At 64.5% G+C, this 49182-nt stretch carries 46 protein-coding genes; 10 read left to right on the top strand and 36 right to left on the bottom strand.

What is annotated here, in order from left to right:
• Positions 1–120: 120 nt before the first annotated feature.
• Entirely contained in the window at positions 121–597 is a 477-nt protein-coding gene (locus B3E94_RS02365; protein WP_236235997.1) for a DUF4399 domain-containing protein, read from the bottom strand.
• Between the two features lie 201 nt (positions 598–798).
• Between B3E94_RS02365 and B3E94_RS02370 the strand changes: the two genes are divergently transcribed.
• The gene (locus B3E94_RS02370) at positions 799–1287 is read left to right on the top strand and encodes a substrate-binding periplasmic protein (RefSeq protein WP_286912184.1); all 489 of its coding nucleotides are present in this window, start codon (positions 799–801) and stop codon (positions 1285–1287) included.
• Positions 1288–1385: 98 nt separating this feature from the next.
• Here B3E94_RS02370 and B3E94_RS02375 read toward each other — a convergent pair whose 3' ends face one another.
• Positions 1386–1883 carry a DUF523 domain-containing protein gene (locus tag B3E94_RS02375; protein ID WP_176517791.1) on the bottom strand — a complete coding sequence of 166 codons (498 nt, stop codon included), beginning with the start codon at positions 1881–1883 and terminating at the stop codon, positions 1386–1388.
• Positions 1870–2502: a 2OG-Fe(II) oxygenase gene (locus B3E94_RS02380; protein WP_176517812.1), complete on the bottom strand. Its 633-nt coding sequence runs from the start codon at positions 2500–2502 to the stop codon at positions 1870–1872. The genes B3E94_RS02375 and B3E94_RS02380 overlap by 14 nt, the downstream gene beginning before the upstream one ends.
• A 113-nt stretch (positions 2503–2615) precedes the next feature.
• On the opposite strand from B3E94_RS02380, the gene B3E94_RS02385 reads away from it, so the two are divergent.
• The gene (locus B3E94_RS02385) at positions 2616–3368 is read left to right on the top strand and encodes a DUF2059 domain-containing protein (protein WP_286912185.1); all 753 of its coding nucleotides are present in this window, start codon (positions 2616–2618) and stop codon (positions 3366–3368) included.
• Here the strand turns inward: B3E94_RS02385 and B3E94_RS02390 are convergent, their stop codons facing one another.
• Complete coding sequence (locus B3E94_RS02390; protein ID WP_286912186.1) at positions 3369–4295, bottom strand: alpha/beta hydrolase; 927 nt, start codon at positions 4293–4295, stop codon at positions 3369–3371.
• Positions 4296–4491: 196 nt separating this feature from the next.
• Between B3E94_RS02390 and B3E94_RS02395 the strand changes: the two genes are divergently transcribed.
• Positions 4492–5061: a DUF6436 domain-containing protein gene (locus B3E94_RS02395; protein WP_286912187.1), complete on the top strand. Its 570-nt coding sequence runs from the start codon at positions 4492–4494 to the stop codon at positions 5059–5061.
• Here the strand turns inward: B3E94_RS02395 and B3E94_RS02400 are convergent.
• Entirely contained in the window at positions 5040–5606 is a 567-nt protein-coding gene (locus B3E94_RS02400; protein WP_176517795.1) for a sugar O-acetyltransferase, read from the bottom strand. The two genes, B3E94_RS02395 and B3E94_RS02400, sit on opposite strands and share 22 nt — an antisense overlap.
• Before the next feature lie 84 nt (positions 5607–5690).
• Here B3E94_RS02400 and B3E94_RS02405 point away from each other — a divergent pair, with 84 nt between their 5' ends.
• Together B3E94_RS02405 and B3E94_RS02410 are read left to right on the top strand one after the other, a co-directional pair.
• On the top strand, positions 5691–8057 hold the full coding sequence (locus tag B3E94_RS02405; protein ID WP_286912188.1) for a penicillin acylase family protein: 2367 nt from the start codon (positions 5691–5693) through the stop codon (positions 8055–8057).
• Between the two features lie 30 nt (positions 8058–8087).
• Positions 8088–8906, top strand: coding sequence for an alpha/beta fold hydrolase (locus tag B3E94_RS02410; RefSeq protein ID WP_236235989.1), 819 nt, complete (start codon positions 8088–8090; stop codon positions 8904–8906).
• A gap of 35 nt (positions 8907–8941) precedes the next feature.
• Here B3E94_RS02410 and B3E94_RS02415 read toward each other — a convergent pair whose 3' ends face one another.
• The 25 genes from B3E94_RS02415 to B3E94_RS02535 all read right to left on the bottom strand — a co-directional run bounded on the left by B3E94_RS02415 (position 8942) and on the right by B3E94_RS02535 (position 35394).
• Positions 8942–9814 (bottom strand): transporter substrate-binding domain-containing protein, encoded by an 873-nt coding sequence (locus B3E94_RS02415; protein WP_286912190.1) that lies wholly within the window; start codon positions 9812–9814, stop codon positions 8942–8944.
• Entirely contained in the window at positions 9811–10584 is a 774-nt protein-coding gene (locus B3E94_RS02420; protein ID WP_286912191.1) for an amino acid ABC transporter ATP-binding protein, read from the bottom strand. Before B3E94_RS02420 ends, B3E94_RS02415 begins: the two co-directional genes overlap by 4 nt.
• Positions 10581–11240 carry an amino acid ABC transporter permease gene (locus tag B3E94_RS02425; protein ID WP_286912193.1) on the bottom strand — a complete coding sequence of 220 codons (660 nt, stop codon included), beginning with the start codon at positions 11238–11240 and terminating at the stop codon, positions 10581–10583. Before B3E94_RS02425 ends, B3E94_RS02420 begins: the two co-directional genes overlap by 4 nt.
• Complete coding sequence (locus tag B3E94_RS02430) at positions 11221–11886, bottom strand: amino acid ABC transporter permease (protein WP_176517800.1); 666 nt, start codon at positions 11884–11886, stop codon at positions 11221–11223. The genes B3E94_RS02425 and B3E94_RS02430 overlap by 20 nt, the downstream gene beginning before the upstream one ends.
• Positions 11887–12385: 499 nt before the next feature.
• Complete coding sequence (locus B3E94_RS02435; protein WP_236235988.1) at positions 12386–13171, bottom strand: MetQ/NlpA family ABC transporter substrate-binding protein; 786 nt, start codon at positions 13169–13171, stop codon at positions 12386–12388.
• Positions 13172–13347: 176 nt separating this feature from the next.
• Positions 13348–14178 (bottom strand): sigma 54-interacting transcriptional regulator, encoded by an 831-nt coding sequence (locus B3E94_RS02440; RefSeq protein WP_176517802.1) that lies wholly within the window; start codon positions 14176–14178, stop codon positions 13348–13350.
• 64 nt (positions 14179–14242) lie between these two features.
• Positions 14243–14824 carry an alpha/beta hydrolase gene (locus B3E94_RS02445; protein WP_176517803.1) on the bottom strand — a complete coding sequence of 194 codons (582 nt, stop codon included), beginning with the start codon at positions 14822–14824 and terminating at the stop codon, positions 14243–14245.
• A gap of 186 nt (positions 14825–15010) precedes the next feature.
• On the bottom strand, positions 15011–15412 hold the full coding sequence (locus tag B3E94_RS02450) for an ExbD/TolR family protein (RefSeq protein WP_176517804.1): 402 nt from the start codon (positions 15410–15412) through the stop codon (positions 15011–15013).
• 1 nt (position 15413) lies between these two features.
• On the bottom strand, positions 15414–16133 hold the full coding sequence (locus B3E94_RS02455) for a MotA/TolQ/ExbB proton channel family protein (protein ID WP_176517805.1): 720 nt from the start codon (positions 16131–16133) through the stop codon (positions 15414–15416).
• 30 nt (positions 16134–16163) lie between these two features.
• The gene (locus B3E94_RS02460; protein ID WP_176517806.1) at positions 16164–16952 is read right to left on the bottom strand and encodes an energy transducer TonB; all 789 of its coding nucleotides are present in this window, start codon (positions 16950–16952) and stop codon (positions 16164–16166) included.
• A 383-nt stretch (positions 16953–17335) separates the two neighbouring features.
• Complete coding sequence (locus B3E94_RS02465; RefSeq protein ID WP_176517807.1) at positions 17336–18325, bottom strand: sulfate/molybdate ABC transporter ATP-binding protein; 990 nt, start codon at positions 18323–18325, stop codon at positions 17336–17338.
• Positions 18326–18328: 3 nt separating this feature from the next.
• Entirely contained in the window at positions 18329–19201 is an 873-nt protein-coding gene (cysW, locus tag B3E94_RS02470; protein WP_176517808.1) for a sulfate ABC transporter permease subunit CysW, read from the bottom strand.
• Between the two features lie 13 nt (positions 19202–19214).
• A complete protein-coding gene (gene cysT / locus B3E94_RS02475) occupies positions 19215–20033 on the bottom strand; it encodes a sulfate ABC transporter permease subunit CysT (protein ID WP_286912194.1) in 819 nt (272 codons plus the stop codon).
• 185 nt (positions 20034–20218) lie between these two features.
• On the bottom strand, positions 20219–21226 hold the full coding sequence (locus tag B3E94_RS02480; protein ID WP_176517810.1) for a sulfate ABC transporter substrate-binding protein: 1008 nt from the start codon (positions 21224–21226) through the stop codon (positions 20219–20221).
• A 48-nt stretch (positions 21227–21274) separates the two neighbouring features.
• Entirely contained in the window at positions 21275–21457 is a 183-nt protein-coding gene (gene oscA, locus B3E94_RS02485) for a sulfur starvation response protein OscA (RefSeq protein ID WP_003248957.1), read from the bottom strand.
• Positions 21458–21709: 252 nt separating this feature from the next.
• Positions 21710–24763 (bottom strand): efflux RND transporter permease subunit, encoded by a 3054-nt coding sequence (locus B3E94_RS02490; protein WP_286912195.1) that lies wholly within the window; start codon positions 24761–24763, stop codon positions 21710–21712.
• Positions 24760–25827 (bottom strand): efflux RND transporter periplasmic adaptor subunit, encoded by a 1068-nt coding sequence (locus tag B3E94_RS02495; protein WP_176511652.1) that lies wholly within the window; start codon positions 25825–25827, stop codon positions 24760–24762. The genes B3E94_RS02490 and B3E94_RS02495 overlap by 4 nt, the downstream gene beginning before the upstream one ends.
• Positions 25824–26912, bottom strand: a complete 1089-nt coding sequence (locus B3E94_RS02500) for an efflux RND transporter periplasmic adaptor subunit (RefSeq protein ID WP_176511651.1) — start codon at positions 26910–26912, stop codon at positions 25824–25826. The genes B3E94_RS02495 and B3E94_RS02500 overlap by 4 nt, the downstream gene beginning before the upstream one ends.
• Positions 26913–27092: 180 nt before the next feature.
• The gene (locus tag B3E94_RS02505; RefSeq protein WP_176511650.1) at positions 27093–27986 is read right to left on the bottom strand and encodes an ABC transporter permease subunit; all 894 of its coding nucleotides are present in this window, start codon (positions 27984–27986) and stop codon (positions 27093–27095) included.
• Positions 27983–28903 carry an ABC transporter permease subunit gene (locus B3E94_RS02510; RefSeq protein ID WP_176511649.1) on the bottom strand — a complete coding sequence of 307 codons (921 nt, stop codon included), beginning with the start codon at positions 28901–28903 and terminating at the stop codon, positions 27983–27985. Before B3E94_RS02510 ends, B3E94_RS02505 begins: the two co-directional genes overlap by 4 nt.
• A complete protein-coding gene (potA, locus tag B3E94_RS02515) occupies positions 28900–30042 on the bottom strand; it encodes a polyamine ABC transporter ATP-binding protein (RefSeq protein WP_176511648.1) in 1143 nt (380 codons plus the stop codon). The genes B3E94_RS02510 and potA overlap by 4 nt, the downstream gene beginning before the upstream one ends.
• Before the next feature lie 60 nt (positions 30043–30102).
• On the bottom strand, positions 30103–31197 hold the full coding sequence (locus B3E94_RS02520; protein ID WP_176511647.1) for a polyamine ABC transporter substrate-binding protein: 1095 nt from the start codon (positions 31195–31197) through the stop codon (positions 30103–30105).
• A 160-nt stretch (positions 31198–31357) separates the two neighbouring features.
• Positions 31358–32455, bottom strand: a complete 1098-nt coding sequence (locus B3E94_RS02525) for a polyamine ABC transporter substrate-binding protein (protein ID WP_236235983.1) — start codon at positions 32453–32455, stop codon at positions 31358–31360.
• 169 nt (positions 32456–32624) lie between these two features.
• On the bottom strand, positions 32625–33986 hold the full coding sequence (locus tag B3E94_RS02530) for an aspartate aminotransferase family protein (RefSeq protein ID WP_176511645.1): 1362 nt from the start codon (positions 33984–33986) through the stop codon (positions 32625–32627).
• Between the two features lie 49 nt (positions 33987–34035).
• Positions 34036–35394, bottom strand: coding sequence for a glutamine synthetase family protein (locus B3E94_RS02535; protein ID WP_176511644.1), 1359 nt, complete (start codon positions 35392–35394; stop codon positions 34036–34038).
• Positions 35395–35968: 574 nt separating this feature from the next.
• Here B3E94_RS02535 and B3E94_RS02540 point away from each other — a divergent pair.
• A complete protein-coding gene (locus B3E94_RS02540) occupies positions 35969–37345 on the top strand; it encodes a glutamine synthetase family protein (protein ID WP_054894988.1) in 1377 nt (458 codons plus the stop codon).
• 122 nt (positions 37346–37467) lie between these two features.
• On the opposite strand, the gene argA is transcribed toward B3E94_RS02540, so the two are convergent.
• Both argA and argE read right to left on the bottom strand, forming a co-directional pair.
• Positions 37468–38766, bottom strand: coding sequence for an amino-acid N-acetyltransferase (gene argA / locus B3E94_RS02545; protein WP_176511643.1), 1299 nt, complete (start codon positions 38764–38766; stop codon positions 37468–37470).
• 125 nt (positions 38767–38891) lie between these two features.
• The gene (gene argE, locus B3E94_RS02550) at positions 38892–40034 is read right to left on the bottom strand and encodes an acetylornithine deacetylase (RefSeq protein ID WP_286912199.1); all 1143 of its coding nucleotides are present in this window, start codon (positions 40032–40034) and stop codon (positions 38892–38894) included.
• A 115-nt stretch (positions 40035–40149) separates the two neighbouring features.
• On the opposite strand from argE, the gene B3E94_RS02555 reads away from it, so the two are divergent.
• Positions 40150–41526: an inorganic triphosphatase gene (locus tag B3E94_RS02555; RefSeq protein ID WP_286912200.1), complete on the top strand. Its 1377-nt coding sequence runs from the start codon at positions 40150–40152 to the stop codon at positions 41524–41526.
• An 84-nt stretch (positions 41527–41610) separates the two neighbouring features.
• On the opposite strand, the gene B3E94_RS02560 is transcribed toward B3E94_RS02555, so the two are convergent.
• On the bottom strand, positions 41611–42081 hold the full coding sequence (locus B3E94_RS02560; RefSeq protein WP_286912201.1) for an Lrp/AsnC family transcriptional regulator: 471 nt from the start codon (positions 42079–42081) through the stop codon (positions 41611–41613).
• Between the two features lie 126 nt (positions 42082–42207).
• Between B3E94_RS02560 and B3E94_RS02565 the strand changes: the two genes are divergently transcribed.
• From B3E94_RS02565 to B3E94_RS02575, 3 genes are all read left to right on the top strand, one after another.
• Positions 42208–42525 carry a hypothetical protein gene (locus tag B3E94_RS02565; RefSeq protein ID WP_286912203.1) on the top strand — a complete coding sequence of 106 codons (318 nt, stop codon included), beginning with the start codon at positions 42208–42210 and terminating at the stop codon, positions 42523–42525.
• Between the two features lie 97 nt (positions 42526–42622).
• A complete protein-coding gene (locus tag B3E94_RS02570; protein WP_286912204.1) occupies positions 42623–44302 on the top strand; it encodes a GspE/PulE family protein in 1680 nt (559 codons plus the stop codon).
• Positions 44303–44390: 88 nt separating this feature from the next.
• The gene (locus B3E94_RS02575) at positions 44391–44705 is read left to right on the top strand and encodes a DUF2388 domain-containing protein (RefSeq protein ID WP_176511637.1); all 315 of its coding nucleotides are present in this window, start codon (positions 44391–44393) and stop codon (positions 44703–44705) included.
• 6 nt (positions 44706–44711) lie between these two features.
• Here the strand turns inward: B3E94_RS02575 and gcvP are convergent, their stop codons facing one another.
• The 3 genes from gcvP to gcvT form a co-directional block, all read right to left on the bottom strand.
• On the bottom strand, positions 44712–47585 hold the full coding sequence (gene gcvP / locus B3E94_RS02580) for an aminomethyl-transferring glycine dehydrogenase (protein ID WP_286912207.1): 2874 nt from the start codon (positions 47583–47585) through the stop codon (positions 44712–44714).
• Between the two features lie 174 nt (positions 47586–47759).
• Positions 47760–48143 (bottom strand): glycine cleavage system protein GcvH, encoded by a 384-nt coding sequence (gene gcvH / locus B3E94_RS02585; protein ID WP_176511635.1) that lies wholly within the window; start codon positions 48141–48143, stop codon positions 47760–47762.
• A 47-nt stretch (positions 48144–48190) separates the two neighbouring features.
• The coding region (gene gcvT, locus B3E94_RS02590) for a glycine cleavage system aminomethyltransferase GcvT (RefSeq protein ID WP_286912208.1) at positions 48191–49182 on the bottom strand (992 nt) is incomplete at its 5' end.

Below are 49182 nucleotides of genomic sequence, written 5' to 3' on the forward strand. Positions count from 1 at the left end.
ACTCCGACCTGGCGCAAGAGAAACTGCAACAGGTCAAGGGCACCATCCGCTCGCGCGTCCTGTTCTGAGCGTAAGCGCTGGATGAAAAAGGGAGGCCCTGGTGGCCTCCCTTTTTTGTACTTACTTCACCTCGACAGTGATCTTCTTCGACTCGACACTGGGTTTGAACGGCACGTGGTACTGGTCGCCCAGCACCAGTTGCAGCGTGTGCTTGCCTGGGGTCAGGGTGATGGTGGCCTCGGTCTGCGCCTTGCCGAAGTGCAGCACTTGCGGGCCGGCCGGCAGCGCTACGCCGCTCTCGGGCATCAGGCTGGTCGGCAGTGGCTGGTCGGCGACAGGTTCCTTGTCGACGTCTACCAGCAGGTGATGATGGCCCGTGTGCGGCGTCTGGTCGCCTGCAGGCTTGAGGCCCATGCCCTCGATGCCGAACTTGACGGTGAAGGTCTTGTCGACCGTGGCGCCATCGGCGGGGGAAACGATGAAGACCTTGGCATCCTTGGGCGGCTCCTGGCTCTTGAGCGCATCCGCGGCGCTGGCCACCACTGCGGCCCCCATCAGCAGACCGGCAACCGCAGCACGCGAAAATAGGCTGTTCATTCACTTCTCCTGTGATTCACTTAAAGACCGCCGCCACTAAAAACCTGTGGCGGCGGAAGTTCACCATAGCCCACAAAGAGAAATATTTCAGTTAGGGTTAAACCTCGCCAAGGCTTCAAGGTCATAGGCTGCGCTCGACCGCAACGAAGGAACAAAGTTGCGGCGCTCGTTATTTATCTGCCAAAGAAAAAGGGGCACTACATGCGTTCGACCATAGGCGTACTGCTTGCAGTACTGATCACGCCATTGGCTCAAGCCGAGCTGATTGACGACATCGCCGACCGGGGCGAACTGCGCATTGCCGTGCAGGCCAACAATTCACCGTATGCGTTCAAGGAAAACGACCACCTCACCGGTTTCGACATCGAGTTCGGCCAGGAGCTGGCCAAGCAGCTGGACCTGCGCGCCGAGTTCATCGAAACCCCCGCGGCGGAGGTGCTGCCCGGGGTGGAAAGCGGCAAGTACGACGTGGCGCTGACCCCGTCAAGCGAAACGCCCAAGGGTGACGGCCCGCTCGATGTGAGCCTGCCGTTCGGCGAGAAGAAACTGGTGATCCCGTTCCAGAAGGACAACCCGGCCTTCGAGAGCGCCGTGAACAACGCGCTGCAACGGCTCAAGGACAGCGGGCGTACTGCCGAGCTCGAGCAGAAGTGGTTCAAGGGTGTGCAGGAGACGGCTGCCGGGCAGTAGCCACCACTGGCCTCATCGCCGGCAAGCCGGCTCCCACAGGGTTCGAGGTTGCCCATGTGGGAGCCGGCTTGCCGGCGATGGGGCCCGCAGCCTCAACCTCAAACTTCAGCCAACGCCCGCTGCGCCTCGTCCAGCTCCAGCTCGCTGAACACCAGCACCCCTTCACGCCGCAGCAACGCCGTGGTCACCCCCTCTCCCGGCACCTTCACCCCACTGAACGTGCCATCGTAGGTCAACCGGTTACCACAAGACGGGCTGCCCGCCTTGAGCACCGCCACGCGGATGCCATGCCGGCGCACCAGCCGCAGCGCCTGCTGCGCCCCGGCCAGAAAGGCCGCACTGACATCCTCGCCCGCCACCGTCAGTACCTGCGCGCCACCATCGAGCACCGCAGCGCCCTGCCCGCCGGGAATCTCCGCAGGCGGCCGTGGCGTCGGCAGCCCACCGGCCACCTCGGGGCACAACGGCACGACCCGGCCTTCGGCCTGCCAACGCTGCAACAGGCCCGGGTGCCCGCTGGCTCGCCCGTCGTAGCGCACCGGCTGGCCCAGCAGGCAGGCGCTGACCAGCACCTTGGGCAGGTCAGAACAGGTCATTGCCACGGCGCCTGAACCAGCCGGTCAACGACAGCCGATCGCGCAAGGCGGGCAGCACTTCATGGGGCACTTCACCCGACAGAAACACCACCAGGCTGCCGGCCTGGGGCGCCACATCGTGCTCCACGCCGCCCTTCAGGAACATGCGCAACTGCCCGCCATCCTGCGCCTGCCAGTTTTCGTTGAGGTACAGCACCGCCGAAACCATGCGCCGGTCATCGTCGCGAAAGCGGTCCAGGTGCCGGCGATAGAAGGCCCCGGGCGGGTACAGGGCAAAGTGGCACTCGAAGTCTTCAAGGCCGAGGAACAGGCCCTGGTTGATGGCCAGGCGCAACTGGTCCATGGCCGCCAGGTACTGATCGCAGGCGTCGGCCTGGCCGGGGTCGATCCACTGGATCTGATCACCGCGGATGGCCTCACGCACTTCCTGGGCAACACCGCGCCCCACCCCGGCCGGGTTGAGTTCGCCTTCGGCATCGCGGCGCCGGCATTCGGCTGCGAGCGCGCGCACCAGGTCGGCGGGCAGGAACAGTGCCTGCTGGGACCAGCCATGGGTGGCCAGATCGTCGACGACGGCCGCAAGCATCGGGTGTTCAGGGGATATGTGCATGGCGCGCATCATATCCATAAGCCCTGCACTCGCACAGCGCCACTTGGCCGAGAAACACGCGCCTATCTCGACAAACCGGCGTTTTGCCACGGACAATAGCCACCTGCCGACAGGAGTCCTTAATGCACCGTCTGTTTTCCCTGTTCTTGCTGATGATCTGCACCATGCCTGTCTGGGCAGACAGCCTCGATCAGCTGTACAAGGCGGCCGGCTGGCCCGACCAGCGCGCCCACTTCAACGACGCCCTGGGCGCCGCCCAGCAGCGCTATCGCAACAGCCTGCCGCCGGCGGTCTACCAGGCACTGGTCGACAACAGCAACCAACGCTTCCAGGCCCAGGCCATGGACCGGCGGGCCCAGGCGCAGCTGCGCGCGACCCTGCCCGACCCGGCGCCAGCACTGGCGTTCTTCCAGTCGCCGCTGGGGCGCAAGATCGTCGCCGCCGAACTGCTGGCCACGCGCAAGGACCAACTGGCCAAGAACGCCAAGGGCCTGCCGAAGATGCAGGCCAGCGACAACCGGCTCCTCATCATCGGCCACCTGGCCCAGGCGCTGCCTGCCCGCGAAGCGGGTGCCGAGGTCAGCCTGGCGATTGCCGGGGTAGCCGCCGACAGCTTGAGCTCGATGATCCCCGGCCTGTTCGGCGGCGGCCAGGCCCAGGGCCTGCTCGACGGCCAACGCCAGCGACTGATGAACCAGATCGGCGCCGACCTGAACAACACGCTGCTGTACGTCTACCGCGACCTTTCGGACGCCGAACTCGAAGAGTTCGCCACCTTCGCCGAGTCGCCGCAAGGCAAGGCTTACTACCAGGCCGCCATGGCAGCCGTGCGCGCGGGCCTGGCGGTGGGGCAGAACGGCGCAGACCTGAAGTAGTCAGCCCAGGCGCTGGTCGATGAAGTCGAAATAGCGCTGGCGGATGCCCGGCAGCTCGTTGGCCAGGTGGTGGCGGGCCTCGGGCAGCAGCAGAATCTGCGGCTGGTCGAACTTGGCCTTGAGCACCTTGAGGTTGTAGGGCCAGTCCACCGTGCCGTCCGCCTCGCCCTGCACGATCAACGGCCGCCGGCTGCTGGCCGGCGCCGCCTCGATGCGCTTCACCCAGGCCATCAACGCCCCCACCCACGCCGTCGGCAGACGCCGCGGTTGCAGCGGGTCGGCCTCCAGGAACGGCAGGAAGTTCGGGTCGTTGGTGTTTTCGCTGAAGCGCCGCTCGATGCCGTTGACGAAGTGACGCAGCACCCGGTAGCTGAACTTCGACCAGCGCCAGGCACGCGGCCGCACCAGCGGCGCGAGCAGGATCGTCTGCCCATCGATGGGGCTTTGCGCGCCCTTGTGCAGCAGATGGTCGACGGCGATGGCACCGCCCGTGCTCTGCCCGCACAGGTGCCAAGGGCTGGGTAGCTCAAGCTGCCGGGCCTGTTCGAACAAGGCATCGAGCACCTGCTGGTAGATCGCGAAATCGCTGATGCTGGCCCGTTCGCCGCTGGACAGGCCGTGGCCTGGCAGGTCGCAGCTGATGACCGCATAACCCAGCTTCAACGCCCACTCGATCACATGTCGATACAGGCCCATGTGGTCGTAGTAGCCGTGCAGCAGGAACAAGGTCGCAACGGGCTGCTGCGGCACCCACACCTGCCCGACCAGCTCGAAGCCCGCCACCTGGAAGCCCCCCAGCCAGCTTTGCAGCGGCAGGTCCAGGCCATAGAAGCGCTGGTAGTGCTGCGCCTCGGCAGACAACAGCTGACGCGCGCCAAGGGGCGCAAGGCTGGCGCGCAGGCTGTCGGGGTGAAAAGCAGCAGGCATGGGTACATCCACAGCGAAGCGAGTATTGACCTGGGATATTCAGCTCTGGGCTGCATCATGGCAAGCTTGGGAGACCTGCACCGGCCCTGTCGCCGGCAAGCCGGCTGCCACAGGTTGCGCTTCGCCGCGAACATTGTGGGAGCCGGCTTGCCGGCGATAGGGCCAGTGAATCCACCTCAAGGCCCCAGCGCACCCCATGCAGACCCGCCTAGCCAAACCAATCCTCACCGCGCTCGCGTTGCTGCTCGGCGCCGCAATCCTCTGGCAGGCGTACGCCAGCTTCCAGTCCCGCTACCTGCGCCCCTTCGACAACCAGGCCACCCTCTTCGACGGCAGCCAACTGCGCCTGCCCGCCGAGCTCGCCGGCCCCGGCCCGATCCGCGTGGTGCATTTCTGGGACCCGACCTGCCCGTGCAACGTCGGCAACCAGCAGCACCTGGGCGACCTGGTCAGCCAGTTCGCCAGCCAAGGCGTGGCCTTCCACGTCGTGCAGAAGCCGGGCACCCACGGCCAGTTGCCCGCCAACCTCGCCAGCCTCGAGCCCATCGCCCAGCTGCCCGGCAGCGAGCACCTGCCGGCATCCCCCGCCGTGGCCATCTGGGACCGCCAGGGCCACCTCGCCTATTTCGGCCCCTACAGCGAAGGCGCCGTTTGCAACGCCAGCAACAGCTTCATCGAACCGATCCTCAAGGCATTGCTCGACGGCCGCCAGGTCAGCGCGTCCAACACCTTGGCGGTGGGCTGCTATTGCCCCTGGGCCGGCTGACGCACCCGCGCCGGGTTGCCCATCACCACGGCGCCGGCCGGCACATCGCGGGTCACCACGCTGCCGGCGCCCACCACGGCGTTGTCGCCGATGCTTACGCCAGGCAGGATGATCGCCGCGCCACCGATCCACACATTGTTGCCGATGCTCACCGGCCGCCCGCTTTCCAGGCCGGTGCGCCGCACTTCGGGGTCCAGCGGGTGGTCCGCGGTGTAGATCTGCACGGCAGGGCCGATCTGGCAGTCGTCACCGATGTGCACCGGCAGCACGTCGAGGATCACGCAGTTGAAGTTCATGAAGCAGTTGCGCCCCACGCGGATGTTGTAGCCGTAGTCGCAATAGAACGGCGGGCGAATCACCGTGCCTTCGCCGACATGGCCGAAGTGTTCGGCGAGCAGGCCGTTGCGGGCGTCGTTGAGCAGTTCGACGCTGTTGTTGTAACGGTGCATCCAGTGCTTGTTGGCAATCTGCTCGGCTTGCAGCTCGGGGCAGCCGGCGTGGTAGAGCTGGCCGCTGAGCATTTTCTGTTTTTCGCTGAGGGACATGGGATCTCCTGTGGGGGCTATGCTCTGTCCGGAATCCGTCGATGATCGGACCACAGTTTCCGCTCGAATGCACAAGGAGTTTCGATGAAGCGCAGCCTCACCCTGTTGGCCGTGGCGGTGGTGGCAGTGGCCGCCGGCGCCGGTTACTGGTACGTGCAGAGCAAGCTGCCGCAACGCGAGGGCGAGGTGGCGATCAGCGGGTTGCAGGCGCCGGTCACCGTGCGCTACGACGCCCGCGGCGTGCCCCACCTGCAAGCGCAGAACGAGCAGGACCTGTACCGCGCCCTGGGCTACGTGCACGCCCAGGACCGCTTGTTCCAGATGGAAATCATGCGCCGCCTGGCCCGTGGCGAGCTGGCCGAGGTGCTGGGCGACAAGCTGCTGCCTACCGACACGCTGTTTCGCAGCCTGCGCATCCGCGAGCAGGCGGCGCTGATGGTGCAGCGCCAGGACCACCAGTCCCCCGCCTGGCAAGCGCTGCAAGCCTACCTCGATGGCATCAATGCCTGGCAGGCCAGCCACCGCAAGCCGATGGAATTCGACCTGATCGGCATCACGCCGCGGCCGTTCACCGCTGAAGACACCCTGAGCATCGCCGGCTACCTGGCCTACAGCTTCGCCGCCGCATTTCGCACAGAACCTGCGCTGACCTACATCCGCGACCAGCTCGGCCCGCAGTACCTGAAGATCTTCGACCTCGACTGGCAGCCCGACGGCGCACTGGCCACCCCACTGGCGGCAGCCGACTGGCAGAGCCTGGAAGCACTGGCCCGCCTCAGCCACGAGGCCCTCAGCGACGCCGGCATCCCGCAGTTCGAAGGCAGCAACGCCTGGGCCGTTTCCGGCAGCCGCACCCGCAGCGGCAAGCCCTTGCTGGCCGGCGACCCGCACATCAGCTTCGCGGTACCGGCGGTGTGGTACGAGGCCGAGCTGTCGGCGCCGGGCTTCAACCTGTACGGCTACTTCCAGGCGCTCAACCCGTTTGCCCTGCTCGGGCACAACCGCGACTTCGGCTGGAGCCTGACCATGTTCCAGAACGACGACGTCGACCTGATCGCAGAAAAGACCAACCCCGCCAACAGCGAGCAAGTGCTGGTCGATGGCAAGTGGCGCACGCTGGAAAAGACCCAACAGCAGATCGCGGTCAAGGGCGAGCAGCCTGTCACCATCAACCTGCGCCGCTCGCCCCACGGGCCGATCGTCAACGACGTGCTCGGCGCCACGGCCGGCACCACGCCGATTGCCATGTGGTGGGCGTTTCTGGAAACCGAAAACCCGATCCTCGACGGCTTCTACCAGCTCAACCGCGCCGATACCCTGGCCAAGATGCGCGAAGCGGCGGCCAAGGTGCAGGCACCGGGGCTCAACTTCGTCTGGGCCAACGCACGTGGCGATATCGGCTGGTGGGCCGCCGCGCAGCTGCCGATTCGCCCGGACGGGGTCAACCCGGCGTTCATCCTCGATGGCGCCAGCGCCCAGGCCGACAAGCTGGGTTTCTACCCGTTCAGCGTCAACCCGCAACAGGAAAACCCGGCCAGTGGCTACATCGTCTCGGCCAACTTCCAGCCGCCAGCCGTGGTGAGCATTCCGGGTTACTACAACCTGCCGGACCGGGGCCGCCAGCTCGATCGCCACCTGGCCGACCCGCAGGTGAAGTGGGACACCAGCAACAGCCAGGCGCTGCAACTCGATACCGCCAGCGACTACGGCCCGCGCACCTTGGCGCCGCTGCTGGCGACCTTGCGCAAGGTCGCCCAGGGCGACGAGGAAAAGGAGCTGGTCGAGCAACTGGCGGCCTGGCGCGGCGATTACCCGCTGGACTCCACCAGCGCCACGCTGTTCTACCAGTTCCTCTACGACCTGGCATACGCGGCGCTGCATGACGAACTGGGCGACACCTGGTTCCCGGTGCTGATCAGTACCCGCGCCATCGATGCCGCGCTGCCGCGCCTGGCCGCCGACGCCGGGTCGCCGTGGTGGAACACCAAGGGCGCCAACCAGCGCAGCGACCGCACCAGCGTGGTACGCCTGGCCTGGCAGCAAAGCCTCAAGCATTTGCGCGAAACCTTCGGCAACGACCCGGCAAGCTGGCAGTGGGGCAAGGCCCACACCCTGACGCACAACCATCCGCTGGGGGTGAAGAAGCCGCTGAACCTGCTGTTCAACGTCGGGCCGTTTGCCGCGCCGGGCACGCACGAGGTGCCCAACAACCTGTCGGCGAAGCTGGGGCCGGCGCCCTGGCCGGTGAACTACGGGCCTTCGACACGGCGGCTGATCGACTTTGCCGACGCCGGGCAGGCGCTGACCAGCAACCCGGTCGGGCAGAGTGGGGTGCCGTTCGACAAGCATTACGCCGACCAGGCAGAGGCCTACATCAATGGAAGATATTCCAGGGCGCAAATGGGCATTATCCCTGCGCAGAGCACGTTACGCTTGGGCCCGGCACGTTAGCACCTCTCCTTAATTTCTGAAGGTACGCCAATGCAGAAGAACTTCATCGAGATTGACGGCGCGCGCATGAGCTACGTCGATCAGGGCCAAGGCTTCCCCATCCTGCTCGGCCACAGCTACTTGTGGTCGGCCGCCATGTGGCAACCGCAGATCGATGCGCTGTCTCGCCATTTCAGGGTGATCGCCCCGGAACTGTGGGGGCATGGCGACAGCGAAGCGCCACCGGCCACCACCACCGACATGCGCGCCCTTGCCCGCCAGCACCTGGCATTGCTGGATGCCCTGGACATCCCCCAGTGCCACCTGGTCGGCCTGTCGGTCGGCGGCATGTGGGGTGCGGAACTTGCCGCAGACCATCCGGCGCGGGTCGACCGCCTGGTACTGATGGACACTTATCTGGGCGCAGAGCCGCAAGCGACCCGGCTCAAATACTTTGCCCTGCTCGATGCCGCCAGCGCAGCGGGCTGCTTCAGCGACGCCCTGCTCGATATCATCGTGCCGATTTTCTTCCACGCCGGTGGCCAGACGGTGCCCGAGGTTCGCGAGCAATTTCGCGCAGCGCTCAAGGCCAGCAGCGCCGAAACCGTTCGCCAGAGCCTGGCGCCGATGGGCCGGCTGATTTTCAGCAGGCCTGATCTGCTGGCGCGCCTGGCTGAGCTGCCCGCGCAGCGCACCATTGTTCTGTGCGGCGACCAGGACATCCCGCGCCCGCCGGAAGAGTCGCTGGAAATGGCGCAGCTGATTGGCTGCCTGGCAGCGCAGATTCCCCATGCAGGGCATATCTCCAGCCTGGAGAACCCGCAGGTGGTGAGCCAGTTCCTGCTGGATTGGTTGCCGCGCAACGCTTGAGCAGATGGGGGCCGAAACCGGCCCCCATCATCCGATCAACCCTGCCACTTGCCCCCTTCGACGATCACGCTCTCAGGCTTGGTGTCATCGCTCAGTTCCTTGCGCACATACTGGTCATACAGCTTGAGCAGGAACTTCTCCTCGCCCAGCTTGGCCAGCTCGGCATTCACCCAGTCACGCAGCTCGGTGTTGCCCTTCTTCACCGCCGGGGCAATCGGCGCCTCTTCGCCCAGCAGCTGCGGCAGCACGCGGTAACCCGGGTTCTGCTTGGCCCAGCTGAACAGGATCAGGTTGTCCTGGGCGTAGGCGTCGCCACGGCCAGCAGCCAGCGCTTGCAGCGATTCGCTGTTCTTCTCGAACTTCAGCAGCTTCCAGTCCGGGTGGTGCTTGCTCAGCCAGATGTCTGCCGTGGTGCCGGTGGTGACGATGGTGGTCTTGCCGGCCAGGTCATCGAGCTGCTGCACCGCGCTGCCGTCGGCGACGATGGCCTGCACGGCCACGCGCAGGTTGGGGTTGGTGAAGTCCACCGCTTCCTTGCGCTCGGGTGTCACGGTCATGTTGGCGAGGATCAGGTCGACCTTGTCGCTTTGCAGGAACGGGATGCGGCTGGCCGGCTCGACGGCGACGAACTCCACCTTGTTCTCGTCGCCGAGCAGGTCCTTGGCCAGGCGCCGGCCGATGTCGGTGTCAAAACCCACATAGCGGCCGCTTTCATCGACGAAGCCGAACGGCGGCTTGTCGGTGAACACGCCGACGATCAGCTTGTCACGCGCCTTGATGGTTTCCAGGTAGCTGGTCGCAGGCGATGCCGCGGCAGGCTTGGCGGGTTCCTCGGCCTTGTTGCAGCCGGCCAGCAGGGCCAGGCCGAACAGCGGCGCCAGCAGTTTGGTGAGGGGGGCAGTTTTCATGACAGTTCCTTATGCAGTGTCGTGGGCAGGCTTTCGACGAAGGAGAATTTGTCCAGGAACTGCTGCGCTCGTGCGGTCCGCGGCTGGCTGAAGAAGCTCTCGGGGTCGCTCTGTTCAAGGATCCTGCCGGCCTCCATGAACACGATTCGGTCGGCCACCGCGCGGGCGAAGGCCATTTCGTGGGTAACGATAAGCAAGGTCATGCCGTCGCGGGCCAGGCCCTGGATCACCTGCAGCACCTCCTTGACCATCTCCGGGTCGAGGGCAGCGGTCACCTCGTCGAACAGCATCACCTGCGGGTTCATGCACAGCGCGCGGACGATGGCGATGCGCTGCTGCTGGCCGCCGGACAGCTGGCGCGGGTAGGCGTCGCGCTTGTCCAGCAGGCCGACGCGGGCCAGCAGGGCTTCGGCCTGGGCCTGGGCTTCGGCGCGCTCGCGCTTCTGCACCTTGAGCGGGCCCAGCAGCAGGTTGTCGATCACCCGCATGTGGCCGAACAGGTGATAGCTCTGGAACACCATGCCCACCCGCTGGCGCACCTGGCGCCAGTCGGTGTCAGGTGCCAGTAGCGCTTCGCCGGCCAGGCGCAGCTGGCCGCTGTGCGCGTCTTCCAGTCCATTGAGGCAGCGCAGCAAGGTGCTTTTGCCGCAGCCGCTGGGGCCGAGGATCACCACCACTTCGCCGGCCTCTACCTTGAGGTCGACATCCTTGAGCACCTGGTGCTCGCCGAAATACTTGTTGAAACCCTGGAATTCGATCAGTGCGCTCATGAGTGGGCCCAGCGCCGCTCCAGCACGCGCGAGGCGGCGGACAGCGGGTAACAGACGATGAAGAAGAACAGAAACAGCACGCCGTAGATCAGCACCGATTCGTAAGTGCGCTCGATGATCTGCTGGCCCACCTTGATGACATCGACCACACCGATCAGCACCGCCAGCGAGCTGGTCTTGATGATCCGCGTGTAGATGTTGATGGTCGGCGGGGTCATGCGCTTGAGCGCCTGGGGCAGCAGCACATGGCCGTAGAGCTGGGCGCCGGACAGGCCGATCGACAGCCCCGCCTCACGCTGCCCGCGCGGCAGCGATTGCAAGGCGCCGCGCACCACCTCGCCGACCTCGCTGGCGCCCCACAGCCCGAGCACCAGCACCGCGCACCAGAAACTGGGGATGCTCAGGGCGAAGAAGATCGGCAGGCCGAAGAACACCAGGTACAGCCACACCAGTACCGGGATCGCCCGGAACAACTCGAGGTAGACCTGCAGGGCGATGTTCAGCAGGCGGTTGCCGAGGGTTGCCAGCACGCCGTAGAGCACGCCACCGAGGGTCGCTAAGACGATGCCCAGGCCCGAGATGGCCAGGGTTTGCGCCGCGCCACGGCCAAGCTGCGGCAGCGACACCAGCAGCAGGTCAAACGCCGAACTGGCCATGTTGCAGCCTCCTTTCCAGGTAGCGCAGCAGCAGCGACAGGGGCAGGAACAGCAGCACGCAGAGCAGCGTCAGCACGGCGAGCATTTCGTAGGTCTTGTAGTACAGGGCGATGTAGTTCTTGGTGGTGTAGAGAATCTCGGGCACGGCCACGGCCGACACCACCGTGGTTTCCTTGAGCAGGAAGATGAAATTGGCGAACAGCGCCGGCAGGCTCAGAAGGCCCGCCTGGGGCAGGATCACATGGCGCAGCAGCTGGCCTTCGGAAAGGCCGATGGCGCGCCCCGACTCCAGTTGCGCACGCGGCACCGCCTCGACACCGGCGCGCAGCACTTCGGTGAGGTAGGCGCCGCCCATGAAGGTCATGGTGATGATCGCCGCAGCGAAGCCGGAGATGTTCAGGCCCAGGCTGGGCAAGGCGAAGTAGACGAAGAACAGCTGGATCAGCAGCGGCGTGTTGCGCGCCAGCTCCACGTAGCCTTGCACCAGGCGCCACAGGTAGGGCGTGCGCAGGACCAGCAGGGTGGCATTGACCAGAGCGACCAGCAGCGAAGTGGCTATGGCGATCAGGCCGACCTGCAAGGTCACGCCCACGGCCTTGAAGAATGCCGGAAGTGTACTAAGAATGAAGGCGGTGTCGAAGGTCATGGAACGGGCCTCGACAGCGTGTTTGGGAAGTACGGCATGGGCAAGTTCTACCGGGTGCGCAGTGCACGATCAGTAGACTCTAAAGGTATAAAAAACTTTTAATAAATACCTTTATTGCATATTGATATCACTGAAACTTTACTGCCAGGGGTGCCTCAAACAGCTTTAGAACAAGGCTTGCAAGGCCATCAAACCAACAAGGACGATAACGATGAATTGCCCCTGCTCAACCGATCGCAATGAACAGATTCTGTGGCTGATGGCGTTGCGCCGGGCGCTTGGCAGCCCACGCTGAGTGGGGTGCCTGTTCTGGCCCCTTCGCGGGGCAAGCCCGCTCCCACAGGTTCACCACCACCTTCAAAGCTACTAGTGAACCTGTGGGAGCGGGCTTGCCCCGCGAAAGGGCCGGCAATGCCCACCCTTCGATACCGCCAGGCACAAACAAAAACGCCGACGCAAAATGCGCCGGCGTTTTCGATTACAGGGTCAGCCAGGCAAATCAGAACGCCGGCAGCACCGCACCGCTGTACTTCTTGGCGATGAACTCCTTCACTTCAGGGCTGGTCAGGGCCTTGGCCAGCTTCTGGATCGCATCGCTGTCCTTGTTGTCCGGGCGCGCCACCAGGAAGTTCACGTAAGGCGAGTCGCTGCCCTCGATCACCAGCGCATCCTTGGCCGGGTTCAGGCCCGCTTCCAGTGCGTAGTTGGTGTTGATCATGTCCAGGTCGACCTGGTCCAGCACACGCGGCAGCATGGCCGATTCCAGCTCGCGGAACTTCAGCTTCTTCGGGTTCTCGGCGATGTCTTTCGGCGTGGCCAGGGCGTTTTTCGGGTCTTTCAGGGTGATCAGGCCAGCCTTCTGCAGCAGGATCAGCGCGCGGCCGCTGTTGCTGCCTTCGTTAGGAATGGCAACGGTGGCGCCATCCTTGAGCTCGGACAGGCTCTTGATCTTCTTCGAGTAGCCACCAAACGGCTCGACGTGCACGCCTACCACGGTTTCCAGGTGAGTGCCCTTGCCTTCGTTGAAGCTCTTGAGGTACGGCAGGGTCTGGAAGTAGTTGGCGTCCAGGCGCTTCTGGTCGACCTGCACGTTAGGCTGCACGTAGTCGGTGAAGACCTTGATTTCCAGGTCCACGCCTTCCTTGGCCAGGGTTGGCTTGATCAGCTCGAGGATCTCGGCGTGGGGCACCGGGGTGGCGGCAACCACCAGTTTCTCGGCAGCGGCGGCCAGGCCGGAGAACGACAGGGCAGCGGCCAGGGCCGTGGTCAGCAGGGTCTTGTTCATGGTGGTCCTTGTTCTGTTTCTGGCCATCGGCGATGGCAAAAAGTCGGTTGCCCAACCGGTTCACCCGGGAGCGTGAGGCGGACAATACCGAGATTTTTTATTCCGGAACAATATCTTTTAATTCGCTGCTTATTCCGAAAACAAATAGCCATCACGGCATTCGCTTATACCGATGTCTAGCGCGCCAGGTCCGGCAGGTCGAGGTCTTCGGGCTGGATCTCTTCGCTGTCATTGACCAGCAAGGCGAAGTGGATGACGTTCTCCAGTTCGCGGGTGTTGCCCGGCCAGGCATGGGCCTCCAGCAGCTGTTGCGCGGCTTCGCTGATCAGCGGCAGCGAGCGCTGCAGGCGCACGCAGTAGATGCCCACGAAGTACTCGGCCAGCGGCAGGATATCGCCGCGCCGCTCGCGCAGCGGCGGCAACTCCAGGGCGCCTTCGAGCAGGTACTGGTACAAGCGCTCGTTGAAGCGCCCGGCACGCACTACCCGCGCCAGGTCGATGCTGGTGGCGGCCACCAGGCGCACATCCACCGCCTGCGGCTGCTGCGCGCCCACCCGGGTGACTTCGCGGTTTTCCAGCGCTGCCAGCAACTTGCCCTGGATCTCCAGCGGCAGGTCGGCGATTTCATCCAGGTACAAGGTGCCGCCGTTGGCCGAACCGAACCAGCCGGCGCGGCTGCTGGCGGTGCCACCCTGGGCCCCGGCGCTGTAGCCGAACAGCTCGGCATCGGCGTAGGTCGGGCTGATGGCGGCGCAGTTGACCGACACGAACAGCCCTGCCCGGTCGCTGGCGCGGTGGATCTGCCGCGCCAGCAATTCCTTGCCGGTGCCGGTCTCGCCGCGGATCAACACCGGCAATGCTTGCGGCGCCAGCCGCTCCAGCGCCTGGCGCAGTTGCTGCGAGCGGGGGTCGATGAACACCAGGGCCTTGGCGCGGATGCTCAGCGGGCTTTTGTCCAGTTCGGGGAAGGTCAGCAGCGGCTGGCCAAAGGGGTTTTGAAAAGTCATGCGTAACTCCCGCCCCGGGCTGTAGGTGGCCGGGCGTCAGGCAAAGGTGATCGGTAGGGGTGGATCAGGCGCGACGCAGCGCACGCTGTTCGACCCGGCTCTGCAGGCGATACAGGTAGGCGAAGCCCTGCTCCCAGCGCTCATGCCCGGACTTGACGTTGATGTGCCCGGCATTGCTCAGCAGCCCGGCTTCCGCGCCCCAGGCCTGGGCCAGGTACAGCGCGCGCGGCACGCTGACGGCGGGGTCGTTGTCCGAACTGACCACCTGGCTTGGGAACGGCAAGGCCTGCTGCGGGATCGGCGCAAAGTTGCGCAAGGCCGGTGCGCAGGTCGGGCGCTCGACGTCCGCCGGCGCCACCAGCAACGCACCGCGAACGCGGCGCAGCAATGCCGGGCTGGCCTGCGCCGCCCAATGGGCAACGGTGATGCAGCCCAGGCTGTGGGCGATGAGGATCACCGGCGAAGGTTCGGCGGCGATGGCCTGCTCCAGTGCCTGCACCCAGTCGTGGCGCTGCGGGGTCAGCCAGTCGTGCTGCTCGACCCGGGCGCTGTTGGGCAGGCTGCGCTGCCAGTGGCTTTGCCAATGATTGTCTGGCGATCCTTGCCAGCCCGGCACAATCAGGTAACGAATCGACTCATTGCGCATGGGGACGCCTCCAGTAAGTTTGCGTGCTTGCGGTCCAGTATAGGGCGGCAGTTATATCAGTAAAGGAATAAGAAGCTATTTATTAATAACCAAAACATCAAAAGTACTGACCCGCATCAATAAAAAAAGGGCCATCCCCTGCCAAGAGATATGGCCCTAAGCACTTGCCTGAAGAGGGTTGCCCGGTCAGCGCGCGGTGATCACCGCCAGCTTGCTGATGCCGGCACGTTCGATGGCCGCCATGGCGCGCGCCACTTCGCCGTAATTCACGCCGTCGTCGGCCTGGAGCTGCACGCGCACTTGCGCGTCCTTGTCCTTGGCCGCCTTGAGGTTGGCTTCCAGCGACTGGGGCTGGATCTCGTCCTTGTTGATGAACAGCTTGCCGTCGCCGTCGATGCTCACCACCAGCGGGTCCTTCTGCTCCACCGGGGCCACGGCCTCGGTCTTGGGCAGGTTGATGGGGATGGCGTTGGTCAGCAGCGGCGCGGTGACGATGAACACCACCAGCAGCACCAGCATCACGTCGACCAGCGGTGTCACGTTGATCTCACTGAGGACTTCGTCGCTGTCCTGGGTCGAAAAGGCCATGTCAGGACGCCTCCTTCACAGGCTGGGTGAAGCCGGCCTGGGCCTTGTGCACCGCCGGGTGCACCAGCACGCGGAAGGCACTCTTCTGGGCCAGGCTGTAGAAGTCGTGGGCGAAGTCATCGAGGTCGGCGGCGGTCAGCTTGAGGCGGCGCAGGAAGTAGTTGTAGACCAGCACCGCAGGCACCGCGACGGCGATACCGACACCGGTCGCCACCAGCGCCGCGCCGATCGGCCCGGCCACGGTTTCCAGGCTGGCCGAGCCGGCCGCGCTGATGCCCTTGAGCGCCTCCATGATGCCCCACACCGTGCCGAACAGGCCGATGAAGGGCGAGGTGCTGCCGATACTGGCGACCACGGCCAGGCCGGTTTCCAGCGAACGGCGCTCGCGCACGATCTGCTGGCGCAGGGCGCGTTCGAGACGGTCCTGGTGGTTGATGGCCTGGCTCAGGTCGCTGGCCTGGGTATCGCCGACGGCAATTGCGGCATAACCGGACTGCGCCACGCGGGCGGCCGGGCCCGGTGACTCGTGGCTGATTTCGGCAGCCGAGTCCAGGCTCGACGCCGCCCAGAACTGCTGGTGGAAGCGTTTGTCCTGGCGCTTGAGCCGCACGAACTGCACGACCTTGACCAGGGCCAGGCCCCAGGTGACGACGGAAAAACCGACCAGCAGCCAGATGACTGCGCTTTCAACGGATTCGAGGGGGGATGCCAGCAGGCTCATGATGATGTCTTCCTGTGTTCTGCGAAAAAGTTAGCGAAGCTTGAAATCGATCGGCACGCTGACCCAGCCGGCCTGGGCCACGTCGCCCTGCTTGGCGGGCACGAAGCTCCAGCGCTTGACCGCGGCCAGGGCGGCGGCGTCGAGGGCGTCGCGGCCGCTGCTTTTCTGGATCTGGATCTGCCCCGGCTTGCCGCTGGGCAACACCTCCACGCGCAGCAGCACGGTGCCTTCCCAGCCACGGCGCTGGGCCATCTGCGGGTATTCCGGCGCCGGGTTCTTCAGGTAGGCGGCGTTGGCCGAAGCTGGCGTGACCGGCGCAGGCGCCGGTGGCGCGGGCGGTGCCGGGGCCGCGACCGGTGCCGGGGGCGGCGCTTCGACCGGCTTGGGCTGTGGTTTGGGTGGCTGCTTGGCCACAGGCTTGGGCAGCGGTTTTGGCTTGGGTTTGGGCTTGGCGGCCAGCTCGTCGACCACCGGCGGTGGCGGCTCTACCACCGGCGGAGCCGGGGCAGGTGGCGGCGGCTCGACCACCGGCGGCGCTGGGGCGGCGAACTCGATGGTCATCGGTGGAACCTGCGGCGGCACCACCGGCAGCGCGGGCGTCGGCGCCTGGCTGACCCAGTAGGCGGCGGCGCCATGCAGGGCCAGCACCAGCAAGGCCAGCGCCAGCTTGTCGCGGCGCTTGAGGCCACTGACCGGGGTGCGTTGCAGGCGCAGCTGGCCCAATGGCTGGCGTAGCGTCCGTCCGAGCTCGACCAGGTCACCCGGGGCCGGGCGCCATGGCTGGTCGTAGGCCCTCACGGCCGTTTGGACATTACCCATTTGATCAAACTCCTGGGGGTTCTTGATTCAGGTGTGTGGCTGAATCATCGGGGCCAGGGGCTTATCTCTTAAAGTAATGTTTAAAATTAAAGCTAGATCATTTGCGCATATAGAATTTTGCCAGATGTTGCAAAGCCGCGCCGTTCGTGGGGTTGGAGCGAATGGCCAGAACAGCATGCATTCGAGGCATTTGAAATATTCGTGCAAGGCATGGGATTGCTGCGAGGGCTCTGCCCTCGATCGCCGGCAAGCCGGCTCCCACAGGGACCGGCGCTGCAGCTGTGGGAGCCGGCTTGCCGGCGATGGGCTGCAAGGCAGCCCCAACAAACGCCCAGGCAATAAAAAACCCGGGACCATGCCCGGGTTCTTCATTCACAGCTGGCTCAGATATCCGCCACCTTCTGCCACACCTTCGGCCGGAAGAACAGCGTCTCGCCACGCGCCAGCCCGGTCAGGCTGTCGTGGTCCTTGACCACCTCGGCCTCGATCAGCTCGCTCTGCCCTTCCACCTTCAAGGTCACCCGCGTGGTAGCCCCGAGCGGGCGAATATCACGCACCTCGGCAGCATGGTGGCCCTCGGTTTCATGACGCGACAGCGACACCTCGTGCGGGCGGAACAGCACGTGCTGCCCTTCGCTCAACGCCAGGCGGTTGGAGTCGCCGAGGAAGTGGTAGACGAAGTCGTTGGCCGGCTTCTCGTACACCTCGCCGGGCGAGCCGATCTGCTCGATCACGCCCTTGTTCATCACCACGATGCGGTCTGCCACTTCCATGGCCTCTTCCTGGTCGTGGGTAACGAACACCGAGGTCAGGTTGATGTCCTCGTGCAGGCGCGCCAGCCAGCGGCGCAGCTCCTTGCGCACCTTGGCATCGAGGGCGCCGAACGGCTCGTCGAGCAGCAGCACCTTGGGCTCCACCGCCAGGGCGCGGGCCAGGGCGATACGCTGGCGCTGGCCACCGGAAAGCTGCTCGGGGTAGCGGTCGGACAGCCAGTCCAGCTGCACCATGTTCAGCAGCTCATGCACCTTTTCGGCAATCTTGCTCTCGCTCGGGCGCTCGCCCTTGGGCTTCATGCGCAGGCCGAAGGCGACGTTGTCGAACACGCTCATGTGGCGGAACAGCGCGTAGTGCTGGAACACGAAACCGACGTTGCGATCGCGCACGTCATGGCCGGACACGTCCTCGCCATGGAACACGATGCTGCCGTCGTCCGGGGTTTCCAGGCCGGCGATGATGCGCAGCAGCGTGGTCTTGCCGCAGCCGGAGGGGCCGAGCAGGGCCACCAGCTCGCCGCTGTGGATATCCAGGTTGATGTTGTCCAGGGCCTGGAAGCTGTTGAAGCGCTTGCTGACGTTACGAACTTCGATCGACATGAATCATTCCTCCGCGGCGCTATGGCGCAGGCGGTTAATACGGTTCTCGCTCCACTGCTTGAGCAGCAGGATGAAGAGCGCCAGGATCAGCAGCAGGCTGGCCACGCTGAAGGCCGCGACATGGTTGTACTCGTTGTAGAGGATCTCCACGTGCAGCGGCAAGGTGTTGGTCACGCCGCGAATGTGGCCGGACACCACCGACACCGCGCCGAACTCGCCCATGGCCCGCGCGGTGCACAGCACCACGCCGTAGATCAGGCCCCACTTGATGTTGGGCAAGGTCACGTGCCAGAACATCTGCCAGCCGTTGGCGCCCAGCAGGCGCGCGGCCTCCTCCTCTTGCGTGCCTTGCTCCTGCATCAGCGGGATCAGCTCGCGGGCAACGAAGGGCACGGTGACGAAGATGGTCGCCAGCACGATGCCGGGCAAGGCGAACACGATCTGGATGTCATGGTCCTGCAACCAGGGCCCGAACAGGCCCTGGGCGCCGAACATCAGCACATAGACCAGGCCGGCGATCACCGGCGACACCGAGAACGGCAAGTCGATGAGGGTGACCAGCACGCTCTTGCCGCGGAAGGTGTACTTGCTCACGCACCAGGCGGCGCTGACGCCGAACACCAGGTTCAGTGGCACCGAAATCGCCACCGCCAGCAGGGTCAGGCGCAGGGCCGACAAGGCGTCGGGCTCGAAGATCGCCTCGAAGAAGGTGCCGAAGCCGTTCTTCAGCGCCTGCGACACCACGATCACCAGCGGCAGCAGCAAGAACAGCGCGAACACCAGCCAGCCAAGGCCGATCAGGATGCGCCGCGAAGTGGAACTGCCACGCCGCGCGGCATTGGCGGCGGCACTGGCGCTCAGGGATGAACTGGACATAGCCGGGCCTCCTTCAAGGGGTTTCGATGCGGCGCTGCAGCAGGTTGATCAGCAGCAGCAGGATGAAGGAAACCACCAGCATCAGCACGCCGATGGCGGTGGCGCCGGTGTAGTCGTACTGGTCCAGCTTGACCATGATCAGCAGCGGCAGGATCTCGGTCTTCATCGGCATGTTGCCGGCGATGAAGATCACCGAGCCATACTCGCCGACGCCGCGGGCGAAGGCCAGCGCAAAGCCGGTGAGCCAAGCCGGCAGCAGGGCCGGCGCCAGTACGTGGCGGAACACCTGCAGCGGCTTGGCGCCCAGGCAGGCCGCCGCCTCCTCGACTTCACGGGGGATGTCGGCAAGCACCGGCTGCACCGTGCGCACCACGAACGGCAAGGTGACGAAGGTCAGCGCCAGGGTGATGCCCAGCGGTGTGTAGGCAATCTTGAAGCCCAGGTCGGTGGCGAACTGGCCCACCCAGCCTGCCGGTGCGTACAGGGCCGTCAGGGCGATGCCCGCAACCGCCGTGGGCAGGGCGAACGGCAGGTCGATCATGGCGTCGATGACCTTGCGCCCGGGGAAGGTGTAGCGCACCAGCACCCAGGCCATCAGGGTGCCGATCACACCGTTGATGATGGCGGCGAACAGGGCGGTGCCGAAACTCAGCTTGAGCGCGGCGAGTACCCGCGGCGCACTGATGATGTTCCAGAACTGCTCCCAGGTGAGCTGCGAGGCATGAATGAACATGGCCGCCAGCGGTATCAGCACGATCAGGCTGAGGTACACCAAGGTGTAGCCCAGCGTCAGCCCGAAGCCGGGTATGACGGGGGAAATGCGACGTGACATAAATATCCCTGGTTGAACGCACGAAGCCCGGGACGAATCCCGGGCCGGTGCTAGCTACTGAATCCCGGGGCTGCCGTGCAGCCCATCGCCGGCAAGCCGGCTCCCACAGAAGGTCAGCGGTGAACCTTGTGGGAGCCGGCCTGCCGGCGATGGGCCGCCACGCGGCCCCGCTTTTCCATGGCCGGTTACTGTGCCTGATAAATCTGGTCGAACACACCGCCGTCATTGAAGAACTTGGGCTGTGCAGTCTTCCAGCCACCGAAGTCCTTGTCGATGGTGACCAGGTCCAGTTTCGGGAATTGCTTGCCGAATTCGGCAGCGACTTTCTCGTCACGTGGGCGGTAGAAGTTCTCGGCGGCAATCTTCTGGCCGGCCGGGCTGTAAAGGTACTTCAGGTACGCCTCGGCGATCTGCTCGTTGCCCTTTTTCTCGGCGTTCTTGTCGACCACGGCCACCGGCGGCTCGGCGAGGATCGACAGCGAAGGCACGACGATTTCGAACTTGTCGCTGCCGCCGTCTTCCTTCAGCGCCAGGAAGGCTTCGTTTTCCCACGCCAGCAGCACATCGCCCTGGCCGTTGTTGACGAAGGTGATGGTCGAGCCACGGGCGCCGGTGTCCAGCACCGGTACGTGCTTGAACAGCTCCTGCACGTAGGCCTTGGCCTTGTCTTCGCTGCCACCGGCCTTCAGGCCATAGGCCCAGGCGGCGAGGAAGTTCCAGCGGGCGCCGCCGGAGGTTTTCGGGTTGGGGGTGATGACCGAGACGTCTTTCTTGATCAGGTCGCCCCAGTCCTTGATGCCTTTCGGGTTGCCCTTGCGCACCAGGAACACGATGGTCGAGGTGTACGGGGTGCTGGCGTCCGGCAGACGCTTCTGCCAGTCCTCGGGCAGGGTCTTGCCGAGCTTGGCGATTTCGTCGATGTCGCCGGCCAGGGCCAGGGTCACCACGTCGGCGCGCAGGCCGTCGATCACCGCACGGCCCTGCTTGCCCGAGCCACCGTGGGACTGCTGGATCTTCACCTTGTCGTCCGGGTGAGCCTGTTGCCAGTGCTTGATGAATTCAGCGTTGTACTGCTGGTACAGCTCACGGGTCGGGTCGTAGGACACGTTCAGCAGTTCGTAGTCCTTGGCGATTGCGGAACCGGCAAAAACGGCACTGGCCAGGGCGGCGAGCGCATAACGGCGGATGGACATGGTGAAGCTCCCGATTGGCATTTTTCTAGTTGTGAAGGTGGGGCGGTATCAGCCGGGCTTGTTGCCGGGCTGCTGCAGGCGGAACTTCTCCTTGCGCTCGATCTGCACGACCTGGGCGTTGTGCACGGTGATTTCCACCGCACCGAAACGCAGGTCGCGCAGGGCGCTCTGGATTTCACGCAGAATGGTGGCTTCGTCCTGACCGTCGATGCTTCGCAGCGATGCGCTCATGCTCGTTCTCCTGTTGAACAAGGGTGCCGGGCAGAGGTTTGAAGGGGGTTTGCGCCTGGCTTGAGGGCAATAGTAGTGAGGCGCGGATATTCTTAAAAATACTGTTTAAGAATGTTTATATAACTTTTTTTGTTTAGCCGAAAAGGCCCCATCGCCGGCAAGCCGGCTCCCACAGATAGAACACTGATCTTGATGCTTGTGCTGTACCTGCGGGAGCCGGCTTGCCGGCGATGGGGCCCTGTCAGCCACCTGTCAATCGGCCTTGTTCGGCTCGCGAATCTTGTACCAGGCCACATACAGCGCCGGCAGGAACAACAGCGTCAGCAGCGTTGCACTGATGATGCCGCCGATCATGGCGTAGGCCATCGGCCCCCAGAACACCTCGCGGGCAATCGGGATCATGCCCAGGCTCGCCGCCGCCGCCGTCAGCAGGATCGGCCGACGGCGGTGGTTGGTGGCTTCGACCACCGCGTCCCAGGGCGAATAGCCCTGGGCCTCGAACTCGTCGATCTGGGTCACCAGGATCACCGAGTTGCGGATGATGATGCCCGCCAGGGCCAGAATCCCGAGGATCGCCACGAAGCCCATCGGCGTGCCCGTCGGCACCAGCGCCAGCACCACGCCGATCAACCCCAGCGGCGCCACGCTGACCACCAGGAACAGCTTCTGCGTGCTGTGCAGCTGGATCATCAGGAAGGTCGCCATGAGGAACAGCATCAGCGGGATGACCTTGCGGATCGGGCCCTGGGCCTTGGCGCTCTCCTCCACGGTACCGCCGGTCTGCACCTCGTAGCCGACCGGCAGCTTGCTGGCGAAGTCATCGATCTTCGGTTTCAGCAGCGCCACCAGGTCGGTGGGCTGGATGTCGCCATTGACCGACGCCTTGATGGTGATGGTCGGCTTGCGATCGCGGCGCCACACCAATGGCTGCTCGAGCTCGTAGCGCACGGTGGCGAAGGCCAGCAGCGGTATCGAGGTGCCGCTCGGGGTGACGATCTGCAGGTTCTGCAGGGTATCGGGCGAGCCCCGCTCGCTGTCCACGGCCCGGGCGACCACATCGATCAGGTAGATGTTGTCGTTGACCTCGGTCACCGGCGCGCCGCTGACGATGCTGTTCATCACGTTGGCCACGTCCTCGGACGACAGGCCCAGCTGGCGCGCCTTGTCCTGGGCGATCTCGATGCGCAGCACTTTGCCTGGCTCGTTCCAGTCGTAGATCATCTCGCCGATGTGCTCGTCGCTGTTGAGCAGCGTGGCCAGGTCGATGGCGTGCTTGCGCACCTGGTCGATGTCCTTGCCACTGACCCGGTACTGGATCGGCCGCCCTACCGGCGGGCCCATTTCCAGCGACTGGACGTTGGTGCCGATGCCGACGAACTCTTCGTGCAGCAGCTTCTGCAGGCGCGCCATCATGCCCGCGCGTTCCTCGAAGCCCTTGCTGACGATCACCAGCTGGGCGTAGTAGGGGTTCTGCAGCTGCTGGTCCAGGGGCAGGTAGAAGCGGATCGCGCCCTGGCCGATGTAGGTGCTCCAGCGCACCAGGTCCGGGTCGTCCTTGATGCGCGCCTCGAGGCGGTCGACCACCTTGCGCGTTTCCTCGATCGAGGCGTTCTGCGGCAGGTTGAGGTCGACGAGGATTTCCGGGCGGTCCGAAGACGGGAAGAACTGGTTCTGCACGAAGCGCATGCACACCAGCGAGAGCACGAACAGCACGATAGTGCCGATGATGGTCAGCCAGCGGTTGCGCATGCACCACAGCAGCCCGCCCTCGAACGCCCGCCCTACCCGGCCCGGCTCGGCCTCATGGGCCTTGAGCTTGTCGGCCTTGAGGATATGCACGCCCAGCACCGGGGCGAAGAACACCGCAACCACCCACGACACGATCAGCGCCACGGCGATCACCGCGAACAGGGTGTAGGTGTACTCACCGGCCGAGCTGGCGTTGAGGCCGATCGGCACGAAGCCGGCCACCGTCACCAGGGTGCCGGTAAGCATGGGGAAGGCCGTGGAGGTGTAGGCGAAGGTTGCCGCCTGCTCCTTGCTCTCGCCCATTTCCAGGCGTGTGACCATCACCTCCACGGTGATCATCGCATCGTCCACCAACAGGCCCAGGGCGATGATCAGCGCCCCCAGGGAAATCCGCTGCATGGTGATGCCGCTGTACTCCATGAACACGAAGACCATGGCCAGCACCAGCGGGATCGAGCAGGCCACCACCAGCCCGGCGCGCACGCCGAGGCTGACGAAGCTCACCGCCAGCACGATGACCACCGCCTCGAACAGGGCGCTGGTGAAGCCGCCAACCGCCTCCTTGACCACCACCGCCTGGTCAGAGACGGTGTGCACGCCAATGCCCACCGGCAGGTCGTTGACCACGCTGTCCATCTTCTTCTTCAGCGCCGCGCCGAACACCTGGATGTTGCCGCCGGCCTTCATGCCGATGGCCAGGCCAATGGCGGTCTGGCCGTTGTAGCGGAACATCGGCGAAGGCGGGTCGACGTAGCCGCGCTCGATATCGGCGATATCGCTCAAGCGGAAGAAGCGGTCGTTGATGCGCAGGTTGACCGTCTGCAGGTCTTTTTCCGAGGCGAACTGCCCGGTGGTGCGCACCGAGATGCGCTCGGGGCCGGCCTCGATCACCCCGGCCGGGGTCACCGCGTTCTGCTGTTGCAGGGCCTGCATGACCTGGCGCTGGTCGATGCCCAGGGCCGCCAGTTTGCGCGTGGAGAACTTCAGGTAGAGCACTTCGTCCTGGGTGCCGACCAGCTCGATCTTGCCGATGTTGGGCACCTCGCGCACTTCGGCGCGGGCCTGCTCCACGTAGTCGCGCAGTTGCCGCAGGGTCATGCCGTCGGCGGTGAAGGCGTAGATCGAGCCATACACGTCGCCAAACTCGTCGTTGAACGCCGGGCCCTGGATGCCTTGCGGGAACTGGCCGCGGATGTCCTGGATCTTCTTGCGCACCTGGTACCAGATTTCCGGGATGTCGGCGGCCTTGGTGGTGTCGCGCAGGTAGACGTAGACCGTCGATTCGCCGGGGCGGGTGTAGCTCTTGGTGTAGTCGAGCGAATCGAGCTCCTCGAGCTTTTTCTCGATGCGGTCGGTGACCTGGTACAGGGTTTCGTCCTGGGTCGCGCCCGGCCAGCGGGTCTGGATGACCATGGTCTTGATGGTGAACGAGGGGTCTTCCTCGCGCCCCAGGTTGAAGTAGGAAAAAATGCCCATCAGCAGGCCGACGAACATCAGGTACCAGACGAACGACTGATGGCGCAGCGCCCATTCGGAGAGGTTGAAGCTTCCTTTCATTGTGCATCCTCGTCGAATGTGACCTTCTGGCCAGGCTTGAGGCTGTTGACGCCAGCGGTGACCACACGCTCGCCGGGTTGGACGCCGGACGCCAGCACGATGCTGTCGGCCGTGCGCTCGATCAGGGCCACGTCACGGGTGGCGACCGTTTTCTGCTGCGGGTCAATCACCCACACCTGGGTCTTGCCGTCGTGCTCGAGCAGCGCGCTCAGCGGCAGCTCGCTGCGCGGGGAAATCGCCGAGGTCAGGGTGACGCTGATGGCGGTGCCCAGGTGGAAGGCGTCAGGGGTGTTGGCCAGGGTCAGGCGGGCGCGCCGGGTGCGGGTGGCGGCGTCGGCCTGGGGCTCCAGCTCACGCAGGGTGGCGGTGGTGTTGATGCTGCTGTCGAGCTGCGAGGCGACGGTGAAGGTGAGGTTCTTGGTCAAGGCTTCGGCAATGCCGATCGGCAGGTCGATCACCGCTTCCTTGACGTCTGGCCGGGCCAGGGTGACCACCGCCTGGCCGGCCGTGACGGTCTGCCCGGCTTCGGCCTGCCAGGCGGTGATGACTGCCGCATGGTCGCTGCGCAAGGTGCTGTAGTCGAGCTGGTCGCGGGCCTGGCTGACTGCCGAGCGGGCCTGCTCCAGGCTGGCGCCAGTGGTTTTCAGGTCGGTCTGGGCGATGTCCAGCTGGGCCTGGGCGCCGACGCCGCGGTCATACAGCTGCTGTTGCCGGCGGGCATTGGCCTGGGCGTTGATCCACTGCGCCTGGATCTTGGCCAGGTCGCCTTCGGCCGCGCGCAACTGGTTCTGTTGGTCGGTGGGGTCGAGGGTGGCGAGGATGTCGCCGGGCTTGACCGAGGCGCCCACGTCGAGCCAGCGCCGGGCGATGCGCCCCGATACGCGAAAGCCCAGGGTGCTTTCGAAGCGCGCCTGGATGGTCCCGGCGAAGCGCCCCAACTGCGCCTGGGCCTGGGCCTCGACCAGGGTCGAAAGCACCGGCCGCACCGCCTCGGGTGGCGCCTCTTGCTTGCCACAGGCCGTCAGCAGCAAGCCGGTGGCGAGTACACACATCATCCGCTTCATGGTGCAGCCCCCCCGTCCTTGGCATCGACCTTTTCAACTTCCATGCCCGGATGAAGCAGCTGGCCGCCGCTGACCACCACGGTTTCACCACCCTTGATGCCTTGGGCGATGACCACCTTGCCGGTGAGGTAGCGGGTGACCTGGACCTTGCGCAATTCGACCTTGTCGCCCTCGCCCACCACCCACACGGCCGGCTCGTGCACGGCCTTGGTCAGGGCCGCCCAGGGCAGCTCGATGCTCGGCCGCCCCTGGGTATTGGCCGTGGCGGTCACCGGCGAGCCCAGCTGCATGCCCGCTGGCACGTTGCGCAGGCCCACCTTGACCTGCACCGTGCCACTTTGCGCCGAAACCGTCGGGGTGATTTCGCGCACGAACCCCTGGGCCTGGACCTTGGGGTCGTCCAGCAGGCTGACGATGACCCCGGCTTCGCTGGGTGGCGCCACCAGCAGCGACTCGTAGACGTTGAACACCGCATCCCGGTCGCCATCGCGGGCCAGGCTGAAGATCGGCATGGTCGCCTGCACCACCTGGCCGACCTCGGCCTGGCGCTCGGTGATGACGCCATCGGCTTCGGACATCAGGGCGGTGTAGCTCAATTGCTCGTTGGCGTTGGCCAGTTGCGCCTGGGCCGCCTTGAGCGCGCTCTGGTTGCTGCGCAGCGCGGCCTCGGCGGAGTCGTATTCGCTCTGGCTGGTGTAGCCCTTGGGCAGCAGCTTTTGCTGGCGCACGAACGCCGCGCTGGTCTGCGTCACCCGCGCCTGGGCGGCGAACACCTCGGCCTTGGCCGAGTCGACGTTGTTCTGCAGGTCCTTGGGGTCGAGCCGCGCCAGCACCTGGTTGGCCTTGACGTGATCGCCCACATCGACGCTGCGCGAAATGATCTTGCCGCCCACGCGGAAGGAGAGGTCGGTCTGTACCCGCGCCTGGACATCGCCGGTGAGGGTCACCCTGGCTGCAAAATCGGTGGGTTGAACCTGCAGCACCCCGACCCGAGGCTTGGGCTCCGGGGGTTGTTCCTTGCTACAGCCTGTTAGCAGGTACAGCAGGCCCAGGCCTGCCAGTAACAGTGGACGCGTCACCCTCATGCAGGCTCCTAGCTTGCGCACAAATGATTTGTGAGATGCGACTGTCAGCGTAGTTCAGGGTTCGATAAACGGCACTGATGGGGATCAGTTGGGTGTTGGAGGGGATGTGGCGCTCGATTTCACGAACGACCGGAACGCTGCAGATACACAAAGGGCCGCAATGCGGCCCTTTGTGATCGATCAGACCGATGCCGCAGCAGGCATCGGGCGCTTGACCTGCGGCGACGACACGTTGGCCGCAGCGCCTTCCTCAATGGCTTGCTGGATCGCCTTGCGACGACGTTCCTCGGCCCGGCGGCTGAAGTACCAGACGAAGAAGGTCACCAGCGACACCGACAGCAGGATCAGGCTGGCCACCGCGTTGATCTCCGGCTTCACGCCAAGGCGCACCGCAGAGAACACTTCCATCGGCAGGGTGGTCGAACCCGGCCCGGACACGAAGCTGGCCAGAACCAGGTCATCCAGCGACAGGGCGAACGACATCATGCCGCCCGCCGCCAGCGACGGCGCGATCATCGGGATGGTGATCAGGAAGAACACCTTCCACGGCTTGGCACCCAGGTCCATCGCCGCTTCCTCGATCGACAAGTCCAGCTCGCGCAGGCGCGCCGACACCACCACCGCCACATAGGCGGCGCAGAACGTGGTGTGGGCGATCCAGATGGTGACGATGCCACGCTCCTGCGGCCAGCCGATCATCTGCGCCATGGCCACGAACAGCAGCAACAGCGACAGGCCGGTGATCACCTCGGGCATTACCAGCGGCGCGGTGACCAGGCCACCGAACAGCGTGCGGCCCTTGAAGCGGGTGACCCGGGTCAGCACGAAGGCCGCCAGGGTACCCAGCGCCACTGCCGCCACCGCCGTGTAGCAGGCGATTTCCAGCGAGCGCATCACCGAACCCATCAGCTGGGTGTTGTCGAGCAGGCCGACGTACCACTTCACCGACCAGCCGCCCCACACCGTCACCAGCTTCGAGGCGTTGAACGAGTAGATCACCAGGATCAGCATCGGCAGGTAGATGAACAGCAAGCCGAGCACCAGCATCAGCTTGGAGAAACCGAAGCGCTTCATGCTCTGCCCTCCATTTCTTTGGCCTGGCTGCGGTTGAACAGCAGGATCGGCACGATCAGGATCGCCAGCATCACCACTGCCAGGGCGGATGCCACCGGCCAGTCACGGTTGTTGAAGAACTCTTGCCAGAGCACCTTGCCGATCATCAGGGTTTCCGGGCCGCCGAGCAGTTCAGGAATCACGAACTCGCCCACCACCGGGATGAACACCAGCATGCAGCCAGCGATGATGCCGTTCTTCGACAGCGGCACGGTGATCTTCCAGAAGCTGTTGAAGGTGCTCGAACCCAGGTCCGATGCAGCTTCGAGCAGGCTCGGGTCGTGCTTCACCAGGTTGGCGAACAGCGGCAGGATCATGAACGGCAGGTACGAATAGACCACGCCGATGTACACCGCCAGGTTGGTGTTGAGGATCTGCAGCGGCTGGTCGATCAGGCCGATCCACATCAAAAAGGCGTTGAGCAGGCCGTTGTTGCTGAGGATCCCCATCCAGGCGTAGACGCGGATCAGGATCGCGGTCCAGGTCGGCATCATGATCAGCAGCAGCAGGACCGTCTGGGTTTCCTTCTTGGCGTTGGCGATGGCGTAGGCCATCGGGTAGCCGATCAGCAGGCAGAGGATGGTGCTGAAGAACGCCATCTTCAACGAGCCGAGGTAGGCCGAGATGTACAGCTCATCCTCGGTCAGCAGCCCGTAGTTGGCCAGGTTCAGCACCAGCTGGACCTTGCTTTCGACGTAGGTGTAGATCTCGGTGTAAGGCGGGATCGCCACGTCGGCTTCGGCGAAGCTGATCTTCAGGACGATGAAGAACGGCAGCATGAAAAACAGGAACAGCCAGATGAACGGCACGCCGATCACCACATGCCGCCCCTCCGGGGTAAGGCGCTGGAAGGCTCGCTTGAGCTTGCGAAGTTTCATGACCGCAGTACCACGCCGCTGTCGTCTTCCCACCACACGTACACTTCATCGCCCCAGGTCGGCCGGGTGCCCTGGCGCTCGGCGTTGGCGACGAACGACTGCACCACCTTGCCGCTCGGCAGCTCGACGTAGAACACCGAGTGGCCGCCCAGGTAGGCGATGTCGTGGACCTTGCCGCGCGACCAGTTGTGCTCGAAGTCCGGCTGCGTGGTGGTGACCAGCAGCTTTTCCGGGCGCAGGGCGTAGGTGATGTGCTTGTCTTCCACCGAGGTGGTGATGCCGTGGCCGACGTAGATCTTGCGCTCCAGTTCCGGGCTGGCAATGATCGCGTGGCCTTCGGCGTCGTCGACCACTTCACCCTCGAACAGGTTGACGTTGCCGATGAACTCGCACACCAGGCGGCTGGTGGGGGTCTCGTAGATGTCCACTGGCGAGCCGATCTGGGCGATCCAGCCCAGGTGCATGATGGCGATGCGCTGGGCCATGGTCATGGCCTCTTCCTGGTCGTGGGTCACCATCACGCAGGTCACGCCCACGCGCTCGATGATTTCCACCAGTTCCAGCTGCATCTGCGAACGCAGCTTCTTGTCCAGGGCACCCATCGGCTCGTCGAGCAGCAGCAGTTTCGGGCGCTTGGCCAGCGAACGGGCCAGGGCCACACGCTGGCGCTGGCCACCGGAGAGCTGGTGCGGCTTGCGCTTGGCGTACTGGGTCATGTGCACCAGCTTGAGCATCTCGGCCACGCGGGCGTCGATCTCGGACTTGGCCATGCGGTCCTGCTGCAGGCCGAAGGCGATGTTCTGCGCCACGGTCATGTGCGGGAACAGTGCGTAGGACTGGAACATCATGTTGATCGGCCGCTCGTAGGGCGGCATGTCGGTGATGTCGACGCCATCGAGGAAAATCCGCCCTTCAGTCGGGCGCTCGAAGCCAGCGAGCATACGCAGCAAGGTCGATTTGCCAGAACCGGAGCCACCCAGCAGGGCGAAGATCTCGCCTTTGCGGATTTCCAGGGACACATCGTCCACGGCTACCGTTTCGTCGAATTTTTTTGTGACCCGGTCGATCTTGACCAGCACCTGCTTGGGTTGCTGGCCACCCTCGAGGGCTTTCTTATAGGCACCGGAGGCAACTGCCATGAGTGAAACTCCCAACAAGATTTTGTTGCCCGCCGCTGCGTCAGTGGCGGGCCTGGATTGTTACTTGCCCGACTTGACCTTGGTCCAGCTACGGGTCATCAAACGTTGCACCTTGGGTGGCAACTCACTGTTGACGAACATCTTGTCCAGCACTTCCTGCGGTGGGTATACCGCGGCGTCAGTCCTCACGGCCTGGTCCATCAGGTCGCCAGCCTTGGGGTTCGGGTTGGCGTAACCGACGTAATCACTGACCTGGGCGATAACCTCAGGTTTCAGCAAATAGTTGATGAAGGCGTGGGCCTCTTTGACGTTCTTGGCATCCTTGGGGATCGCCAGCACATCGAACCAGAGGTTGCCGCCTTCCTTGGGAATCGCGTAGGCCAGGTTCACACCCTTCTTCGCCTCTTCGGCGCGGGCCTTGGCCTGGAACACATCGCCGGAGAAACCTGCCGCGACGCAGATGTCGCCGTTGGCCAGGTCGGTGATGTACTTGGACGAGTGGAAGTAGGTCACATACGGGCGTACCGCCAGCAGCTTCTTCTCGGCCTTTTCATAGTCCTTGGGGTCGGTGCTGTTGGGGTTCAGGCCCATGTAGTTGAGCACCGCCGGGAGCATTTCGTCAGCCGAGTCGAGGAAGGCCACACCGCACTTGGAGAGCTTCTTCATGTTCTCGGGCTCGAACAGCACGGCCCAGGAGTCGATGGTGTCCACGCCCAGCGCGGCCTTGACCTTGTCGACGTTGTAACCGATGCCGTTGGTGCCCCACAGGTAAGGCACGGCGTACTGGTTGCCGGGGTCGTTCTTTTCCAGGCGCTTCATCAGCGACGGGTCGAGGTTGGAATAATTGGGCAGCAGGTTCTTGTCGAGCTTCTGGAAGGCGCCCGCCTTGATCTGCTTGCCGAGGAAATGGTTGGACGGCACCACCACGTCATAGCCGGTGTTGCCGGCCAGCAGTTTGCCTTCCAGGGTTTCGTTGGAGTCGAAAACGTCTTGCACAGGCTTGATGCCGGTGGCTTTTTCGAAGTCCGCGAGTGTGTTCGGGCCGATGTAGTCCGACCAGTTGTAGAAATGCACCGTAGGCGCCGCTTGGACGCTGCATGCCAGCGTCAGGCCCGCACCGGCCATCAAGGCCTTGCGCAATACAGAAATAGACAAGTGGGTGGTCCTCACAATCAGTGCCTTGGTAACGGCGCAGTGCTGCTGCGCAGGCAAAACCGGCGCGCAACTTACCTTCGCAGCTTCGATGCCGCAATCATCAATTGCCATTCACTGGCTCCAGGCCGGAAAACCCCGGCCTGGAGGTGTTGCATCGGGCTTACTTGCCCGACTTGATCTTGGTCCAGCTGCGGGTGATGGCACGCTGGGCGGCAGCTTCGGGGGCTGCGATCGCGTACAGCTGTTTCTTCACGTCAGCCGGCGGGTAGATGCTCGGGTCGCTGGTGATGGCCTTGTCGACCAACGGGGTAGCGGCCTCGTTGCCGTTCGGGAAGCGCACGGCGTTGGTGATTTCGGCCATGACTTCCGGCTGCATCAGGAAGTCCATGAACTTGTAGGCCGCGTCCTTGTGTTCGGCATCTTTGGGGATGGCGACCATGTCGTAGAAGGTACCGGCGCCTTCTTTCGGAATGATGTAGTCCACCTTGACCTTGTCGCCGGCCTCGTGGGCGCGGGCCTTGGCCTGCTCGACGTCACCCGAGTAACCGACGGCCACGCAGATGTTGCCGTTGGCCAGGTCGCCGATGTACTTGGACGAGTGGAAGTAGGTGATCGAAGGACGGATGCTCAGGAACAGGTCCTCGGCCGCCTTCAGGTCTTCCTTGCTGGTGCTGGTGGTCGGCTTGCCCAGGTAGTGCAGCGCGGCCGGCAGCATTTCGGTCGGTGCATCCAGGAAGCTCACGCCGCAGCTCTTGAGCTTGGCGATGTTCTCAGGCTTGAACACGGCATCCCACGAGTCGATCTTGTCCACGCCCAGCGCGGCCTTGACCTTCTCCGGGTTGTAGCCGATGCCGATCGAGCCCCACATGTACGGGAAGGCGTGCTTGTTGTCCTTGTCGCTGGCATCGCCAACGGCCTTGAGCAGGTCTGGGTCGAGGTTCTTCCAGTTCGGCAGCTTGGAGCGGTCGAGCTCCTCGTACACGCCAGCCTTGATCTGCTTGGCCAGGAAGTTGTTGGACGGCACGACGATGTCATAACCCGACTTGCCCGCCAGCAGCTTGGCTTCCAGGGTTTCATTGCTGTCGAAGACGTCGTACTTGACCTTGATGCCGGTCTGCTTTTCGAACTTGGCGATGGTGTCCGGAGCGATGTAGTCCGACCAGTTGTAGACGTTCAATACCTTGTCTTCAGCCTGAACCGCGGTCGCCATGGCACCCATCAGGGCGGCGGCCAGCAACGTCTTGCCCATTTTATTCATGCGTCATGCTCCAGATTTTTTTGATTAGCCATCCGTTCAGCTGCCAGGTCCCGCAGTACACGCGTTGGGCGACTGAAACAGTCGCTAGTCTGGCAAGTTACAAGGCGCTGTTTCAAGGAAAGCAGCCCCTTGTAACCAACTAATGTCACAACGCTAGCCTAGCAAAGGCTCACTGGATCGCTTCGAGGGTCAAGTCCAGGCACTTGCGCGCCTTTTCCACCAGCTCGTCGACCTCTGCGTGGCTGATTACCAGGGGTGGTGCAATGATCATGGTGTCGCCTACGGCACGCATGATCAGGCCGTTTTCGAAGCAGAAGTTGCGGCACACCATGCCCACGCCTTTGCCTTCGTAGCGGCTGCGGGTGGCCTTGTCCTTGACCAGCTCGATCGCGCCGAGCAGGCCCAGGCCGCGAACCTCGCCCACCAATGGGTGGTCCTGCAGTTCCCGCAGACGTTTTTGCAAGTACGGTGCCACATCCGTGCGCGCCTTCTCGACGATCTTCTCGTCGCGCAGGATGCGCAGGTTTTCCAGGCCCACCGCGGCCGCCACCGGGTGGCCGGAGTAGGTGAAGCCGTGGTTGAAGTCACCGCCTTCGCTGAGCACCTTGGCCACGGTGTCACGCACGATCACACCGCCCATGGGGATGTAACCGGAGGTAAGGCCCTTGGCGATGGTCATCAGGTCGGGCTTGAGGTCGTAGTAGTCGGAGCCGAACCACTCGCCGGTACGGCCGAAACCGCAGATCACTTCGTCGGCGACGAACAGGATGTCGTACTTGGCGAGGATCTCCTTGACCTTCGGCCAGTAGCTGTCCGGCGGGATGATGACCCCGCCGGCGCCCTGGATCGGCTCGGCGATGAAGGCGGCGACGTTGTCCTCGCCGACTTCCAGGATCTTCTTCTCCAGCTGCTCGGCAGCCCATACGCCGAATTCATCCGGGCTCATGTCGCCGCCTTCGCCGAACCAGTACGGCTGCGCGATGTGCACGATGCCCGGAATCGGCAGGCCGCCTTGTTCGTGCATGCCGCTCATGCCGCCCAGGCTCGCGCCGGCCACGGTGGAGCCGTGGTAGCCGTTGATGCGGCCGATGATGGTCTGCTTGTGCGGCTTGCCCTTGAGCGCCCAGTAGTGGCGAACCATGCGCAGCACGGTGTCGTTGCCTTCGGAGCCGGAGCCGGTGAAGAACACGTGGGTCATGCCTTCGGGCGCGACGTCGGTGATTGCCTTGGCCAGCTCCAGCGCCGGCGGGTGGGCGGTCTGGAAGAACAGGTTGTAGTACGGCAGCTCGCGCATCTGCTTCTCGGCAGCCTGCACCAGCTCTTCACGGCCGTAGCCGACCGCCACGCACCACAGGCCGGCCATGCCATCGAGGATCTTGTGCCCTTCGCTGTCCCACAAATGCACGCCTTGCGCCTTGGTGATAATGCGCGGCCCCTTCTCCTTCAGCTGCTTGTAGTCAGAGAAAGGTGCAAGGTGGTGCTCGCCGCTCAGGTTTTGCCATTCACGGGTTTGCGGGTTTTTGACGCTCATGTGCTTCTCCAGGGTCCACAGGCCGCCGGTGGGCGGCCTCAGGGGTTGATCACACAGCAAACAGCAGGAACTCTCGCTCCCAGGAGCTGATGACGCGCTTGAAGTTCTCGTGCTCGGCGCGCTTGGTCGCCACGTAGCCGGTGATGAATTTCTTGCCCAGGTACTGGGTCAGCGCGCGGCTGACTTCCATGCGTTCCAGGGCGTCCTCGATGGTCAGCGGCAGGCGCAGGTTGCGCCGCTCGTAGCCACGGCCTACGACCGGGGCACTGGCCGCGATGCCCTCGACCATGCCGATGTAGCCGCACAGCAGGCTGGCGGCGATGGCCAGGTAAGGGTTGGCGTCGGCGCCCGGCAGGCGGTTCTCGACGCGGCGGTTCTGCGGGCCGGCATCCGGTACGCGCAGGCCGACGGTGCGGTTTTCTTCGCCCCATTCGACGTTCACCGGTGCCGAGGTATCCGGCAGGAAGCGGCGGAACGAGTTGACGTTGGGGGCGAACAGCGGCAGCGCTTCGGGGATGAACTTCTGCAGGCCACCGATGTGGTGCAGGAACAGCTCGCTCATGCTGCCGTCTTCATTGCTGAAGATGTTCTTGCCGGTGGTGGCGTCGACCACGCTCTGGTGCAGGTGCATGGCACTGCCCGGCTCGCCGGTCATCGGCTTGGCCATGAAGGTGGCGGCCACGTTGTGCTTGAGCGCCGCCTCGCGCATGGTGCGCTTGAACACCAGGATCTGGTCGGCCAGGTGCAGGGCGTTGCCGTGACGGAAGTTGATCTCCATCTGCGCCGTGCCGTCTTCGTGGATCAGCGTGTCGAGGTCCAGCTGCTGCAGTTCGCACCAGTCGTAGACGTCCTCGAACAGCGGGTCGAATTCGTTGGCGGCCTCGATCGAGAACGACTGGCGGCCGGTTTCCGGGCGGCCCGAACGGCCAACCGGCGGCTGCAGGGGGAAGTCCGGGTCTTCGCTGCGCTTGGTCAGGTAGAACTCCATCTCCGGCGCGACGATCGGCTGCCAGCCTTTGTCGGCGTAGAGCTTGAGCACTTTCTTGAGGACGTTGCGCGGCGACAGCTCGACCGGGTTGCCCTTCTTGTCGTAGGTGTCGTGGATGACCTGCGCGGTCGGCTCGATGGCCCAGGGCACGAGGAACACGGCATCTTCGTCGGGGCGGCAGATCATGTCGATGTCGGCCGGGTCGAGCAGTTCGTAATAGATATCGTCGTCGACGTAATCGCCGGTCACGGTCTGCAGCAGCACGCTCTCGGGCAGGCGCATGCCTTTTTCGGCGATGAATTTGTTGGTTGGCGAGATCTTGCCGCGAGTAATGCCGGTCAGGTCGCTGATCAGGCATTCGACTTCGGTGATCTTGTGCTCTTTCAACCAATCGGTGAGCTGGTCGAGGTTGTTACTCATAGATACCTCAGGAGGTAATGTGGTCCGCGCGTTGATTCTGGATGGAGTGGATTGCTAAAGCAAAAACACCCACGCAGGAGCACAGTGGATACACTGGAAACCAGCGAGTCCGTAATGAGTTCGAAAGGCAGGAAGACAAGAAGCGCAGCGAAATGACGCTTTGAGGCCAGGTCCGGGCGCGCACAGCGTCAATTATTGCGGCCAGGGCGGCCACAGCGCGATTGATGCTTGCAGGAACGGCAGGTATACCCGAGCGCACTGCACAGGCAGCGCTTTCAGGTCGCGACAAGCGGACCATGTGACCCTCGTATTATTGTGTTCTGGGTTGGACCCGAGCTTAGCCTTGTTCATTTTTTTACACAACACCTCCGTAAAAAATAAAACACGGCACCTCGGAGATAGCCCTGGGCGGCGTAAATAGCGGATAATGGCACGCCCCGATATGCAGCAAATCTGCCGTCGATGTGCCATTTCAGGGCATCATGGGGTTGGCTTGACATCAGTAGGGCTTTTCGATTGACTGGTCCTGCAAGCCCCCCTTGATTGATATTTTTAACAACAAAGGTGTTGCATCATGTCGGTACCCCCGCGTGCCGTTCAGCTTAACGAAGCGAACGCGTTCCTTAAGGAACATCCTGAGGTTCTCTACGTTGACCTTCTGATTGCAGATATGAATGGTGTGGTGCGCGGCAAGCGCATAGAGCGCACCAGCCTCCACAAGGTTTACGAGAAAGGCATCAACCTGCCGGCCTCCCTCTTCGCCCTGGACATCAACGGTTCCACCGTCGAAAGCACCGGGCTCGGCCTGGACATCGGCGATGCCGACCGCATCTGCTACCCGATCCCTGGCACCCTCTCCAACGAACCTTGGCAGAAGCGCCCGACCGCGCAGCTGCTGATGACCATGCACGAAATCGAAGGCGAGCCGTTCTTCGCCGACCCACGCGAAGTGTTGCGCCAGGTGGTGAGCAAGTTCACCGACATGGGCCTGACCATTTGCGCGGCATTCGAGCTGGAGTTCTACCTGATCGACCAGGAGAACGTGAATGGCCGCCCGCAGCCACCACGCTCGCCAATCTCGGGCAAGCGCCCGCAGTCGACCCAGGTCTACCTGATCGACGACCTCGACGAATACGCCGACTGCCTCCAGGACATCCTCGAAGGTGCCAAGGAGCAAGGCATCCCGGCCGACGCCATCGTCAAGGAAAGCGCCCCGGCGCAGTTCGAAGTCAACCTGCACCACGTTCCCGACCCGCTCAAGGCCTGTGACTACGCGGTACTGCTCAAGCGGTTGATCAAGAACATCGCCTACGACCATGAAATGGACACCACCTTCATGGCCAAGCCCTACCCGGGCCAGGCAGGCAACGGCCTGCACGTACACATTTCCGTGCTGGACAAAGATGGCAACAACATCTTCACCAGCGAGGATCCCGAGCAGAACGCCGCGCTACGTCACGCTGTCGGCGGTGTGCTCGAGACCCTGCCCGCGTCCATGGCGTTCCTCTGCCCGAACGTCAACTCGTACCGCCGTTTCGGCGCGCAGTTCTACGTACCGAACGCGCCGAGCTGGGGCCTGGACAACCGCACCGTGGCCCTGCGCGTGCCGACCGGTTCGCCTGATGCCGTGCGCATCGAGCACCGCGTGGCAGGTGCCGACGCCAACCCGTACCTGATGATGGCTGCCGTGCTGGCTGGCGTGCACCATGGCCTGACCAACAAGATCGAGCCGGGCGAGCCGATCGAAGGCAACTCGTACGAGCAGCTCGAGCAGAGCCTGCCGAACAACCTGCGCGATGCCCTGCGCGAGCTGGACGACAGCGAGATCCTCAACAAGTACATCGATCCGAAGTACATCGACATCTTCGTCGCGTGCAAGGAGAGCGAGCTGGAGGAGTTCGAGCATTCGATCTCCGACCTCGAGTACAACTGGTACCTGCACACCGTGTAAACGAAAACGCCGCCCATCAGGGCGGCGTTTTTCATTGGGCTCTGCATCGCCCGCTGCCACAGCTACTGCGGGTACTGTGGGAGCGGGCTTGCCCCGCGAAAGGGCCGGCCCAGGCACTGCGTTTACAACGGCTTCTCGAAGATCTTCGAATTGCGCTGGTAGTTGTAAAGCGAAGCCCGCGCCGCCGGCAGCCGCTCCACGCCACTGGGGGTAAAGCCCCGCTCACGGAACCAGTGCGCGGTGCGCGTGGTAAGCACGAACAAGGTATTCAAGCCCAACGCCCGCGCGCGCTCCTCGATGCGCTCGAGCAGCTCATCGCCACGCCGGCCATGGCGATACTCCGGGCTCACCGCCAGGCACGCCAACTCCCCGGCCTGCGAATCGGCAATCGGGTACAACGCCGCACAGGCGATGATCATCCCTTCGCGCTCGACCACGCTGAACTGCTCGATCTCCCGCTCCAGCACCTCACGCGAGCGGCGCACCAGGATGCCCTGCTCTTCCAGCGGGCTGATCAGCTCCAGCAAGCCACCAACATCCTCGATGGTCGCCTCGCGCACCACTTCGAACTGCTCCTGCGACACCAGCGTACCGCCACCGCCACGGGTGAACAGCTCGGTCAGCAGGGCACCGTCCTCGGCATAACTGACGATATGGCTGCGCGCCACACCGCCCTTGCACGCCTCGGCGGCCGCATCCAGCAGCTCGGCCTGGTAATCGCTGCCCAGGCGCGCCAGGTGCGGCGCGATCTGCTGTGGGCGCAGCTCGCGCACCAGCTTGCCGTGCTCGTCGAGCAGGCCAGGTTCGGCGCCGAACAGCAGCAGCTTGTCGGCACCCAGCTCGATGGCGGCACGGGTGGCCACGTCTTCGCAGGCCAGGTTGAAGATTTCACCGGTGGGCGAGTAGCCCAATGGCGACAGCAGCACGATGGAGCGCTCGTCGAGCAGGCGGCTGATGCCCTTGCGGTCGATGCGGCGCACTTCACCGGTGTGGTGGTAGTCCACCCCTTCGAGCACGCCGATCGGGCGCGCGGTCACCAGGTTGCCGCAGGCCACGCGCAGGCGCGAACCCTGCATCGGCGATGCGGCGATGTCCATCGACAGGCGCGCCTCGATGGCCAGGCGCAGGGCGCCGACCGCATCGATCACGCAGTCCAGGGTGGCCGCATCGGTGATGCGCATGCCGCGGTGGTAATGCGGGGTCAGGCCGCGGGCCGCCAGGCGGCTTTCGATCTGCGGGCGCGAACCGTGCACCAGCACCAGGCGCACGCCCAGGCTGTGCAGCAGCACCAGGTCGTGGACGATGTTGCCGAAATTCGGGTGTTCCACCCCATCGCCGGGGAGCATGACCACGAAGGTGCAGTCGCGATGGGCATTGATGTACGGGGAGGCATGACGCAGCCAGTTGACGTAATCGGGCATGACAGGGCCTGTGGATAAAGTGGACGGAGAACGTTGGATGACACGGCGTTCAGGATCATCGTCGGAACAGGCTTGCGGTCACGCGCGGTCTCCTCTAGGCAAGAACGAATCAGCAGGGTGGACGTTTACTGGAGGCAATAGTGCCGGATCAGGTCACGCAATAGACGCACGGTAGGCTCGATTCGTGACATTTCCAGGTATTCGCCGGGCTGGTGGGCGCAGGCGATGTCGCCAGGGCCGAGCACGATGGTCTGGCAGCCCAGCTGCTGAAGATAAGGCGCCTCGGTGCCGAACGCCACCGCTTCGGCGCGGTGCCCGGTGAGGCGCTCGGCCACCTGCACCAGCTCGGCATCGGCCGCCTGTTCGAACGGCGGCACGGCCGGAAACAGCGGCGCATAGTCGATGCGGACCTCAAAGCGCTCGGCCAGCGGCCGCAGTTTTGCGCCAATGGCCGCGCGCAGCTGCTCCACATCCATGCCAGGCAACGGGCGCAGGTCGAACTCCAGGGCGCATTGGCCACAGATGCGGTTGGGGTTGTCACCGCCATGGATGCAGCCGAAGTTCATGGTCGGCGTGGGCACGCTGAATTGCGGGTTGCGGTAAGTGTCCTGCCATTGCCGGCGCAGGCCCATCAGCTCGCCCATCACCGCATGCATGGCCTCCAGGGCGCTGTGGCCCAGGCTTGGGTCCGACGAATGGCCGCTGCGCCCGAGGATGTCGATGCGCTCCATCAGAATGCCCTTGTGCATGCGGATCGGCTTCAGGCCCGTGGGCTCGCCGATCACCGCGGCCCGGCCGAGCGGCTGCCCGGCCTCGGCCAGGGCGCGGGCGCCGGACATCGAGCTTTCTTCGTCACAGGTGGCGAGGATCAGCAGCGGCTGCTTGAAGTCATGTTCGAGCAAGGGGATCACCGCCTCGATGATCAAGGCGAAGAAGCCCTTCATGTCGCAGCTGCCAAGGCCCACCCAACGGCCGTCGACCTCGCTCAGCTGGAGCGGGTCGCTGGCCCACAGCTGCTCATCGAAGGGCACCGTGTCGCTATGCCCGGCCAGCACCAGGCCGCCTGGGCCGGTGCCGCGGCTGGCCAGCAGGTTGAACTTGCCCGGGCTGACCTGCTGGATATCGCAGCGAAAACCCAGGTCGCCCAGCCAGCCCGCCAGCAGGTCGATGACCTGGCGGTTCGACTGGTCCAGCGCAGGCTGGGTGCAACTGACCGAGGGCGCGGCAATCAGCGCGGCAAACTGGTCTTTGAGCGTGGGCAACGGCATGCGCGTACTCCTCGGAAGCGTTGCCCATCATAGGGCTATCCGCCGTAAGGAATAAACCGTTGCCAGCCCAGTCCTGTAGACTGCACGGCAATCACGCCTTCCCTTCGAGCCTGCGATGCACAAAGAAACCGAACTCAAGCTCCGCGCCAGCCGCGATACCCTCGCCGCCCTGCGCGAGCACCCTCTGCTGAAAAAGCGCAACAAGTCCGGCTGGCAGACCCGCGAACTGCTCAACCAGTACTTCGACACCCCCGAGCGTGACCTTGCCGCCGCCCGTGTCGCCCTGCGCCTGCGCCGTGACGGCGAGGAAGTGATCCAGACCCTGAAGTGCCGTGGCCAGAGCGTGGCCGGCCTGTCCGAGCGCAACGAGTACGAGTGGCACCTGGACAAGGTCAAGCTCGACCTGAAAAAGCTCGACGCCACGTGCTGGCCCGAGCAGCTGGCCGGCTTGGACAAGAAAACCATCAAGCCGCTGTTCACCACCGATTTCACCCGCGAGTTCGCCGAAATCGCCTGGGGCCGTGGCAAGAGCAAGGTGGTGATCGAGGCCGCGCTGGACCAGGGCTTCGTGATCGCCGGCAAGCAAAAGGAAGAGATCTGCGAGCTGGAGCTGGAGCTGCGTGAAGGCGCACCGCAAGCCCTGCTGGAGCTGGCCGCCGAGCTGGCCGCCAGCCTGCCGCTGATGCCGTGCGACATCAGCAAGGCCGAGCGCGGCTACCGCCTGCTGGAGCCGGACAGCTACGAGCTGAGCCTGCCAAGCACCGAGCTGGACGCCGAAATGGCCCTGGACGATGCCTTCACCGCCCTCGCCTGGCAGCTGCTGGGCAGCAGCCAGCGCCTGGCCGAGCAATACCGCCACAATGGCCACTGGCGCCTGCTGCAGGACTGGGTACAGTGCCTGGCCGAACTGCGCGCGCTGGTCAGCAGCCTGGGCCAGGCCGCGCCACGTGCCACCACCCGCGACCTGCGCGCCAGCCTCGACGCGCTGCTGGAAGACTGGCGCCCGCTGGTACAGGCCGGCAACGATGACGAAGACATCCGCCGCGCAGCGCCCGAGCAGTTCGTCGACGAGCTCGAAGACGTGCGCTGGGGCCAGTTCTCCCTGGAAACCTCGCGCTGGCTGCTGGCCCGCACCTGGACCGTGGAGCGCAAGGGCCGTGGCGAGCGCCAGGGCAAGGCGCAACTGGCCAGCTGGCTGGGGCACCTGCTGGGCGAGGAAGGCCGTGCGCTGAAACTGCCGCTGTACACCCAGCGCCCGGAAGACCTGGCCGAACAGCTGCCGCGCATCGAGCAGTTGCTGGCCTGGCTGCACCATGCACGCCAGGTGCTCGAAGCACCGCAGATGGACCGCCTGTATGGCGACCTGAAGAAGCTGCATGAGCTGGCCGAACAGCCACTGGGCGAAGAGCCTGGCGAGCTGCTTGAAGCGCGCATCGAGCAGGCTCGGGCGATCGACCAGAGCCGGGGCTGGAAGCATCTGCTCAAGGCTTGATTGCGCAGCGGCCTCATCGCCGGCAAGCCGGCTCCCACAGGTACACCACTGAACCCTGTGGGAGCCGGCTTGCCGGCGATGGCGTCAACGCATCAGTGGCAGGCTGGTAGTGGACTTGATCTCCGACAGCGCCACGATCGAATTGACCTCCTGAATCCCCGGCACGTTCGACAGCTTTTCGAAGAAGAACCGCTCATATGCCTCGATGTCCGAGGTGACGATGCGCAGCAGAAAATCCACCGACCCCATCAGCACGTAACACTCCAGCACTTCCGGAAAACCGCGAATCGCCTCGGTGAATTCGGTGAAGTTGGAGCGGCCATGGGCGTTGAGCTTCACCTCGGCGAAAATCTGCGTGTTCAGGCCCACCTTCTTGCGATCGAGCAAGGTCACCTGGCCACGAATGATCCCCTCCTCCTTCAGCCGTTGAATACGCCGCCAGCAAGGCGATTGCGACAGCCCCACCCGCTCGGCGATCTGGGCGCTGGACAGCGAGGCGTCCTCCTGCAGCAGCTCGAGAATACGCCGGTCGTAGGTGTCCAATTCGCTCAGCATGATCAATCCTCTAAAACAGCGATTTACGAATGAATCTATTCGTGAACTTGGCAAACTGGTCGAATCATAGCGAAAAAATGCCGAGCACAACCTGCAACAATTTCTCCCACCTCAGCGGAGACCAGCATGAACGCACTCGAACGCCCCCAACCGCGCAGCGATGTCTGGGCCGCGCACGCCAGCCACAGCACCGTGCGCTACTGCTTGCAGGCCGAAGCCGAGCCGGACAGCCTGTGCCGCGTGCTCAACCTGTTCGCCCTGCAGTTCCTGACCCCGCACAACGTGCAGGTCAGCCAGCGGGATGACCTGCTCGACATCGAAATCGGCATCGGCGGGCTGAGCTGGCATCGGGCCGAGGTCATCGCGCAGAAACTGCGCAACCTGGTGTGTGTCGGGGACGTGACCCTGGAGAATCAGGTGCGCATGGAGATGGCGGTGGTCTGAACGGGCCCAGCAAACCTTCGAAACCTATTGCTCGCCCTGCAACCACCCTCCCCGGCTAGCCTTGCCCAGGCACTCATCACCTGGCACGGACGCCACCATGCACACCTGCGACGATCACGCCCTCGACCTGGCACAACTGCTCGAAGCCCTGCAGGCTGACCAGCACTTGGCGGCAAGCGACACCCGCCGGGTACTCGAAGCCGCCGCCAGCCAGCCAGGCCAGCACCCGCTGGAAACCATCGCCGCGCTGCAACTGCGGGACCTGCGCAATCCCGCCCGCTGCCTGCACCTGGACAGCCTGTGCCAATGGCTCGCCGGCAAGGTCGGCCAGCCCTTCCTGAACATCGACCCGCTGCAGCTCGACCTGGCCCAGGCCAACGGCCTGATATCCCCAGCCTTCGCGCGGCGCCATGGCATCTTCATCGTTGCCAGCGACGCCCACAGCATCACCGTGGCCAGCGCGCAGCCCTACCAGAACCACTGGCAGGCCGACCTTGCCCGCAGCCTCGGCAAGCCGATCGTGCGGGTGTTGGCCAGCCCGTTGCAGCTACGCCAGCTGGGTCAGTCGATGTCGCGCCTGGCCCATTCGGTACAAGGGGCGCAGCTGCAGCAGTCGGCCAGCGTCGGCGAGCTGGAACAGTGGCTGGAGGCGGGCAAGCGCCAGGCCGAAACCGGTGCCGACGACGCCCATATCGTGCACATCGTCGACTGGCTGCTGCAGTACGCGATCACCCAGCGCGCCAGCGACATTCACCTCGAACCCCGGCGCGACCAGGGCCACTTGCGCTACCGCATCGATGGCTTGCTGCATACCGTCTACGCATTCCCGGCGAGCGTCACCCTGGCGCTGGTCAGCCGGCTCAAGCACCTTGGGTGCATGGACGTGGCAGAAAAGCGCCGGCCGCAGGATGGCCGGGCCAAGCGCAGCCTGCCCGGCGGGGCCGAGGTGGAAATACGCCTGTCCAGCCTGCCGACCGCGTTCGGCGAAAAACTGGTGTTGCGCCTGTACGACCCGCAACAGGTACAGGAAGACTTCGCCCAACTCGGCCTGGAAGGTGAGCAGCTGGCCCGCTGGCAGGCGCTGTTGCAGCGCCGCCAGGGCATCCTGCTGGTCACCGGCCCCACCGGCTCCGGCAAGACCAGCACGCTGTACGCCAGCCTCAAGCAACTGGCCACGCCCGAGGTCAACCTGTGCACCATCGAAGACCCGATCGAACGCCTCGAGCCCGCCTTCAACCAGCTGCAGGTACAACCGGCCCTGGGCCTTGGCTTTGCCGAGGGTGCGCGGGCGCTGCTGCGCCAGGACCCGGACATCATCATGATCGGCGAAATCCGCGACCGCGATACCGCCCTGGTAGCGGTGCAGGCAGCGCTGACTGGGCACCTGGTGCTGTCGACGCTGCACACCAACGACAGCTGCAGCGCCATTACCCGCCTGCAAGAGCTTGGTGTGGCCGACTACCTGATAAGGGCCACCCTCGCAGGCGTCATGGCCCAGCGCCTGGTGCGGGTGCTGTGTCGCCAATGCCAGGGCGGCGCATCGAGCGGCAACGGCCAGGCGTGCCAGCTGTGCCGAGGCACCGGCTTCCATGGCCGCACGGGGTTGTACGAGTTGCTGGTACCCAGCGACAACCTGCGCGCACGGATAGGCGCCGATCTGCTCAGCCTGCGACAAATAGCGCTGGATGAAGGGTTGCAAGACCTGCAACGCTGCGGGGAGGCGAAAGTGGCCCGTGGGCTGACCCGTTCCGACGAGGTTCTGCGGGTCTGTTCCTGAGCAAAAAACCCTTGTATTCAAGGAACTTGCGCCTGTTTCAAAGGATCAAACCGGCAACTTCTACCCTCACCCTCCGAGGTGTTTCAACATGCGTTTCAAAACCGCCATCGCAGCCGCTGCTCTGCTTTCGTTGCCTGTGAGCAGCGCAATGGCCGATACCTTCTGGCGTAACGTGCTTTCCTCCGGCGCTACCACGGCATCGACCTACCTGACCTCGCGCGATCACAAGCTGGTGCTCGCCGCGCAGGACGATGCAGGCAGCTTCGTCGCCAGTGAAGGTGCGATTCGCGGGCCGTTCCTGGAGTCGGCCATCCGCCAGGTGCGGGCCGAGAACCCCGGCATGCAGGCCTCCGACATGGAACTGGCCAACGCCATCCTGGCCAAGAACGCTGTCGCCGAGTAACCCCGTTCAGCGATAAGCCTCCACCGGCACGCACGCGCAGAACAGGTTCCTGTCGCCATACACGTTATCCACCCGGTTCACCGCCGGCCAGTACTTGTGCTGGCGCACGTGAGCGCTGGGCGCTACCGCCTGCTCCAGGCTGTAGGGCCGGCTCCACGGCGCCAGCACGTCGGCCAGGGTATGCGGGGCGTGCTTGAGCGGGTTGTCCTCTGCCGGCCAGCTGCCGTCCTGCACCTGGTCGATCTCCGCACGGATCGCCAGCATCGCCTCGATGAAGCGATCCAGTTCCGCCTTCGACTCGCTTTCGGTGGGCTCGACCATCAGCGTGCCCGGCACCGGGAACGACATGGTCGGGGCATGGAAGCCGTAGTCCATCAGGCGCTTGGCAACATCCTCCTCGGTGATACCGGTCTGCGCCTTGAGCGGCCGCAAGTCGAGAATGCATTCGTGTGCCACGCGCTGGTTGCGGCCGCGGTACAGCACCGGGAACGCGCCGCCAAGCTGGCTGGCCAGGTAGTTGGCCGAGAGGATCGCCACCTCGCTGGCATCGGCCAGTTGCGGGCCCATCATGGCGATGTACATCCAGCTGATCGGCAAGATGCTCGCGCTCCCCCAGGGCGCGGCACTGACCGCGCTGTTGTTCGGGTCAAGGCCGGGTACCGGCACCACCGGGTGGCTGGCCACGAAGGGTTTCAGGTGGGCACGGATGCCGATCGGGCCCATGCCGGGGCCGCCGCCGCCGTGGGGGATGCAGAAGGTCTTGTGCAGGTTCATGTGGGAAACGTCGGCGCCGATATCGGCTGGCCGCGCCAGCCCGACCTGGGCGTTGAGGTTGGCGCCGTCCATGTACACCTGGCCGCCGTGCTGGTGCACGACCTCGCAGATTTCCCGGATGCCCTCCTCGTACACGCCATGGGTCGAGGGGTAGGTGACCATCAGGCAGGACAACCTGTCCCCCGCGGCCTGCGCCTTGGCCTTGAGGTCGCCGAGGTCGACATTGCCGTCATCGTCGCATTCGACGATCACCACCTCCATGCCAGCCATCTGCGCCGACGCGGGGTTGGTGCCGTGGGCCGATGACGGGATCAGGCACAAGGTGCGCTGGGGCTGGTGGCGGCTGCGGTGATAACGGGTGATCGCCATCAGCCCGGCGTATTCGCCTTGGGCACCGGAATTGGGCTGCATGCAGATGGCATCGAAACCGGTAATGGCGCACAACCAGCTTTCCAGCTCGTCAATCATCGCCTTGTAGCCGGTGGCCTGGGCTGCGGGCGCGAAGGGGTGGAGCTGGGCGAAGGCCGGCCAGGTAATGGGGATCATCTCGCTGCTGGCATTGAGTTTCATGGTGCAGGAGCCCAGCGGGATCATCGACTGGTTCAGCGCCAGGTCCTTGTTCTCCAGCTGCTTGAGGTAGCGCAGCATCTCGGTTTCGCTGTGGTGCAGGTTGAACACCGGGTGCGCCAGGAACGGCGTGCGCCGCACCAGTGCGGCAGGGATGCCCTCGGGCAGTGCCTGCTGGTCGAGCGTGGCGATGTCCAGGCCATGGTCGACGCCCAGGAAGATGTCGAGCAGCTTCAGTACCGTGTGCTCGGTGCAGGTTTCGTCGAGGCTGACGCCCAGGTGGCCGCGGCCCAGGATGCGCAAGTTGATGTGCGCCGCTTGCGCGCTTTCGATGATCGCCGCCTGGGCGCCGCCTACGTTCAGGGTCAGGGTGTCGAAGAAGTGCTGGTTGAGGCGTTTGAGGCCCTTGGCCTCGAGGCCCGCGGCCAGCACGAAGGTCAGCCGGTGCACGCGCTGGGCGATGCGCTGCAGGCCCTCGGGGCCGTGGTACACGGCGTAGAAGCCGGCCATGTTGGCCAGCAGTACCTGGGCGGTGCAGATGTTGGAGTTGGCCTTTTCGCGGCGGATATGCTGCTCGCGGGTCTGCAGCGCCATGCGCAGCGCGGTGTTGCCACGGGCATCGCGCGACACGCCGATGATGCGCCCGGGCATGGCCCGCTTGTAGTCGTCGCGGCAGGCGAAATAGGCCGCATGCGGGCCTCCGTAGCCCATCGGCACGCCAAAGCGCTGGGTCGAGCCCAGCACCACATCGGCGCCGAGCTCCCCGGGGGGCGTCAGCACCACCAGGCTGAGCAGGTCGGCGGCCACGCAGGCTACCGCGTGCTGGCCATGCAGCTGGTCGATCAGCGGCCGCAGGTCGCGCACCTCGCCATGGGTGTCGGGGTATTGCAGCAAGGCGCCGAACACCTGGTGCTGGGCGAGGTTGTCCACAGCATCGACGATCAGCTCGAAGCCGAACCCTTCCGCACGGGTACGCAGCACCGACAGGGTCTGCGGGTGGCAATGTTCATCGGCGAAGAACGCATTGCTCTTGTTGCGTGCCACGCGCTTGGCCAGGGCCATGGCTTCGGCGGCTGCGGTGGCTTCATCGAGCAACGAGGCGTTGGCCAGGGCCAGGCCGGTGAGGTCGATGACCATCTGCTGGAAGTTCAGCAGCGCTTCCAGCCGGCCTTGGGCGATTTCTGGTTGATAGGGCGTGTAGGCGGTGTACCAGCCGGGGTTTTCCAGCACGTTGCGCAAGATGACGGTGGGGGTGACGGTGCCGTGGTAACCCATGCCGATCAGGCTGGTCCAGACCTGGTTCTGCGCGGCGTAGCTGGCGAGCTTGGCCAGCGCGGCCTGTTCGTCCAGGGCGGGCGGCAGGTCGAGGGCGCGGTTGAAGCGGATGCCCGGTGGCACGGTCTGCTCGATCAGCGCGTTGCGGCTGTCGAGGCCGAGCGCCGCAAGCATGGCCTGCTGCTCCGAGGCATCGGGCCCCAGGTGGCGGCGCAGGAAAGGGTTGAGCTCTTGCAGTTGATGCAGGGATGGCGACTGGGACATGACGACGCTCTCTTCCTAGACCAGGTCTCATGGAGACTTATAAGTCTAGGAAGGATTGCCGAGCGTGCGGGAAAACTTGCTTGCCCGTACCGGCCTCTTCGCGGGCAAGCCCGCTCCCACAAGGCCTTTGAGGCTGTGGGAGCGGGCTTGCCCCGCGAAGAGTGCGCCGCGGTCTTACTCGCCGATTGCGGCTTTGTAACCCGCCGCATCCAGCAGCTTGTCCAGCTCGGCCTTGTCGCTCGGCTTGAGCTTGAAGATCCACGCGCCGTAAGGCTCTTCGTTGAGCAGCTCAGGGCTGTCGGCCAGCGCCTCGTTGACCGCGATCACTTCGCCACCGACCGGGGCGTAGATATCGGAAGCCGCCTTCACCGACTCGACCACACCAGCCGCGTCGCCAGCTGCGAACACCTTGCCGACTTCGGCCAGCTCGACGAACACCACGTCACCCAGGGCTTCCTGGGCGTGGTCGCTGATGCCCACGGTGACGCTGCCGTCAGACTCCAGGCGCGCCCACTCGTGGCTTTCGGCAAAACGCAGATCGGCGGGGATATTGCTCATGTCTTGAATTCCTCGTTTGGGTCAGCGGTTCGGCCCGCCGTTAATTGTCAGATCAGAATCTTGCCGTGGCGCACGAAGGTGGGCTTGACCACCCGCACCGGGTACCACTTGCCGCGAATCTCCACCTCGGCACGGTCACCGGTGGCCATGGGCACGCGTGCCAGGGCAATGGACTTGCTCAGCGTAGGAGAGAAACTACCACTGGTGATCTCCCCTTCGCCAATGCCGGCAACGCGAACCACCTGATGGGCACGCAGAACACCGCGCTCTTCCAGCACCAGGCCAACCAGTTTGTCCTGCACGCCACGCTCGATTTCCGCCAGCAACCCGGCACGGCCGATGAAGTCGCGCTCGGCAGGTTCCCAGGCGATGCTCCAGCCCAGGTTGGAGGTGAGCGGGGTGTGGCTTTCGTCGATGTCCTGGCCGTACAGGTTCATGCCGGCCTCCAGGCGCAGCGTGTCGCGGGCGCCGAGGCCGCTGGGGGCGATACCGGCGCCGACCAGGTCGTTGTAGAAGGTGACGGCTTCCTGGCCGGGCAGGATGATTTCCAGGCCGTCTTCGCCGGTATAGCCGGTGCGGGCAATGAACCACTCGCCGTCGGCGATGCCTTCGAACGGGCGCAGCTCACGAATCAGCGCGGCGCGCGAGGCGCTGAGCAAGGCGGCGACCTTCTCACGTGCCTGCGGGCCCTGGATGGCCAGGATGGCCAGGTCCGGGCGCACCTCGAAATCGACCGAGAACCCGCCCTGCTGGGCCTTGAGCCAGGCCAGCACCTTGGCGCGGGTAGCGGCGTTGGTGACCAGGCGATAGCCGGCTTCGGTGCGGTAGGCGATCAGGTCATCGATGACCCCGCCCTCTTCATTGAGCAGCGGGCTGTACAGCGCCTTGCCGACAGCGTCGAGCCGCGCGACATCGTTGGCCAGCAATCGCTGCAGCCAAGCGGTGGCATCAGGGCCACCGACGTCGATCACGGTCATGTGGGAAACATCGAAGATCCCGCAGTCGCTGCGCACCTGATGGTGCTCCTCGACCTGCGAGC

The sequence above is a fragment of the Pseudomonas sp. UBA6315 genome, assembly GCF_002438125.1.
In the GTDB taxonomy this organism is placed as follows: domain Bacteria; phylum Pseudomonadota; class Gammaproteobacteria; order Pseudomonadales; family Pseudomonadaceae; genus Aquipseudomonas; species Aquipseudomonas faucium.

Coding starts and splice junctions, on each gene's coding strand:
- B3E94_RS02365 (WP_236235997.1), bottom strand. CDS start 597: ATGAACAGCCTATTTTCGCGTGCTGCGGTTGCCGGTCTGCTGATGGGG.
- B3E94_RS02370 (WP_286912184.1), top strand. CDS start 799: ATGCGTTCGACCATAGGCGTACTGCTTGCAGTACTGATCACGCCATTG.
- B3E94_RS02375 (WP_176517791.1), bottom strand. CDS start 1,883: ATGACCTGTTCTGACCTGCCCAAGGTGCTGGTCAGCGCCTGCCTGCTG.
- B3E94_RS02380 (WP_176517812.1), bottom strand. CDS start 2,502: ATGCGCGCCATGCACATATCCCCTGAACACCCGATGCTTGCGGCCGTC.
- B3E94_RS02385 (WP_286912185.1), top strand. CDS start 2,616: ATGCACCGTCTGTTTTCCCTGTTCTTGCTGATGATCTGCACCATGCCT.
- B3E94_RS02390 (WP_286912186.1), bottom strand. CDS start 4,295: ATGCCTGCTGCTTTTCACCCCGACAGCCTGCGCGCCAGCCTTGCGCCC.
- B3E94_RS02395 (WP_286912187.1), top strand. CDS start 4,492: ATGCAGACCCGCCTAGCCAAACCAATCCTCACCGCGCTCGCGTTGCTG.
- B3E94_RS02400 (WP_176517795.1), bottom strand. CDS start 5,606: ATGTCCCTCAGCGAAAAACAGAAAATGCTCAGCGGCCAGCTCTACCAC.
- B3E94_RS02405 (WP_286912188.1), top strand. CDS start 5,691: ATGAAGCGCAGCCTCACCCTGTTGGCCGTGGCGGTGGTGGCAGTGGCC.
- B3E94_RS02410 (WP_236235989.1), top strand. CDS start 8,088: ATGCAGAAGAACTTCATCGAGATTGACGGCGCGCGCATGAGCTACGTC.
- B3E94_RS02415 (WP_286912190.1), bottom strand. CDS start 9,814: ATGAAAACTGCCCCCCTCACCAAACTGCTGGCGCCGCTGTTCGGCCTG.
- B3E94_RS02420 (WP_286912191.1), bottom strand. CDS start 10,584: ATGAGCGCACTGATCGAATTCCAGGGTTTCAACAAGTATTTCGGCGAG.
- B3E94_RS02425 (WP_286912193.1), bottom strand. CDS start 11,240: ATGGCCAGTTCGGCGTTTGACCTGCTGCTGGTGTCGCTGCCGCAGCTT.
- B3E94_RS02430 (WP_176517800.1), bottom strand. CDS start 11,886: ATGACCTTCGACACCGCCTTCATTCTTAGTACACTTCCGGCATTCTTC.
- B3E94_RS02435 (WP_236235988.1), bottom strand. CDS start 13,171: ATGAACAAGACCCTGCTGACCACGGCCCTGGCCGCTGCCCTGTCGTTC.
- B3E94_RS02440 (WP_176517802.1), bottom strand. CDS start 14,178: ATGACTTTTCAAAACCCCTTTGGCCAGCCGCTGCTGACCTTCCCCGAA.
- B3E94_RS02445 (WP_176517803.1), bottom strand. CDS start 14,824: ATGCGCAATGAGTCGATTCGTTACCTGATTGTGCCGGGCTGGCAAGGA.
- B3E94_RS02450 (WP_176517804.1), bottom strand. CDS start 15,412: ATGGCCTTTTCGACCCAGGACAGCGACGAAGTCCTCAGTGAGATCAAC.
- B3E94_RS02455 (WP_176517805.1), bottom strand. CDS start 16,133: ATGAGCCTGCTGGCATCCCCCCTCGAATCCGTTGAAAGCGCAGTCATC.
- B3E94_RS02460 (WP_176517806.1), bottom strand. CDS start 16,952: ATGGGTAATGTCCAAACGGCCGTGAGGGCCTACGACCAGCCATGGCGC.
- B3E94_RS02465 (WP_176517807.1), bottom strand. CDS start 18,325: ATGTCGATCGAAGTTCGTAACGTCAGCAAGCGCTTCAACAGCTTCCAG.
- cysW (WP_176517808.1), bottom strand. CDS start 19,201: ATGTCCAGTTCATCCCTGAGCGCCAGTGCCGCCGCCAATGCCGCGCGG.
- cysT (WP_286912194.1), bottom strand. CDS start 20,033: ATGTCACGTCGCATTTCCCCCGTCATACCCGGCTTCGGGCTGACGCTG.
- B3E94_RS02480 (WP_176517810.1), bottom strand. CDS start 21,226: ATGTCCATCCGCCGTTATGCGCTCGCCGCCCTGGCCAGTGCCGTTTTT.
- oscA (WP_003248957.1), bottom strand. CDS start 21,457: ATGAGCGCATCGCTGCGAAGCATCGACGGTCAGGACGAAGCCACCATT.
- B3E94_RS02490 (WP_286912195.1), bottom strand. CDS start 24,763: ATGAAAGGAAGCTTCAACCTCTCCGAATGGGCGCTGCGCCATCAGTCG.
- B3E94_RS02495 (WP_176511652.1), bottom strand. CDS start 25,827: ATGAAGCGGATGATGTGTGTACTCGCCACCGGCTTGCTGCTGACGGCC.
- B3E94_RS02500 (WP_176511651.1), bottom strand. CDS start 26,912: ATGAGGGTGACGCGTCCACTGTTACTGGCAGGCCTGGGCCTGCTGTAC.
- B3E94_RS02505 (WP_176511650.1), bottom strand. CDS start 27,986: ATGAAGCGCTTCGGTTTCTCCAAGCTGATGCTGGTGCTCGGCTTGCTG.
- B3E94_RS02510 (WP_176511649.1), bottom strand. CDS start 28,903: ATGAAACTTCGCAAGCTCAAGCGAGCCTTCCAGCGCCTTACCCCGGAG.
- potA (WP_176511648.1), bottom strand. CDS start 30,042: ATGGCAGTTGCCTCCGGTGCCTATAAGAAAGCCCTCGAGGGTGGCCAG.
- B3E94_RS02525 (WP_236235983.1), bottom strand. CDS start 32,455: ATGAATAAAATGGGCAAGACGTTGCTGGCCGCCGCCCTGATGGGTGCC.
- B3E94_RS02530 (WP_176511645.1), bottom strand. CDS start 33,986: ATGAGCGTCAAAAACCCGCAAACCCGTGAATGGCAAAACCTGAGCGGC.
- B3E94_RS02535 (WP_176511644.1), bottom strand. CDS start 35,394: ATGAGTAACAACCTCGACCAGCTCACCGATTGGTTGAAAGAGCACAAG.
- B3E94_RS02540 (WP_054894988.1), top strand. CDS start 35,969: ATGTCGGTACCCCCGCGTGCCGTTCAGCTTAACGAAGCGAACGCGTTC.
- argA (WP_176511643.1), bottom strand. CDS start 38,766: ATGCCCGATTACGTCAACTGGCTGCGTCATGCCTCCCCGTACATCAAT.
- argE (WP_286912199.1), bottom strand. CDS start 40,034: ATGCCGTTGCCCACGCTCAAAGACCAGTTTGCCGCGCTGATTGCCGCG.
- B3E94_RS02555 (WP_286912200.1), top strand. CDS start 40,150: ATGCACAAAGAAACCGAACTCAAGCTCCGCGCCAGCCGCGATACCCTC.
- B3E94_RS02560 (WP_286912201.1), bottom strand. CDS start 42,081: ATGCTGAGCGAATTGGACACCTACGACCGGCGTATTCTCGAGCTGCTG.
- B3E94_RS02565 (WP_286912203.1), top strand. CDS start 42,208: ATGAACGCACTCGAACGCCCCCAACCGCGCAGCGATGTCTGGGCCGCG.
- B3E94_RS02570 (WP_286912204.1), top strand. CDS start 42,623: ATGCACACCTGCGACGATCACGCCCTCGACCTGGCACAACTGCTCGAA.
- B3E94_RS02575 (WP_176511637.1), top strand. CDS start 44,391: ATGCGTTTCAAAACCGCCATCGCAGCCGCTGCTCTGCTTTCGTTGCCT.
- gcvP (WP_286912207.1), bottom strand. CDS start 47,585: ATGTCCCAGTCGCCATCCCTGCATCAACTGCAAGAGCTCAACCCTTTC.
- gcvH (WP_176511635.1), bottom strand. CDS start 48,143: ATGAGCAATATCCCCGCCGATCTGCGTTTTGCCGAAAGCCACGAGTGG.